Source organism: Escherichia sp. 93.0816, from assembly GCF_013368855.2.
GTDB lineage: Bacteria > Pseudomonadota > Gammaproteobacteria > Enterobacterales > Enterobacteriaceae > Escherichia > Escherichia ruysiae.
Genome location: NZ_JABWNC020000009.1, coordinates 1 through 57,671, shown reverse-complemented (window position 1 = coordinate 57,671; position 57,671 = coordinate 1). Strand labels below are relative to the sequence as shown.

56 protein-coding genes and 2 pseudogenes (1 of these 58 running past the window's edge) are annotated in these 57,671 nt (G+C 52.5%); 10 read left to right on the top strand and 48 right to left on the bottom strand.

All coding sequences use genetic code 11. From position 1 onward, the window contains the following. The 7 genes in view from nrfG to nrfA are tightly spaced (at most 45 nt apart) and all read right to left on the bottom strand, a layout consistent with a single transcriptional unit that may run on beyond the window. Positions 1-559 carry the 5' portion of a heme lyase NrfEFG subunit NrfG gene (gene nrfG / locus HEM79_RS11935; protein WP_176243089.1) on the bottom strand. The gene continues 38 nt to the left of window position 1, outside the view, so 559 of the gene's 597 nt are visible here — the first part of the coding sequence; it begins with the start codon at positions 557-559; its stop codon lies off the left edge, out of view. Continuing rightward, on the bottom strand, positions 556-939 hold the full coding sequence (nrfF, locus tag HEM79_RS11930) for a heme lyase NrfEFG subunit NrfF (protein ID WP_176243090.1): 384 nt from the start codon (positions 937-939) through the stop codon (positions 556-558). Before nrfF ends, nrfG begins: the two co-directional genes overlap by 4 nt. Then, entirely contained in the window at positions 932-2,650 is a 1,719-nt protein-coding gene (locus HEM79_RS11925; RefSeq protein ID WP_176243101.1) for a heme lyase CcmF/NrfE family subunit, read from the bottom strand. The genes nrfF and HEM79_RS11925 overlap by 8 nt, the downstream gene beginning before the upstream one ends. Positions 2,651-2,669: 19 nt before the next feature. After that, the gene (nrfD, locus tag HEM79_RS11920; protein WP_176243091.1) at positions 2,670-3,626 is read right to left on the bottom strand and encodes a cytochrome c nitrite reductase subunit NrfD; all 957 of its coding nucleotides are present in this window, start codon (positions 3,624-3,626) and stop codon (positions 2,670-2,672) included. Then, on the bottom strand, positions 3,623-4,294 hold the full coding sequence (gene nrfC, locus HEM79_RS11915) for a cytochrome c nitrite reductase Fe-S protein (RefSeq protein ID WP_000220281.1): 672 nt from the start codon (positions 4,292-4,294) through the stop codon (positions 3,623-3,625). Before nrfC ends, nrfD begins: the two co-directional genes overlap by 4 nt. Next, on the bottom strand, positions 4,291-4,857 hold the full coding sequence (nrfB, locus tag HEM79_RS11910) for a cytochrome c nitrite reductase pentaheme subunit (protein ID WP_010354304.1): 567 nt from the start codon (positions 4,855-4,857) through the stop codon (positions 4,291-4,293). Before nrfB ends, nrfC begins: the two co-directional genes overlap by 4 nt. Before the next feature lie 45 nt (positions 4,858-4,902). Then, entirely contained in the window at positions 4,903-6,339 is a 1,437-nt protein-coding gene (gene nrfA, locus HEM79_RS11905) for an ammonia-forming nitrite reductase cytochrome c552 subunit (protein ID WP_176243092.1), read from the bottom strand. A 392-nt stretch (positions 6,340-6,731) separates the two neighbouring features. Between nrfA and acs the strand changes: the two genes are divergently transcribed. The 3 genes from acs (at position 6,732) to actP (ending at position 10,917) form a co-directional block, all read left to right on the top strand. Beyond that, positions 6,732-8,690 (top strand): acetate--CoA ligase, encoded by a 1,959-nt coding sequence (gene acs, locus HEM79_RS11900; RefSeq protein WP_176243093.1) that lies wholly within the window; start codon positions 6,732-6,734, stop codon positions 8,688-8,690. A gap of 266 nt (positions 8,691-8,956) precedes the next feature. Then, positions 8,957-9,271, top strand: a complete 315-nt coding sequence (locus tag HEM79_RS11895) for a DUF485 domain-containing protein (RefSeq protein ID WP_001296646.1) — start codon at positions 8,957-8,959, stop codon at positions 9,269-9,271. After that, positions 9,268-10,917: a cation/acetate symporter ActP gene (gene actP / locus HEM79_RS11890; RefSeq protein ID WP_000832546.1), complete on the top strand. Its 1,650-nt coding sequence runs from the start codon at positions 9,268-9,270 to the stop codon at positions 10,915-10,917. Before HEM79_RS11895 ends, actP begins: the two co-directional genes overlap by 4 nt. A 38-nt stretch (positions 10,918-10,955) precedes the next feature. Here actP and HEM79_RS11885 read toward each other — a convergent pair whose 3' ends face one another. Both HEM79_RS11885 and HEM79_RS11880 read right to left on the bottom strand, forming a co-directional pair. After that, positions 10,956-11,645: an LrgB family protein gene (locus HEM79_RS11885; protein WP_000181101.1), complete on the bottom strand. Its 690-nt coding sequence runs from the start codon at positions 11,643-11,645 to the stop codon at positions 10,956-10,958. Beyond that, complete coding sequence (locus HEM79_RS11880; RefSeq protein ID WP_000109438.1) at positions 11,638-12,048, bottom strand: CidA/LrgA family protein; 411 nt, start codon at positions 12,046-12,048, stop codon at positions 11,638-11,640. Before HEM79_RS11880 ends, HEM79_RS11885 begins: the two co-directional genes overlap by 8 nt. A 103-nt stretch (positions 12,049-12,151) precedes the next feature. On the opposite strand from HEM79_RS11880, the gene HEM79_RS11875 reads away from it, so the two are divergent. Continuing rightward, positions 12,152-13,036: a LysR family transcriptional regulator gene (locus tag HEM79_RS11875; RefSeq protein ID WP_000354951.1), complete on the top strand. Its 885-nt coding sequence runs from the start codon at positions 12,152-12,154 to the stop codon at positions 13,034-13,036. Between the two features lie 35 nt (positions 13,037-13,071). Here the strand turns inward: HEM79_RS11875 and HEM79_RS11870 are convergent, their stop codons facing one another. The 3 genes from HEM79_RS11870 to soxR all read right to left on the bottom strand — a co-directional run bounded on the left by HEM79_RS11870 (position 13,072) and on the right by soxR (position 17,231). Then, complete coding sequence (locus tag HEM79_RS11870; protein ID WP_000402198.1) at positions 13,072-14,721, bottom strand: Na+/H+ antiporter; 1,650 nt, start codon at positions 14,719-14,721, stop codon at positions 13,072-13,074. 149 nt (positions 14,722-14,870) lie between these two features. Continuing rightward, entirely contained in the window at positions 14,871-16,220 is a 1,350-nt protein-coding gene (ghxP, locus tag HEM79_RS11865; RefSeq protein ID WP_000106865.1) for a guanine/hypoxanthine transporter GhxP, read from the bottom strand. Between the two features lie 546 nt (positions 16,221-16,766). After that, entirely contained in the window at positions 16,767-17,231 is a 465-nt protein-coding gene (gene soxR / locus HEM79_RS11860) for a redox-sensitive transcriptional activator SoxR (protein WP_000412428.1), read from the bottom strand. 85 nt (positions 17,232-17,316) lie between these two features. On the opposite strand from soxR, the gene soxS reads away from it, so the two are divergent. Beyond that, entirely contained in the window at positions 17,317-17,640 is a 324-nt protein-coding gene (gene soxS, locus HEM79_RS11855) for a superoxide response transcriptional regulator SoxS (RefSeq protein ID WP_000019357.1), read from the top strand. A 2-nt stretch (positions 17,641-17,642) separates the two neighbouring features. Here soxS and HEM79_RS11850 read toward each other — a convergent pair whose 3' ends face one another. Next, positions 17,643-19,229 (bottom strand): EAL domain-containing protein, encoded by a 1,587-nt coding sequence (locus HEM79_RS11850; protein ID WP_176243094.1) that lies wholly within the window; start codon positions 19,227-19,229, stop codon positions 17,643-17,645. A 447-nt stretch (positions 19,230-19,676) separates the two neighbouring features. On the opposite strand from HEM79_RS11850, the gene HEM79_RS11845 reads away from it, so the two are divergent. Next, positions 19,677-19,958: a YjcB family protein gene (locus HEM79_RS11845; RefSeq protein ID WP_176243095.1), complete on the top strand. Its 282-nt coding sequence runs from the start codon at positions 19,677-19,679 to the stop codon at positions 19,956-19,958. Positions 19,959-20,056: 98 nt separating this feature from the next. On the opposite strand, the gene ssb1 is transcribed toward HEM79_RS11845, so the two are convergent. Next, the gene (ssb1, locus tag HEM79_RS11840; RefSeq protein WP_000168309.1) at positions 20,057-20,593 is read right to left on the bottom strand and encodes a single-stranded DNA-binding protein SSB1; all 537 of its coding nucleotides are present in this window, start codon (positions 20,591-20,593) and stop codon (positions 20,057-20,059) included. 250 nt (positions 20,594-20,843) lie between these two features. Here ssb1 and uvrA point away from each other — a divergent pair, with 250 nt between their 5' ends. Continuing rightward, positions 20,844-23,666, top strand: a complete 2,823-nt coding sequence (gene uvrA, locus HEM79_RS11835; protein WP_016159880.1) for an excinuclease ABC subunit UvrA — start codon at positions 20,844-20,846, stop codon at positions 23,664-23,666. Between the two features lie 229 nt (positions 23,667-23,895). Here uvrA and HEM79_RS11830 read toward each other — a convergent pair whose 3' ends face one another. The 6 genes from HEM79_RS11830 to dnaB all read right to left on the bottom strand — a co-directional run bounded on the left by HEM79_RS11830 (position 23,896) and on the right by dnaB (position 29,816). Beyond that, positions 23,896-24,252 carry an MmcQ/YjbR family DNA-binding protein gene (locus tag HEM79_RS11830; RefSeq protein ID WP_000155671.1) on the bottom strand — a complete coding sequence of 119 codons (357 nt, stop codon included), beginning with the start codon at positions 24,250-24,252 and terminating at the stop codon, positions 23,896-23,898. 3 nt (positions 24,253-24,255) lie between these two features. Then, positions 24,256-24,672 (bottom strand): secondary thiamine-phosphate synthase enzyme YjbQ, encoded by a 417-nt coding sequence (locus HEM79_RS11825; protein WP_000270381.1) that lies wholly within the window; start codon positions 24,670-24,672, stop codon positions 24,256-24,258. A gap of 110 nt (positions 24,673-24,782) precedes the next feature. Beyond that, positions 24,783-25,496, bottom strand: coding sequence for an acid phosphatase AphA (aphA, locus tag HEM79_RS11820; protein WP_010344812.1), 714 nt, complete (start codon positions 25,494-25,496; stop codon positions 24,783-24,785). A 336-nt stretch (positions 25,497-25,832) separates the two neighbouring features. Next, positions 25,833-27,026 (bottom strand): aromatic amino acid transaminase, encoded by a 1,194-nt coding sequence (gene tyrB, locus HEM79_RS11815; RefSeq protein ID WP_176243096.1) that lies wholly within the window; start codon positions 27,024-27,026, stop codon positions 25,833-25,835. Between the two features lie 242 nt (positions 27,027-27,268). After that, entirely contained in the window at positions 27,269-28,348 is a 1,080-nt protein-coding gene (alr, locus tag HEM79_RS11810) for an alanine racemase (protein ID WP_001147290.1), read from the bottom strand. A 52-nt stretch (positions 28,349-28,400) separates the two neighbouring features. Next, complete coding sequence (gene dnaB / locus HEM79_RS11805; RefSeq protein WP_000918355.1) at positions 28,401-29,816, bottom strand: replicative DNA helicase; 1,416 nt, start codon at positions 29,814-29,816, stop codon at positions 28,401-28,403. Positions 29,817-29,898: 82 nt separating this feature from the next. Here dnaB and HEM79_RS11800 point away from each other — a divergent pair, with 82 nt between their 5' ends. Then, positions 29,899-30,882 (top strand): quinone oxidoreductase, encoded by a 984-nt coding sequence (locus HEM79_RS11800; RefSeq protein ID WP_000235547.1) that lies wholly within the window; start codon positions 29,899-29,901, stop codon positions 30,880-30,882. A 163-nt stretch (positions 30,883-31,045) separates the two neighbouring features. Here the strand turns inward: HEM79_RS11800 and pspG are convergent, their stop codons facing one another. Both pspG and dusA read right to left on the bottom strand, forming a co-directional pair. Further along, positions 31,046-31,288: an envelope stress response protein PspG gene (gene pspG / locus HEM79_RS11795; RefSeq protein WP_000891404.1), complete on the bottom strand. Its 243-nt coding sequence runs from the start codon at positions 31,286-31,288 to the stop codon at positions 31,046-31,048. 135 nt (positions 31,289-31,423) lie between these two features. Further along, positions 31,424-32,461, bottom strand: coding sequence for a tRNA dihydrouridine(20/20a) synthase DusA (gene dusA / locus HEM79_RS11790; RefSeq protein ID WP_001528313.1), 1,038 nt, complete (start codon positions 32,459-32,461; stop codon positions 31,424-31,426). 88 nt (positions 32,462-32,549) lie between these two features. Between dusA and HEM79_RS11785 the strand changes: the two genes are divergently transcribed. Continuing rightward, positions 32,550-33,647 carry a tyrosine-type recombinase/integrase gene (locus HEM79_RS11785; protein WP_000332274.1) on the top strand — a complete coding sequence of 366 codons (1,098 nt, stop codon included), beginning with the start codon at positions 32,550-32,552 and terminating at the stop codon, positions 33,645-33,647. Positions 33,648-33,708: 61 nt separating this feature from the next. Further along, positions 33,709-33,957, top strand: coding sequence for a DinI-like family protein (locus HEM79_RS11780; RefSeq protein WP_001217553.1), 249 nt, complete (start codon positions 33,709-33,711; stop codon positions 33,955-33,957). Here the strand turns inward: HEM79_RS11780 and HEM79_RS22635 are convergent. The 26 genes and pseudogenes from HEM79_RS22635 to HEM79_RS11655 all read right to left on the bottom strand — a co-directional run. After that, positions 33,954-34,034: pseudogene (locus HEM79_RS22635) on the bottom strand (capsid protein); the annotation flags it as partial. The gene HEM79_RS11780 and the pseudogene HEM79_RS22635 overlap by 4 nt on opposite strands. Positions 34,035-34,074: 40 nt before the next feature. Then, positions 34,075-34,362, bottom strand: coding sequence for a hypothetical protein (locus HEM79_RS11775; RefSeq protein ID WP_021568063.1), 288 nt, complete (start codon positions 34,360-34,362; stop codon positions 34,075-34,077). A gap of 42 nt (positions 34,363-34,404) precedes the next feature. Next, a complete protein-coding gene (locus HEM79_RS11770; protein WP_115768167.1) occupies positions 34,405-35,445 on the bottom strand; it encodes a tail fiber domain-containing protein in 1,041 nt (346 codons plus the stop codon). A gap of 9 nt (positions 35,446-35,454) precedes the next feature. Then, the gene (locus tag HEM79_RS11765) at positions 35,455-35,736 is read right to left on the bottom strand and encodes a hypothetical protein (RefSeq protein WP_105955746.1); all 282 of its coding nucleotides are present in this window, start codon (positions 35,734-35,736) and stop codon (positions 35,455-35,457) included. Then, entirely contained in the window at positions 35,736-38,114 is a 2,379-nt protein-coding gene (locus tag HEM79_RS11760; RefSeq protein WP_176243097.1) for a prophage tail fiber N-terminal domain-containing protein, read from the bottom strand. Before HEM79_RS11760 ends, HEM79_RS11765 begins: the two co-directional genes overlap by 1 nt. A gap of 64 nt (positions 38,115-38,178) precedes the next feature. Continuing rightward, positions 38,179-38,778 (bottom strand): Ail/Lom family outer membrane beta-barrel protein, encoded by a 600-nt coding sequence (locus tag HEM79_RS11755; protein WP_096965601.1) that lies wholly within the window; start codon positions 38,776-38,778, stop codon positions 38,179-38,181. Positions 38,779-38,845: 67 nt separating this feature from the next. Next, positions 38,846-42,325 (bottom strand): phage attachment tail tip protein J, encoded by a 3,480-nt coding sequence (gene gpJ / locus HEM79_RS11750; RefSeq protein ID WP_176243098.1) that lies wholly within the window; start codon positions 42,323-42,325, stop codon positions 38,846-38,848. A 60-nt stretch (positions 42,326-42,385) separates the two neighbouring features. Further along, the gene (locus HEM79_RS11745; protein ID WP_000741576.1) at positions 42,386-43,033 is read right to left on the bottom strand and encodes a tail assembly protein; all 648 of its coding nucleotides are present in this window, start codon (positions 43,031-43,033) and stop codon (positions 42,386-42,388) included. Further along, positions 42,931-43,674: a C40 family peptidase gene (locus HEM79_RS11740; protein ID WP_176243099.1), complete on the bottom strand. Its 744-nt coding sequence runs from the start codon at positions 43,672-43,674 to the stop codon at positions 42,931-42,933. The genes HEM79_RS11745 and HEM79_RS11740 overlap by 103 nt, the downstream gene beginning before the upstream one ends. A gap of 5 nt (positions 43,675-43,679) precedes the next feature. After that, entirely contained in the window at positions 43,680-44,378 is a 699-nt protein-coding gene (locus HEM79_RS11735) for a phage minor tail protein L (protein ID WP_001152393.1), read from the bottom strand. 9 nt (positions 44,379-44,387) lie between these two features. After that, positions 44,388-44,717 (bottom strand): phage tail protein, encoded by a 330-nt coding sequence (locus tag HEM79_RS11730; protein ID WP_000447253.1) that lies wholly within the window; start codon positions 44,715-44,717, stop codon positions 44,388-44,390. Then, a complete protein-coding gene (locus tag HEM79_RS11725) occupies positions 44,717-47,782 on the bottom strand; it encodes a phage tail tape measure protein (protein ID WP_176243100.1) in 3,066 nt (1,021 codons plus the stop codon). The genes HEM79_RS11730 and HEM79_RS11725 overlap by 1 nt, the downstream gene beginning before the upstream one ends. Next, positions 47,754-48,083, bottom strand: coding sequence for a phage tail assembly protein T (locus HEM79_RS11720; protein ID WP_001161009.1), 330 nt, complete (start codon positions 48,081-48,083; stop codon positions 47,754-47,756). Before HEM79_RS11720 ends, HEM79_RS11725 begins: the two co-directional genes overlap by 29 nt. An 8-nt stretch (positions 48,084-48,091) precedes the next feature. Further along, complete coding sequence (gene gpG, locus HEM79_RS11715) at positions 48,092-48,478, bottom strand: phage tail assembly chaperone G (protein ID WP_042029629.1); 387 nt, start codon at positions 48,476-48,478, stop codon at positions 48,092-48,094. A 60-nt stretch (positions 48,479-48,538) separates the two neighbouring features. Then, positions 48,539-49,282 carry a phage tail protein gene (locus HEM79_RS11710; RefSeq protein ID WP_000211128.1) on the bottom strand — a complete coding sequence of 248 codons (744 nt, stop codon included), beginning with the start codon at positions 49,280-49,282 and terminating at the stop codon, positions 48,539-48,541. Positions 49,283-49,292: 10 nt separating this feature from the next. Beyond that, positions 49,293-49,694 (bottom strand): phage minor tail U family protein, encoded by a 402-nt coding sequence (locus HEM79_RS11705; protein ID WP_001079419.1) that lies wholly within the window; start codon positions 49,692-49,694, stop codon positions 49,293-49,295. Further along, positions 49,691-50,281, bottom strand: coding sequence for a phage tail protein (locus HEM79_RS11700; protein ID WP_000677120.1), 591 nt, complete (start codon positions 50,279-50,281; stop codon positions 49,691-49,693). The genes HEM79_RS11705 and HEM79_RS11700 overlap by 4 nt, the downstream gene beginning before the upstream one ends. Before the next feature lie 11 nt (positions 50,282-50,292). Then, the gene (locus tag HEM79_RS11695; RefSeq protein WP_001283158.1) at positions 50,293-50,568 is read right to left on the bottom strand and encodes a DNA breaking-rejoining protein; all 276 of its coding nucleotides are present in this window, start codon (positions 50,566-50,568) and stop codon (positions 50,293-50,295) included. After that, positions 50,561-50,884 carry a DUF2190 family protein gene (locus tag HEM79_RS11690; protein WP_001097050.1) on the bottom strand — a complete coding sequence of 108 codons (324 nt, stop codon included), beginning with the start codon at positions 50,882-50,884 and terminating at the stop codon, positions 50,561-50,563. The genes HEM79_RS11695 and HEM79_RS11690 overlap by 8 nt, the downstream gene beginning before the upstream one ends. A gap of 86 nt (positions 50,885-50,970) precedes the next feature. Next, positions 50,971-52,998: a ClpP-like prohead protease/major capsid protein fusion protein gene (locus tag HEM79_RS11685; protein ID WP_001360054.1), complete on the bottom strand. Its 2,028-nt coding sequence runs from the start codon at positions 52,996-52,998 to the stop codon at positions 50,971-50,973. Further along, the gene (locus tag HEM79_RS11680; protein WP_023147435.1) at positions 52,943-54,451 is read right to left on the bottom strand and encodes a phage portal protein; all 1,509 of its coding nucleotides are present in this window, start codon (positions 54,449-54,451) and stop codon (positions 52,943-52,945) included. The genes HEM79_RS11685 and HEM79_RS11680 overlap by 56 nt, the downstream gene beginning before the upstream one ends. Then, positions 54,451-54,663 carry a hypothetical protein gene (locus HEM79_RS11675; protein ID WP_001072975.1) on the bottom strand — a complete coding sequence of 71 codons (213 nt, stop codon included), beginning with the start codon at positions 54,661-54,663 and terminating at the stop codon, positions 54,451-54,453. The genes HEM79_RS11680 and HEM79_RS11675 overlap by 1 nt, the downstream gene beginning before the upstream one ends. Beyond that, a pseudogene (locus HEM79_RS11670) lies at positions 54,660-55,781 on the bottom strand (terminase gpA endonuclease subunit); the annotation flags it as partial. The gene HEM79_RS11675 and the pseudogene HEM79_RS11670, both read right to left, overlap by 4 nt. A gap of 368 nt (positions 55,782-56,149) precedes the next feature. Further along, entirely contained in the window at positions 56,150-56,431 is a 282-nt protein-coding gene (locus HEM79_RS11665; protein ID WP_183082703.1) for a hypothetical protein, read from the bottom strand. Positions 56,432-56,433: 2 nt separating this feature from the next. Continuing rightward, positions 56,434-56,919, bottom strand: coding sequence for a DUF1441 family protein (locus HEM79_RS11660; RefSeq protein ID WP_000373413.1), 486 nt, complete (start codon positions 56,917-56,919; stop codon positions 56,434-56,436). A gap of 257 nt (positions 56,920-57,176) precedes the next feature. Then, positions 57,177-57,671, bottom strand: a 495-nt coding sequence (locus HEM79_RS11655) for a phage major capsid protein (RefSeq protein ID WP_172823397.1), incomplete at its 5' end; no start/stop codon positions are given.

Sequence of the window (57,671 nt, the reverse complement as noted above, 5' to 3'; positions counted from 1 at the left end):
TCGACTCAACCAACTGTGTCCGGTTGACCCTGGGTGAGTTGAGATCCATCACTTTTTGCCATAGTTCGATGGCTCGCGCGTAATTCGCCTGCATAAACGCATCGGAAGCCAGCAGCATCAGGGCGGTGATTTCGTTTTCGTCCAGCGCGAGAGCTTTGTCGATCATCGCGCGAGTCTGGGCGGTCATATGCTGGCTGGCCTGGTAATAAAGCACCGTCGCCAGCGCCGCATACAGTTCAGCGTTCTCACCACGTAGTTGCAACGCCTGACGGTACGCCAGCAGCGAATTGCTGTAATCGTTTTGCCACAGATAGTACTCGCCCAGTAACGCCCACTGTTCGCTGTTTTGTGGATTAGCACGAATTTTATCCTGCAATGCCTGAAGCTGTGCTTCCGGGGTTTGCTGGCTGGCAAACTGATGTAGCGGATCGCGCTGACGCTGATACTCCGCACGTACCGCCTGCCATTTTGGGCTTAACAGATAACCGCCGACACAGACAAATACCATCAAAATCGCGAGTGTTACCAGCATTTTTACCGGTATTTGAGGATTTTTCATCGCTTCACCCTCACCCGCCAGAGGATCAGCACCATCAGCAGTAACAGCACCACTGGTAGCGCCCACAGGAGCAGCGTCTGACCGGTCAGCGGTGGGTTATAGCGAACAAAATCACCGTAGCGTTCGGTCATCCAGCCAATGATTTCAGCTTCGCTTTTCCCCTCCGCCACCATGCTGTAAACCTGATGACGCATACTGACTGCCACCGGCGCATTGGATTCCAGTAAGTTCTGATTCTGGCACTGCGGACAGCGTAACTGACTGGCAATACTTAACGCCTGTTCCTGTTGTTGCGGATTGGCGAATTGCCAGGTGTCTACGACCTGAGCGCGCGCAAAACAGGCGAACAGCAGCAGCAAAGTGAGAAGCCCTTTATTCATCGCGCTTCCTCCCCCGCAATCCGCTTAATAACGCGCCCGCAATCATCAACAATCCTCCCCCCCAAATCCAGCGCACACCGCTTTGTACATACAAACGAAATGCATAGCGATCCGGCCCGGTTTTTTCTCCCATGACCGCATACCAGTCATGGATGCCGTTCCAGCGAATTGACGGCTCCATCATTTGCTGGCGACGTGCTTCGTAAAAACGCCGCTCCGGCGTCAGTTCACCAATGCGTTGCTGATGGTCAAACAGCGCCACTACCGCTTTTTCGCTGGTGTAATTGCCTTTGGCTTGTAGATCGAGGCGTTCAAAACGGAAGGTGTATCCTGCCAGCGTCACCTGCTGACCCGGCTGTAAATTCAGGCTGATCTCCTGACAGCTGACGCTGGAGACCACGATCCCGGCGGCAAAAAACAGCACGCCCGCATGAGCTACCAGCGCCGGAAGCTGCGCGCGTTTGCCAGAGACAAGCTTCGCCAGCACAATCACCACCAGCATCAACAGGCCAAACGGTAACGTTGCGCGATTAAAATACGGCGCACCAACGGAGAGGCGTCCCCAGCCCAGCAGGCCGTAAATCATCGGATAAAGCGTTCCCACCAGCACGATCAGTAGCACCGCGCAAAACAGCAGCAGCGTTGCGAGGATTAACATTTCTCGCGATAAACCCGAAAAACGCCCCACCGGCTCACCGTCCCGCGCCCGCCAGCCATACAGCGCCAGAGACGCAAGGCTAATCAGCGCAAACAGGCTAAACAGCGGTACAGCGCGGACATTATCCAGCGCGAACGCATGAACCGAAACCAGAATGCCAGAACGGACAATCAACGTGCCCAGCAATGACAACATCAGGGTAACTATCGCCAGCAGCAGCGACCAGTGGCGGAAAATCCCCCGCTGGCGTGTCAGGGACAAACTGTGCAGCAGCGCAGTGGCAGAAAGCCAGGGTAATAAAGAGGCGTTTTCCACCGGATCCCAGAACCACCAGCCGCCCCAGCCCAGTTCGCAATAGGCCCACCAGGAACCGAGGATGATCCCCGCCGTTAATGCGCTCCAGCCAGGTAGTGCCCAGCGCCAGCAAATTCGGGCGCTGGCCGCATCAAACTCGCCGCGCAGTAAACTCGCCAGCGCCACGCTCGCCGCCACCATCAAACCGCCATAGCCGAGATAAAGCAGCGGTGGATGAAAGATAAGACCGGGATGTTGCAGCATCGGATTGAGATCGCGACCTTCAATTGCTGGCGGGAATATCCGCACAAAGGGATCGGACCACAGCACCACAAACAGCAACAGTGCGGCGAGCATGAGAGATAAAACGGCTAACGTCAGCGGAAATAGCGGATCGGTTTGCTGCCGATAATGCCAGGCAAACAGCGCGCTCCAGGCGGAAAGTAACAACACCCAAAGTAGCAACGAACCTTCATGACCGCCCCACACCGCCGCCAGTTTGAGTTCCCACGACAGCAGGCTGTAGCTATGTTGGGCGACATAAATGACCGAGAAATCGCTGATGAGAAAACAGTATGTCAGCACGCCAAAGGCGAGCAGCAGGAGCGCGAACTGCGCCAGAATGCCGATGCAAGTGAGTCGCATCATGGCAGGCCAGCGCAACCGCACTCCCGCGAAGGTCGTTAACGGGGTCAACACATTGACCCCAAGACTTAACAACAACGCCAGAAAACCGACTTCAGGAAGGAATACGTCCAGAAACCACCTCTTTTCTGGTTTACGCCACCGTCAACTGTCCGGCGTAGAGAATGAAAAAGCGCAGCATCAATACACCGACCAGGCTGGCTCCACACGCCGCCAGCACGGCAGGAATGCCGGAACTGCGATTCACCCACGATTTGAGCAGCATTGGCACAATCAGCCCCAGCCCGGCAACACCAAGCCAGAACCACCACGTCCAGAAACCGCCGCCCAACGCCGCCACCAGCGCACGCACTTTACCGTCATCGCCCAGTGCCAGACCGACGAAAAACGCCACCAGCAGGAAGATTTCGCCCCATACCACGGGGATTTCCATACGGTGAACAAAGTGCGCTTCCGTGGAATGCGGATTACTGCGCTGGCGTATCGCCATGGCGATCAGCGCCACTGCCGCACCGGACGAGATGCCGGAAAAGAGGAACAGCACCGGCAGGATCGGGTTATTGAGGAACGGATACGATTTCAGCGCCGACAGCAGAAAGCCAGTATAAGCCCCCAGCAGCACCGCCAGCACCAGCATCAGCGTTTCCAGTCCGCGATGAACGGGCGTCAGCAGGTTCAGAACCTTTTGCACGATCCCCAGCTTCGGCAACCAGCGTTGTTGCAGGGCAAGCAAATCATGTTCAAAGATTTTCGCCAGCCACAGCACCAGCACCACCATGTAGAGCTGAAACAGCATTACCCCCATCGACATCACCGAGGTAAAACTGTAGTGGAACATCAGCTTCCAGAAAGTCCACGGTCTCGTCAGGTGGAAGACGAGGATCAACAGACCGAGGATCACCGCGCCGGGCCCGACAATCAGCGTGGTACGCAGCAACGTACTGTCTGCGCCGCCCGCCTGCGGGTAGAAGCGACGCAGCAACACCGCCAGCGTCACCAGTCCGGCAGAAATCCCCACCAAAAACAGATAGATGGCAATCGGCCAGTCCCACACCAGCGATTCAAAATGAAATGCGGAAGCCTGCGTCATTGGCTCACCTCCCCGTATTTAAACGGTACGCGGTACAGCTTCGGTTTGGTTCCCAGCGCCAGCTTGTAGCGGTAAGTGGGCTTCTGGCGCAGCAATTGCGAAATCTCACTGTTGGGATCGTCCAGATTGCCAAACGTCAGCGCCTTCGTCGGACAAGCCTCGACGCACGCGGGCAGCTTACCGGCCTGCAAATTGGTCTTACGGCAGAAATCACATTTGTCCGCCGTCTTTGTGACCGGATGGATAAAGCGCACGCGGTACGGACAGGCGGCGATGCAGTACTGACAACCGACGCAGAGATCCGGATTAACATCGACAATCCCGCTGGCGGCATCGCGAAAAGACGCACCTGTCGGGCAGACGTCAACGCACGGCGCATGGTCGCAGTGCTGGCAAGATTTACGGAAGAAGCGATATTTCACATCAGGAAATTCGCCCTGTGGCTCGCTACGAATAATCGTCAGGCGCGAGACACCTTCCGGCACCTTGTTCACTTCCCGACAAGCATCCATACAGGCGGTACAGCCGATGCATAACGACTCATCATGCACCATACCGTAACGCACGCCATTGATATTCAACGTTTTCGCCACCACGCGCCCTGCGGTGCCGCTGACGGCTGCCAGCACGCCGACGCCGGTGAGAAACTGGCGACGTGACCAGGTCATGGCTGCTCCTTAAGCAACGGAACAGACGCCGGGTTAAAGTTCGGATTGGTGCGCTGATCGCTGTGGCAATCGACGCAAATCTTAATCCGTCCTTTGTCACTTAACGTCTGCATCGTATCTTGCTGTGGATGCAGGGAATGGCAGCTAGCGCACGCCACTTTGGTCACGTGGACATCGTGCGGCCAGAACGCTTTTTGCAACTGTTCCGGCAGATGGCAGGACATACAAACGCTGTTCTGCTCACCAACGTTGTACATCGGCTCGTTAAAGCGCATCACATCTTTCACCCCTTCACGGTGTTGCGGTGACGGCTGGCCGTGACAGTTGGTGCAGGTAACCGGCAGTTTATTATTTGGGTTGATAACGGAAGCATGTTTTCCATGCATACCTTCGGTGTCTGGCTTATGACAGTCCAGACAGGCGGCATCCGGGTTACGCTGCTGGGTAACTTCGTAGCGATCTTCAGATGCCTGCGCCGCAGGGGTAGCGGTAATTCCGTTCAGGCTCCACAACAGGCCCGACGCCAGCACCCCGGCAGTTAATAACGAACGTAATACGCTCATATTCACTCCATTGTGTTTTCCGCCCCTTGCGAGGCGGAACGGGGGTTATTGGCTTAACAGACCGTTTTTACGTGCCTGCTCTTCCCACTGCGGGATCACCGTTTTGATGAAGTCCTGCTTCTCGGCCTTGATTTGCTCCATGTTCAGGCCAATTGCCTGCTGGGCTTTCTCTTTGGTCGAGATATCCGGGATCTGGATTTCATGGGTGATGCCTTTGGTCGCCAGCAAACGCGCCAGTTTGGTACGCGCATCCGCCGCTTTATCCATCGCCGTGCCAAGCATCCGCAGACCTTCTTCCGGCGCGTGCATATGAATGCCGTGGGAAGCGATCGCCAGATCCCAACGCCACTGAGCATGACGGATATCGTCCTGAATCGGCTTCATTTCGGCTTCCGTCGCGCCTGCATCCAGCGCCGCTTTCGCTTCGAAGTGAGCGTGAACCAGTTGATCTTCAACCTTGATTTTCAGGTCGTTAATCGACTGCTTACGTTCCGCGACCACTTTTTGCAAGGCAGCTTTGTCCTGGGTATGGCAGTTCGCACAAGTCTGGGCGAAGTTATCAAACGGATTACCAATTTTATGGTCGGTGTAGAGTTTGCCTTCGGCGTTCTGCACTTTCGGCATGTGACAGTCGATACAGGTCACGTTATTTTTGCCGTGAATGCCCGCACTCCAGGTTTCATATTCCGGGTGCTGCGCTTTCAGCATTGGCGTTTTCGACAGGGAGTTAGTCCAGTCAGAAAAGGCAATTTTGTCGTAATACTGCTCCATGTTTTCGACTTTCATGCCGTTATCCCACGGGAATTTAACGGCCTTATCTTTACCGTCAAAGTAATACTCCACGTGGCATTGACCGCAGACCATTGACTGCTGGTCGAAGCGTCCGCCTTTCTCAAAAGGTTTACCAATCGCTTCCATCGCACGAGCCGCATACGGACGTGAAAGGGTTAACTCCGGTTTGCCTTTGGCGAACTCTGGCGAAGCGGTGTTATGGCAATCGGCACAACCTAAATTGTTGACGATTTCCGGGCCGCCGCGCGCCCATTTACCGTGGAAGTAGCCATCTTCGCCGTCTTTCTGGATCAGACGCGCCACATCCGGGCTTTTACAGCTCCAGCAGGCCATTGGCATCGTGCCATCTTCGGCATTTTTCGGCGCACCGGTACGCAAAGTTTCACGCACATCGGTCACAGCAAAGGCATGTCCGCGCGGCTTGTTGTAATCGCGTGAGAAGGGATATCCCGCCCACAGGATCACCAGACGTGGATCTTCCGCCAGTGCGTCAACACGCTCTGATTGTTCCGAGGTGGCTTTCCAGGAGAGATATTGATCGGGGTGCTGCGGGGCAAAGGTTTCATTCTTCGCTTCCACAGTTACAGATTTCGCGGGAGCGGCCGTTTGTTCAGCGTGAACAGAAGTGAAAAAGAAAAAAGGAATCAATAAGCTGAAGATACGGCGTGCGTTTATTTTTATCCTTGTCATAGGGGCTTCATCCGAATTGCGCCATTGTTGCAATGGCGGTTTTTATTGTTTTTCACGACAGTAACCGCACCTACACTGTCATGACATTGCTCGCCCCTATGTGTAACAAATAACCACACTCAGAATGTTGTCTTTAATCAATTGTAAGTGCATGTAAAATACCACTTTAGAGTTAGCCGGTATCTTCCTCGTTTTCAACAGCATGCATAACTGCATGTTCCTCAAAGAATTAATCAACTTTTGTTGGTGGCCTTCAAAAATTACCCTGCCGTTTATTTGCACAATTCTACTTTTGCGTGATCTGTCGCCCAAATACTAAACAAAACTGCCAATACCCCTACATTTAACGCTTATGACACATATTATTAACATCCTACAAGGAGAACAAAAGCATGAGTCAAATTCACAAACACACCATTCCTGCCAACATCGCAGACCATTGCCTGATAAACCCTCAGCAGTACGAGGCGATGTATCAACAATCTATTAACGCACCTGATACCTTCTGGGGCGAACAGGGAAAAATTCTCGACTGGATCAAACCCTACCAGAAGGTGAAAAACACCTCCTTTGCCCCCGGTAATGTGTCCATTAAATGGTACGAGGACGGCACGCTGAATCTGGCGGCAAACTGCCTTGACCGCCATCTGCAAGAAAACGGCGATCGTACCGCCATCATTTGGGAAGGCGACGACGCCAGCCAGAGCAAACATATCAGCTATAAAGAGCTGCACCGCGACGTCTGCCGCTTCGCCAATACCCTGCTCGGGCTGGGCATTAAAAAAGGTGATGTGGTGGCGATTTATATGCCGATGGTGCCAGAAGCCGCAGTCGCGATGCTGGCCTGCGCCCGCATTGGCGCGGTGCATTCGGTGATATTCGGCGGCTTCTCGCCGGAAGCCGTTGCCGGACGCATTATTGATTCTAACTCACGGTTGGTGATCACTTCCGACGAAGGTGTACGCGCCGGGCGCAGCATTCCGCTGAAGAAAAACGTCGATGACGCGCTGAAAAATCCGAACGTCACCAGCATTGAACATGTGGTTGTACTGAAGCGTACTGGCGGGAAAATTGACTGGCAGGAAGGGCGCGACCTGTGGTGGCACGACCTGGTTGAGCAAGCGAGCGATCAGCACCAGGCGGAAGAGATGAACGCCGAAGATCCGTTGTTTATTCTCTACACCTCCGGTTCTACCGGTAAGCCGAAAGGCGTGCTGCACACTACCGGCGGTTATCTGGTGTACGCGGCGCTGACCTTTAAATATGTCTTTGATTATCATCCGGGCGATATCTACTGGTGCACCGCCGATGTGGGCTGGGTTACCGGACACAGTTATTTGTTGTATGGCCCGCTGGCCTGTGGGGCGACCACACTGATGTTTGAAGGCGTACCGAACTGGCCGACGCCTGCCCGTATGGCGCAGGTGGTGGACAAGCATCAGGTCAATATTCTCTATACCGCGCCCACGGCGATTCGTGCGCTGATGGCGGAAGGTGATAAAGCGATTGAAGGCACCGACCGTTCGTCACTGCGCATTCTCGGTTCCGTGGGCGAGCCAATTAACCCGGAAGCGTGGGAGTGGTACTGGAAGAAGATCGGCAATGAGAAATGCCCGGTGGTTGATACCTGGTGGCAGACCGAAACCGGCGGTTTCATGATCACCCCGCTGCCTGGCGCTACCGAGCTGAAAGCTGGTTCTGCTACGCGTCCGTTCTTCGGCGTGCAACCGGCGCTGGTCGATAACGAAGGTAACCCGCAGGAAGGCGCTACCGAAGGCAGCCTGGTGATCACCGACTCCTGGCCGGGTCAGGCGCGCACGCTGTTTGGCGATCACGAGCGTTTTGAGCAGACCTACTTCTCCACCTTCAAAAATATGTATTTCAGCGGCGACGGCGCGCGTCGTGATGAAGATGGCTATTACTGGATCACCGGGCGCGTGGACGACGTGTTGAACGTCTCCGGTCACCGCCTGGGGACAGCGGAGATTGAGTCGGCGCTGGTGGCGCATCCAAAGATAGCCGAAGCCGCCGTGGTGGGTATTCCGCACAATATTAAAGGTCAGGCGATTTACGCCTACGTCACGCTTAATCACGGGGAGGAACCGTCACCAGAACTGTACGCAGAAGTCCGCAACTGGGTGCGTAAAGAGATTGGCCCGCTGGCAACGCCAGACGTGCTGCACTGGACCGACTCCCTGCCTAAAACCCGCTCCGGCAAAATTATGCGCCGTATTCTGCGCAAAATTGCGGCGGGCGATACCAGCAACCTGGGCGATACCTCGACGCTTGCCGATCCAGGCGTGGTCGAGAAGCTGCTTGAAGAGAAGCAGGCTATCGCAATGCCATCGTAACCCTCAATTGCCGGATGCGGCGTAAACGCCTTATCCAGCCTACGTTCGGTAACGGCTGTAGGTCGGATAAGACGCAACAGCGGCGCATCCGACAACAAGCGCCGGATGCGGCGTAAACGCCTTATCCTGCCTACATTCGGCAACGGCTGTAGGTCGGATAAGACGCAACAGCGGCGCATCAGGCGATGGGTTACCTGAGCGTTAACCTTCTCCCATAAGGGAGCAGGAATTAAAACAATCCCTACATTACCTCTGGAGAATCTGTGATGAATGGCACTATTTATCAGCGGATAGAAGACAATGCGCATTTCAGGGAGTTAGTCGAAAAACGGCAACGGTTTGCCACCATCCTGTCGATTATTATGCTGGCAGTTTATATCGGCTTTATTTTACTGATCGCCTTCGCGCCCGGCTGGCTGGGCACGCCGCTGAACCCGAACACCAGCGTCACACGCGGGATTCCAGTCGGTGTTGGAGTGATTGTGATCTCCTTTGTTCTCACTGGTATCTACATCTGGCGGGCGAACGGCGAATTTGACCGTCTTAATAATGAAGTCCTGCATGAGGTACAAGCATCATGAAAAGAGTTCTGACGGCGCTTGCCGCCACACTCCCTTTCGCAGCTAACGCGGCGGATGCTATTAGCGGGGCCGTAGAGCGCCAGCCAACGAACTGGCAAGCGATCATTATGTTCCTGATTTTCGTCGTGTTTACGCTCGGCATTACCTACTGGGCGTCAAAACGTGTACGTTCTCGTAATGACTACTACACCGCAGGCGGCAATATCACCGGTTTCCAGAACGGGCTGGCGATTGCGGGTGACTATATGTCTGCCGCCTCATTTTTGGGCATCTCCGCGCTGGTGTTTACCTCCGGCTATGACGGCTTAATTTACTCGCTGGGCTTCCTGGTGGGCTGGCCGATCATTCTGTTCCTGATTGCCGAACGTCTGCGTAACCTCGGTCGCTATACCTTTGCAGATGTAGCTTCTTACCGTCTGAAGCAGGGGCCAATCCGTATTCTTTCGGCCTGTGGTTCTCTGGTAGTCGTGGCGCTTTACCTCATCGCCCAGATGGTAGGCGCAGGTAAACTGATCGAACTGCTGTTTGGCCTTAACTATCACATTGCGGTGGTTCTGGTCGGCGTACTGATGATGATGTACGTCCTGTTCGGCGGAATGCTGGCGACCACCTGGGTACAGATTATCAAAGCCGTACTGTTGCTGTTCGGTGCCAGCTTTATGGCCTTTATGGTGATGAAACATGTCGGCTTTAGCTTCAACAATCTGTTCAGCGAAGCGATGGCGGTGCACCCGAAAGGTGTCGACATCATGAAGCCGGGCGGGCTGGTGAAAGATCCGATCTCCGCGCTGTCGCTGGGGCTGGGACTGATGTTTGGTACGGCTGGCTTGCCGCATATTCTGATGCGTTTCTTTACGGTCAGCGATGCCCGTGAAGCGCGTAAGAGCGTGTTCTACGCCACCGGATTTATGGGTTACTTCTATATCCTGACCTTTATTATCGGTTTTGGCGCGATCATGCTGGTCGGTGCGAATCCGGCCTATAAAGACGCGGCAGGGGCGCTGATTGGCGGTAACAACATGGCGGCGGTTCACCTGGCCAATGCGGTAGGCGGTAACCTGTTCCTCGGCTTTATTTCAGCGGTTGCTTTCGCCACCATCCTCGCTGTGGTTGCGGGTCTGACGCTGGCAGGTGCATCGGCGGTTTCGCATGACCTGTACGCCAACGTCTTCAAAAAAGGCGCGACCGAACGTGAAGAGCTGCGGGTATCGAAAATCACCGTGCTAATTTTGGGCGTGATTGCCATTATCCTCGGCGTCCTGTTTGAGAATCAGAACATCGCCTTCATGGTGGGTCTGGCGTTTGCCATCGCGGCGAGCTGTAACTTCCCAATCATTCTGCTTTCTATGTACTGGTCGAAACTGACCACGCGTGGTGCGATGCTGGGCGGCTGGTTAGGATTGATTACTGCGGTGGTACTGATGATCCTCGGCCCTACTATTTGGGTACAGATCCTCGGTCACGAAAAAGCCATCTTCCCGTATGAATACCCGGCGCTGTTCTCGATCACCGTGGCATTCCTCGGCATCTGGTTCTTCTCGGCAACCGATAATTCAGCGGAAGGGGCGCGTGAGCGTGAACTGTTCCGTGCGCAGTTTATCCGTTCCCAGACAGGCTTTGGCGTTGAGCAAGGCCGCGCGCATTAACCTCTACCCTTCCCCGGTCGCCTGATCGGGGAATTTCTTCAGAACATCATCCAGGCCACCAGCGGCGACACCAGTACCATCAATACGCCAGAAAGCATCATGACCAGACTGGCAACCACGCCCTCTTGTTGACCCAGTTCATACGACCGCGCAGTCCCGGCACCATGAGACGCCGCGCCAAATCCGGCGCCTTTCGCCATCCCTTCGCGAATAGAGAGACGTAAAAACAGCACGTCGCCAATCGCCATACCAAATACGCCGGTGACCACAACAAACAACGCCACCAGATCGGGCTGTCCGCCGAGCGACTGGCTCGCTGCCAGAGCGAATGGCGTAGTGACCGAACGCACCGCCAGGCTACGCTGGATCTCATCCGGCAGGGTAAATAATCGTGCCAGCCACACCGAGCTGGTCACTGCCACCACCGTTGCCGTCAGTACGCCCGCCGTCAGCGACATCCAGTGACGTTTAATGATCGCCCGATTGTCATACACCGGCACAGCAAAGGCGATGGTTGCCGGGCCTAATAACCATAGTAGCCAGTGCGCTTCGCCAATATAGTTTTGCCAGGAAATATTGCCGAAAACCAGCAGCATAACCAGTAGTGCAGGCGTCAGCACCAGAGGCATCAACGGCAGTTTACGAAAGCGGCGATAAAGGCGTTTGTTAAGAAAATAGATAACCAGCGTAATCGCCAGGCAGAGCATACTTAGCTGAAAATTAGTCACGGTTTAACCTGCGCATTTCATAGCGATAGACTTTTTCCACTACCCAGGCGGTCGTGCCCAGTACCATCACTGTGCTCAACGCGATCACCGCAAAAATACGCCAGCCATCCACCAGCAATAGTTGTGCATAGTTCACCACCGCCACCACGGCAGGGACAAAAAACAGCAGCATTTCAGCCAGTAACCAGCGCGCCCCGGCACGTACCCATTGCAGAGGAATAATGCGGCAAACAATCAGCGCCAGCATCAGGATCATCCCCACCAGATTGGCGGGTAGCGGCAAATGCAGCCAGGAGACGAGATATTGCGCAAAAATAAATAAACCTGCATACAGCACAACCTGCACAAATACCTGCATAGATTGCACAACGGCAGGGGTAATGCGGCGAAGCGCCACGGACATGAGGGGATATCCTGAAAATAAAACAGAACGTTAAGTATAGAGAGCCTCATGCCGCTACTGAAATGAATTAAAATCATTGCAGGTATAGTCAAAGGGAATAGTTATGGATATCAGAACGCTGCGTTATTTTGTCGAAGTGGTGCGCCAGCAGAGCTTCACCCGCGCAGCGGAGAAGCTGTTTGTGACCCAGCCCACCATCAGCAAAATGCTGAAGAATCTCGAAGATGAGCTGAACTGTATATTGTTGATCCGCGATGGTCGTCGGCTGCTTCTCACTGATACTGGTCGCGTCGTTTTTGAGCGTGCACTGGCAATTCTTGCTGAGTTTCGGCAACTGGAGGCCGAGCTGGATGATATAAACCAACTCAATAAAGGCATATTGCGGCTGGGAATTCCGCCAATGGTTGGCATGTTAATGGCTGGACCTGTGGGGCTGTTCCGCCAGCGTTACCCCGGCGTGGAACTGAAGATTTCAGAGTTTGGTGGTCTGACGGTACAACAAGCGGTAATGAACGGCGAACTGGATATGGCTCTGACCGCCCTGCCAGTAGAAGAAAGTGGCCTGACAACGTTATCGCTGTTTAGTCATCCGCTTTGTGTGCTGGCGCCGCGTTCAGGTAAATGGCTTGAGCGTGATGCCGTCTCACCAGAGACACTGGCGGAACATCCTCTACTTATCTATAACGAAGACTTTGCCTTAAGTAAGCAATTGATGGCGTTATTCGATGAACATGGCGTTAAGCCGAGGATTGCGGTTCGCAGCGGGCAATGGGATTTTCTCGCCGCGATGGTTCAGGCCGGTGTCGGAATAGCCATTTTGCCGGAACCCATTTGCCAGCGATTAGATAAAAACACCTTAAAATGGCTGCCGCTGGAAAGCGAACTACGCTGGAAATTAGGAATGATTTGGCGTGAGGGCGTTTACCTTTCCCACTGTGCCCAGGCGTGGCTGACCTGTTGTGAAGGATACTGGTTAACGCCAGAGTAAGACAGGTTGGCGGGCTCACCCGCCAACCATGCAGATTATTGATTTTCCTCAATCAACAACGCTTCCAGCAAATCGAGATCGTGCAGTAATTTTTGCAGCGTTTCGTTGCTGATCTCCCGCGTGGCGCGCAGGTGGTAGAGTTCAGCGCGTTCAGAACGCAGCGCCGCCAGACGGAAGCGACGCTCCAGGTTCTCTTCCTGAACCGAACTTTCGACGTCGTTGCGACCATCGGCGCGACGGCGCAGATTACCAATGACGCGAGAGCTGACTTCAGTGAGCAACTGGTTGTCGATATTCTCTTCGGTGTCCGCCGCCAGACGCTCCTCCATTTTCTGGATCGCCACAATCGCCACTTCAGCGGTTGCCGCGCGCGCGATTCGCTCCTCTTTCAACTGTTGCGAATGGTCCGCGACTTCAATGTGTTGCAGCAGAACAGGCAGCATCACTACGCCGACAAACAGCGAAAAGAGAATGACACCAGCCGCCAGGAACACCAGTTCATAGCGCGCTGGGAAGACATTTCCATCCGGCAACAGCAGAGGAATAGAGAGCACACCAGCAAGAGTGATTGCCCCGCGCACCCCAGCGAAAGACGCGATCAGAATTTCTCGTGTCGTCCACGAACCAAACTCCATCGGCTTCTTCTTCAGGAAACGGTTGCTGAACTTTTTCATCGTCCACAGCCAGCCAAAACGCACCAACATTAGCGCCGCATAAATCAAGATGATGTCGGTAAACAGCATCCAGATTTCGACGTTAGGGTCAATTTCCGCCGCAACCAGCGACGTTTCCAGAATCCCTGGCAGTTGCAGGCCCAGCAGCAAGAACACCATGCCGTTAAAGACAAATTCCAGCATCGCCCAGGTACTGTTCGCGCGCAGTCGCATCGCCAGCGGCGCACGGCGCATCACGCCGGAACGGGTGATGGTCATCCCGGCGGCAACTGCTGCGAGGATGCCGGAAACGCCAATATGTTCAGCAATCAGATAAGAGGCAAACGGCAGCAGGAACAGCAATACGATCTGCGTCGCGGGTTCATCACCGCCCCAGCGGCTGAGGAAACGCAACGAGCGACCATACAGCCAGCTCACCGCAAAACCGGCGAGAATACCGCCAATGGCCACTTTCATAAATTCAACCGTCGCGCCGCCAACGGTGAAGATCATCGTCCCCATCGCAACTGCCACGGCAAACTTCAGCGACACCAGGCCGGAGGCGTCATTCATCAACGCTTCGCCCTGCAAAATGCCCATGATTTTTTTCGGAATGCGCCCTTCGCCAACAATCCCGGAGAGCGCCACGGCATCGGTCGGAGAGAGCACCGCCGCCAGCGCAAAGGCGGGTATCAGCGGGATACCCGGCACCACCCAGTAAATAAGGAAGCCAATGCCGACCACGGTGACCACCACCAGCGCCAGCGCGAGGCCGAATATTTCCCGACCATGTTCGAGAAATTCGCGGGTTGGTGTTTTCCAGCCATCAGCAAACAGCAACGGCGGGATAAACAAGACTAAAAAGAGTTCAGGATCAAACTCCACATGCAAACCAAACGTCGGCCACGCCAGTAGCGCACCGATGGCGATTTGCATAAGCGGAAGCGGGATCTGAAAGGGCATGACACGAGTGACCACCCCGGACAGCGAGACCACAAGGGTCATTATCAGTATGGTGAAGAAGATTTCCATGCGTTCCCTGTTTGCAATGTTTTTTATGATTTGAGAAAGGCGTTATGCCCGGACTCTCAGTTTTTCAGAATATCGCAAAAGCTCACACAATGTACGGAGAAAATAAAAACGGGCAGCCATTGCCACCCGTTTTCAGAATCTTATTAAGCTTAGATTGCCCAGCCTCCAGCATAGAAGGTGACCAGCGCCACGGCGATAACGACCGTACCGATGTTCAGCTTACGCCATTCGCCAGAAACCAGACGACCAATCACCAGGGTCGCGAAGCCGATCATGATGCCAGTTACGATATTACAGGTCAGCACGATGAATACTGCCGTTACCAGACCCGCCATTGCATCGACGAAATCAGCAAAGTCGATTTTCGCCACGTTGCTCAACATCAACAGGCCAACGTACATCAGCGCCGGAGCTGTTGCGTAACCCGGAACGAGGTAAGAGAGCGGAGAGAGGAACAGAATCAGCAGGAACAGCACGCCAACTGTGATTGCCGTCAGACCGGTTTTACCGCCCGCCGCTGTACCCGCCGCAGACTCAATGTACACCGCAGCCGGAGCCGCACCGACCAGGCCAGAGAAAACGCTGCTCAGGGAGTCGGTGGTCAGAGCTTTGCCGCCGTCGATAATCTGCCCGTCTTTATCCAGCAGGTTCGCCTGACCGGCTACCGCACGGATGGTTCCGGTGGCATCGAAAACAGCAGTCATCACCAGCGCCAGTACGCTCGGCAGGACTACAGGGTTCAGCGCCCCCATAATATCCAGGCTACCAATTAGCGAATTACCGTTCTCATCGCTCAATGAAGGCATGGCGAAAACGCCAGAGAAGTGGACGTTAGGATCAAAGAGCAGACCCACAATCGAGATGCCGATAATGGTTAACAGGATACCGCCTGGTACTTTCAGTTTTTCCAGGCCGATAATCACCGCCAGACCTACCAGCGACATAATCACCGGGAAGGTGGCGAAATCACCCAGCGCAACGGGCAAACCATCGAGCGGGTTTTTAATCACCAGACCGACACCATTAGCGGCAATCAGCAGCAGGAACAGACCGATACCAATCCCCGTGCCGTGCGCCACGCCGTGCGGTAAGTTGCGCAAAATCCAGCTACGGATACCTGTTGCGGAAATTACCGTAAACAGCACACCCATCAGGAACACGGCACCCAGCGCAACAGGTACGCTAATATGTTGCCCGAGCACCAGGCTGAATGCGGTAAACGCCGTCAGAGAGATGGCGCAGCCGATAGCCAACGGCAGATTGGCCCATAACCCCATCGCGATAGAGCCAATCCCGGCAACCAGACAAGTCGCAACAAAAACTGCCGCTGGCGGGAAGCCCGCTTTACCCAACATGCCTGGAACGACGATAACCGAGTAGACCATCGCCAGAAACGTTGTTAACCCGGCAACCACTTCCTGACGGACAGTGCTTCCACGTTGTGAAATTTTAAACCAGGCGTCGAGTGAACCGCCGGTACGCGCTGATGGCGTAGACATAAGAAAACATCCCCTGAGAGTTTATTTTTCGTCAAGATGCGTGGCGGACAATCCCCTGCCAGCGAAACGTTATCTTCCTGCTTCAGGTTTGCGACAATCTGGGGCGTCGCAAAAAAGCAAACGTTTAGCTCCGCGCATACAAAACGGGTGGTAAAAAAAAGCAAACGATTATCCGGCGATCATAGCGGCTTTTTCAACCGAAGTTTGCTGCTTTTTTCCCTTTTCTTGTGTTGACGATGAAAAACCAGGCAATTGATGCGCAAACGTTATCGTTGATGCGCAAAATTACGGCATTTGTAGGCAACTTGTGGCGAAGGTTCGCGGTAAAAAATCACGCAAGATGACAAAAATATTGCGGCTAAAAAGGAGCACTTTGCACTGGCGAAGAAACAGCGGTGACATACAATTAAAGTATCAACACTAACCGGAACCTCCACCACGTGCTCGAATGAGGTGTGTTGACGTCGGGGGAAACCCTCCCGTGTACCAGCGGGATAGAGTGAAAGACAAAGACCGGAAAACAAACTAAAGCGCCCTTGTGGCGCTTTAGTTTTGTTCATCTTCCAGCAAGCGTGCGCCGGTGCCTTCTTCCCCTAAGCGGTCGCCCGGGTTACGCAACGGGCAGTCGCTACGCGAAAGGCAGCCGCAGCCAATGCAACCGTCCAGTTCATCACGCAGCGCGACTAATGTATGAATGCGCCGATCCAGTTCTTCTCGCCATTGCGAAGATAGCTGTTTCCACTCTTTCGCACTTAACGTATGCCCTTCGGGCAACACACCAAACGCTTCACCAATGGTCGCCAGCGGAATACCAATGCGTTGAGCAATTTTGATAATTGCGACATATCGCAACACATCACGCTTATATCGCCGCTGATTACCGCTATTGCGGATACTGGTAATCAATCCTTTGCTTTCATAGAAGTGCAGCGCCGATACCGCCACGCCGCTGCGTTTCGCCACTTCGCCTGGAGTAAGCAAGGCTTTAATGCGGGGTAATTTCTTTTCCATAAATCGCTTTACCTCAAGTTAACTTGAGGAATTATACTCCCCAACAGATGAATTAACGAACTGAACACTGAAAAGAGGCAGATTTATGTCCCATCAGAAAATTATTCAGGATCTTATCGCATGGATTGACGAGCATATCGACCAGCCGCTGAACATTGATGTGGTGGCGAAAAAATCAGGTTATTCAAAGTGGTATTTACAGCGGATGTTCCGCACAGTGACGCATCAGACGCTTGGCGATTACATTCGTCAACGCCGCCTGCTATTGGCTGCCGTTGAACTGCGCACCACCGAGCGCCCTATTTTTGATATCGCGATGGATCTGGGTTACGTTTCACAGCAGACCTTTTCCCGCGTTTTCCGTCGGCAATTTGATCGCACTCCCAGCGATTACCGCCACCGGATCTAGGGTTACTGCCCGCGCATGGCGTCATGCGCGGGTAATTGCTCTGCCCATGCCATAAAAACCTGCGGCGGCATCGCCTTTGCAAAGTACCAGCCCTGACAATAGCGCACGCCGCGTTTGCGCAGCCAGTTGACCTGATCCTCAGTTTCCACCCCTTCTGCAATCGTTTTTAGACCCAGACTGTGTGCCAGTTCGATGATGTGTTCCGCAATCAAATGGCTGGTTTTATGCGTGGTCAACGTCTCAACAAACGATTTATCGATTTTCAGGATATCAATATTCAATGAGTTAAGGTTATGCAGGTTGGAGTAGCCAATACCAAAGTCATCGATCGCCACTTCGTAACCAGCCTGACGGAAAGCCAGAATAATCGGCGTCATTTTGGCAACATCAAGAAATGCATGTTCAGTGACTTCAAATTTAATTTGCTGCGGACGCACCGTGAATTGCTCTATTTTTTGATTAGTTAAGGCAATCACCCTTGAAGTATGAAAATCGGAGGCAGACAAATTAATTGAAGTAGATAATTCAGGGTGTTTTTCCAGCCAGGAACCGAGATCGTCAAACACCATATTAATAACATAATCTGTCACCTGCGCAATTAGCCCCTCTTGTTCCGCCAGCGGAATAAACTCTGCTGGCGTCATTACCTGTCCCTGATTCCCCGGCCAGCGTAGCAATGCCTCAGCGCCAATACATTTATTCGTTTTAATATCAATAATCGGTTGGTAATAGAGACAAAGCTGCCGTTTTTCGAGGGCACGTTGCAATTTACGCTTAGGTGACTGGTACTTCTGGTTTATACGCAGCCAGAGTAAAAGCAGCACCAGGCTGCCCATAATGCCTGCCGGTAAGGCAAATACAAGGTGATTATAAAAATGTGACAAAATGCGCTGAGTTGAGGTTGCAACGATAGCTGCAATGGGACGTTTTGTTGAATGGACTATCGCATATAAATAACCGTTATGCTGTACGGTTATTTCCCTTTGATGAATCAATGGTGAAAATTTTTCTGCTGAGGCTTGTTTGCTTAAAGAGAAAAAGGTTTTCGTCACCGTATCATATACCCCCCATTGCAGCGTTGGATCGTCAGACATCACCTCGCTCCAGAATAAAGGGTTAATTACCGCGACATAGTTTCCTCGCTGCATATAAGTCATTTTATAACCGGCAAAAAAAGGAGTGTCGCGATAATAATAGATTGAGACATTAGGCTCACGCTTATAGTTCGCTGGCGGCATCGTATAGCCGTTAACGGGAGCCATTAATGTTGAGCATAAAAAAAGGTTATCGTGGGCATAGATCAATTCGTTGATATAAAGGTAACCACGGATAATATTCAGCATTTGTTGTTGATGAGTGGGAGTACAAATTTGTCCCTGATAGCGTTCCGCATCGTCGCTTGCTAAATCTGCCTGGCGAATGACCAGCTCGGATTTCTCCAGTGCCAACAGGGCAAAAGCACGAAGTTGATTATTCGCTTCCGCTTTAGCCCAAAGAAAGGCAATCCATAGCGACAGAATGATGGGAAGGAGGACTACAAAGATAATACCCGGCAACGCCAGCAATTTGTGTCGCACACTATGACTCATTTCTATCAATTCCCTGCCTGGTTATACCTGGTCATTGCAAGGTGAAAACCCTGACTACCGACGACGTTAGATAAATCTTACGGTATAAATAGCACTTTTGCCTGATTTGAAATTGATACCTTTATAATCTTTGTTTAAATGAAAATAACTCGCTGATATCAAAAGGGCTTTGTTGAAAAAATGCAGGTCAGGCAGGAAGTTACAATATTTCTTTATTGTGCATTGTCTCGATTTCACTGAAAAACCACATAATTAGTGCAGCAATAAAAGTAGCTGCATAATCTGGCTAACAAACGAGCAATTGTGATATAGTTCACAAAAATTTATGAAACAAACTAAGTGTTTCATTTTATGTTCTGAAAGTCCCGCGATAGCCAGAGTGTACCATGCTTCCCGTGAGTAATGCCGCGCTATCCAGGGCTTGGTAATTTTCAGAGGAAATGTTTGATGGCTACCCTCACCACTGGCGTGGTTCTTCTTCGCTGGCAGCTTCTTAGCGCCGTATTGATGTTTCTGGCCAGCACGCTCAACATCCGTTTTCGGCGCTCTGATTATGTCGGGCTGGCAGTGATCAGTAGCGGTCTGGGCGTGGTTTCCGCCTGTTGGTTTGCAATGGGGTTGCTTGGCATCACAATGACCGATATTACCGCCATCTGGCACAACATTGAGTCGGTGATGGTGGAAGGGATGAATCAAACTCCACCACAGTGGCCGATGATTTTGACCTGATATGCAGAAGCCTCCATAACGGAGGCTTCTTTTTTATGGCTGGCGGATGCTTTAATCATCCACCTTAAAACAATATAACCTATTGTTTTAATGACAAATCAGAACGGAATGTCGTCATCGAAATCCATCGGCGGCTCGTTAGACGGCGCTGCCGGAGCGGACTGCTGCGGGCGAGACTGCGCACCGCCGCTGAACTGATTGCCACCCTGCGGCTGCTGAGGCTGACCCCAACCGCCCTGCGGCTGACCGCCACCGACGTTACCGCCTGCCGGTGCGCCGCCGCCCTGGCGACCACCCAGCATCTGCATGGTGCCGCCAACGTTCACCACCACTTCTGTGGTGTAGCGATCCTGACCGGATTGGTCAGTCCATTTGCGGGTACGCAGCTGACCTTCGATATAAACCTGAGAACCTTTACGCAGATATTCGCTGGCAACTTCCGCCAGTTTGCCGAACAGCACAACACGGTGCCATTCAGTCTGCTCTTTCATCTCGCCGGTCGCTTTATCACGCCAGGATTCGGAAGTAGCCAGCGTAATGTTGGCAACTGCGCCACCATTTGGCATATAGCGTACTTCCGGGTCCTGGCCCAGATTACCAACGAGAATAACCTTATTTACGCCTCTGCTGGCCATGTCGTGTCTCCTGAAAAAAACGTTCTAATAAGTGTAAACGCGCGATTGTAGCATTACCAATAGCGGTTTTACCACGATGTGACCTCGGTTCCGGTAAACAAACATGGCCCGACATTGTTACACAGCACTCCGGGTTTTGCATTCCAATACTGTATATTCATTCAGGTCGATTTGTGTCATAATTAACCGTTTGTGATCGCCGGTAGCGCCATGCCGCCGGGCAAAAAAGTGTTTAATCCGGGAAAGGTGAATGGATAAGATCGAAGTTCGGGGCGCCCGCACCCATAATCTCAAGAATATCAACCTCGTTATCCCCCGCGACAAACTGATTGTCGTCACCGGGCTTTCGGGTTCTGGCAAATCCTCGCTCGCTTTCGACACCTTATATGCCGAAGGGCAGCGTCGTTACGTTGAATCCCTTTCCGCCTACGCGCGGCAGTTTCTGTCACTGATGGAAAAACCGGATGTCGATCATATTGAGGGGCTTTCTCCCGCCATCTCAATTGAACAGAAATCGACGTCTCATAACCCGCGTTCCACAGTGGGGACCATCACTGAAATCCACGACTATTTGCGTCTGCTGTACGCTCGCGTCGGCGAGCCGCGCTGCCCGGATCACGACGTTCCGCTGGCGGCGCAAACCGTCAGCCAGATGGTGGATAACGTGCTTTCGCAGCCTGAAGGTAAACGTCTGATGCTACTCGCGCCCATCATCAAAGAGCGCAAAGGCGAACACACTAAAACGCTGGAGAATCTGGCGAGTCAGGGTTACATCCGCGCGCGCATTGATGGCGAAGTCTGCGATCTTTCCGATCCGCCCAAACTGGAACTGCAAAAGAAACACACCATTGAAGTGGTTATCGATCGCTTCAAGGTGCGTGACGATCTGACCCAGCGTCTGGCTGAATCGTTTGAAACCGCACTGGAGCTTTCCGGCGGTACAGCGGTTGTTGCGGATATGGACAATCCCAAAGCGGAAGAACTGCTGTTCTCCGCGAACTTCGCCTGCCCGATTTGCGGCTACAGTATGCGCGAACTGGAACCACGCCTGTTCTCGTTTAATAACCCGGCGGGTGCCTGCCCGACCTGTGACGGCCTCGGCGTACAGCAATATTTCGATCCCGATCGCGTGATCCAGAATCCGGAACTGTCGCTGGCTGGCGGTGCGATCCGTGGCTGGGATCGCCGCAACTTCTATTATTTCCAGATGCTGAAATCACTGGCAGATCACTATAAGTTCGACGTCGAAGCGCCGTGGGGCAGCCTGAGCGCAAACGTGCATAAAGTGGTGCTGTACGGTTCTGGCAAAGAAAATATCGAATTTAAATACATGAACGATCGCGGCGATACCTCTATTCGTCGTCATCCGTTCGAAGGCGTGCTGCACAATATGGAGCGCCGTTATAAAGAGACGGAATCCAGCGCGGTACGTGAAGAGTTAGCCAAATTTATCAGCAATCGCCCGTGCGCCAGTTGTGAAGGGACGCGTCTGCGCCGTGAAGCGCGCCATGTTTATGTCGAGAATACGCCGCTGCCTGCAATCTCCGACATGAGCATCGGTCATGCGATGGAGTTCTTCAACAATCTTAAACTCGCCGGACAACGGGCGAAGATTGCAGAAAAAATCCTCAAAGAGATTGGCGACCGCCTGAAATTCCTCGTTAACGTTGGGCTGAATTATCTGACACTTTCCCGCTCGGCAGAGACACTTTCCGGCGGCGAAGCCCAGCGTATCCGTCTGGCGAGCCAGATTGGCGCAGGGCTGGTTGGCGTTATGTATGTGCTGGATGAGCCGTCTATCGGCCTGCACCAGCGCGATAACGAGCGCCTGCTGGGTACGCTTATCCACCTGCGCGATCTCGGTAATACCGTGATTGTAGTGGAGCACGACGAAGATGCGATTCGCGCCGCTGACCACGTTATCGACATCGGTCCGGGCGCAGGTGTTCACGGTGGTGAAGTGGTCGCGGAAGGGCCGCTGGAAGCGATTATGGCAGTGCCAGAATCGTTGACCGGGCAGTACATGAGCGGTAAACGCAAGATTGAAGTACCGAAGAAACGCGTTCCGGCAAATCCGGAAAAAGTGCTGAAACTGACGGGCGCACGCGGCAACAACCTGAAAGATGTGACGCTAACGCTGCCGGTGGGTCTGTTTACTTGCATTACAGGGGTTTCAGGTTCCGGTAAATCGACGCTGATTAACGACACACTGTTCCCGATTGCCCAACGCCAGTTGAACGGCGCGACTATCGCCGAACCGGCACCCTATCGCGATATTCAGGGGCTGGAGCATTTCGATAAAGTTATTGATATCGACCAAAGCCCAATTGGTCGTACTCCGCGTTCCAACCCGGCGACCTATACCGGCGTGTTTACGCCTGTGCGCGAACTGTTTGCGGGCGTACCGGAATCCCGCGCGCGCGGTTATACGCCAGGACGGTTCAGCTTTAACGTCCGTGGCGGGCGCTGCGAGGCCTGTCAGGGCGATGGCGTGATCAAAGTTGAAATGCACTTCCTGCCGGATATTTACGTACCGTGCGACCAGTGCAAAGGTAAACGCTATAACCGCGAAACGCTGGAGATAAAGTACAAAGGCAAAACCATCCACGAAGTGCTGGATATGACCATCGAAGAGGCGCGTGAATTCTTTGATGCCGTACCGGCGCTGGCGCGTAAACTGCAAACGCTGATGGATGTTGGCCTGACGTACATCCGCCTCGGGCAGTCCGCCACCACGCTTTCCGGTGGTGAAGCCCAGCGCGTGAAGCTGGCGCGTGAGCTGTCAAAACGCGGCACCGGGCAGACGCTGTATATTCTCGATGAGCCGACCACCGGTCTGCACTTTGCCGATATTCAGCAACTGCTCGACGTGCTGCATAAACTGCGCGATCAGGGCAATACCATTGTGGTGATTGAGCACAATCTCGACGTGATTAAAACCGCCGACTGGATTGTCGATCTTGGCCCGGAAGGCGGTAGCGGTGGCGGCGAAATCCTCGTCTCCGGCACGCCAGAAACCGTCGCAGAGTGCGAAGCTTCGCATACAGCGCGCTTCCTCAAGCCAATGCTGTAATCACAAAGGCCGCTTTCTGAGCGGCCTCAGACTGATGACAAAGCTCGGACAGTCCCCTCGCCCCTCCGGGGAGAGGGTTAGGGTGAGGGGAACAGACCAGCACTGGCGTGATTATTTACCCTCACCCCGGCCCTCTCCCTAAAAGGGCGAGGGGGAAAACCGTGCCGCTTTTGACTTTTAAGCCAGTTTTTCAGCAATATCAGGCCGCTTTCTGAACGGTCTTTTCCTTTCAGAGTTGCACCAGCAATTTACGTTTTTCTTCCGGCAGCAAATTCACCGCCTGCTGATACGACGCATCGACCAGATAATAGATTTGCGAATCCGGCAACGATCCGTCGAGATATACGGTACTCCAGTGCGCTTTATTCAGATGTCGGCTGGGACGTACATCGCTGTGCTGCTGACGCAGAAGATCTGCCAGTTCCGGGCTGGTTTTCAGCGAAACTGCCGGGCGATTTTCCACTTCTTTCACCATCGCAAACAGCACATCTTCCACTTTGATTTGCGTCGCTTTCCAGTCGCTGTGAACGCTCTGTTCAGCACCAGGTTTTGCCATGCAATATTGTAGCAACTCCGATATGGTCATTTTTTACTCCCCTTGTAGTGTCGCGATGATGCGACGCGATCCGCCGTGGACACGATGTTCCCCCAGCCAGATACCCTGCCAGGTGCCGGTCTGAATACGTCCTTTATGCACTGGCAAAACAAGCGATACTCCCAGCATGGAAGATTTGATATGTGAAGGCATATCGTCTGCCCCTTCATAATCATGCTCATAGTTTCCGTTATCGGGAACAGTGCGGAGGAAAAAACGTTCCATGTCCTGGCGTACCGTGGGGTCGCAATTCTCATTAAGTGTCAGAGAGGCGGAAGTGTGTTGCAGCAACAGGTGCAGTAAACCGACATTAACACGCGGCATATCAGCCAGTTGATTCAGAATTTCATCCGTTACCAGATGAAACCCACGAGATTTGGCGCTAAGCGTGAGCGTCTTTTGATACCACATGTGCTGCTCCTTGATAAAACTCTCTTATTCAGTTTGCAGCAAGACAGCGAAAGGATAAAGGTGTGATTAAAAAAACAGCATTTGGGAGAGTGAAACACTCCCCCGCACTATCAGTATTCTGAATTAACGATCACCTCTTCACCAAAAGCACCCGCTTGTGGCAAGGGTTTGTAGGTAGAGTTGGAGGCACGCAGAATACGGATACCACGAATGCCGACATCACGCGCGGCAGTCATATCATTATCGGAATCGCCATAAAACATTCGGATATTTTTATCCTGCAACCACTGCGTTTTCGTGTTTTGTCCCGGTTTATCACCCGCAAAAATTACCGGATTCATACTGCTTGCCGGAATGTGGAAATCATCGGCTAATGTTTTCGAAACCGTTTCTGTTTTCGTTGGGCTACGGCCAGTCACAAAAAAGATGGTATCGCCACGGCGGACATGTATATCAATTAGCTGACGTGCGACCTCTTTTGGAATGCTGAATTCATCCCAACCGTTGTTCATCTTTTCCCAGAATGCTGGGTTTTTCAGATAATCTTCGCTTTCTGGTGAGAATATTTTCTTGCCGCGCCAGAATCCGGGGCTGGAAAACAAAACGGTATCATCGATATCAAATCCAACCGCCATCGGTGGGCGACCGGCAAGGCTATTTTCAATTTGTGCGACTGATACCCAATGGACAGGTGCCTGTTCAGCGAGTCTGGCAACATTAGTGCCGGGATTAAGCGGTGAAGGTGAAGAGGCCAACGCAACAGCAGAACTGTTTAGAGCGAACAATAAGCAAACGGCACTCAATGCCTGTGTGATCTTGCGCATATTTTTCCCTAAATAGTCAGTAAGTTGAAACTTTTTATTATGAAGTTTGTTGAAAAAGCCATCTGACCATAACGCCAGCAGCAAGGGAAAGGAAGGATTATCTGCGGCTTTTGTGAAGAAAGGGAGAAGGATCACATGAGACCAGCCCGTGTGTTGTGACTATTTAATAACTTAATATATTTCCATAGTATAAAAATGTTCGGAAATAAAACGCCTATTTGATTCACTTTTATAAGAAATAAGTCTTCATCTCCTTCGTACTATTTGCCTGGATAATACATAGCCCCCCTTATTTATAATAGAGCAGGCGGCTTTTCAACCGCCTGCTGGTTAACCTTACATCACGGCAGCAAACGCCTTTGCAACGCGCTGCACGTTCGCAGAGTTAAGCCCGGCAACACACATACGACCGCTGGCGATCAGGTAAACGCCAAACTCCTCGCGCAGGCGATCGACCTGGGCGGCGCTTAAGCCGGTATAGCTGAACATGCCGCGTTGCTTAAGCAGGTAATCAAAATTGCGCTCCGGCATCTCAGTGCTCAACACCTGTACCAGTTGCTGCCGCATTGCCAGAATACGGGTCCGCATTTCTTCTACTTCCGCCAGCCAACTGGCTTTCAACGCCTCATCGTTCAGCACCGTTGCCACTACCTGTGCACCAAAATTCGGCGGGCTGGAGTAAATACGGCGCACAGTAGCTTTCAGTTGCCCCAGCACGCGACCTGCGGCTTCAGCATCTTCACACACCACCGAAAGACCGCCGACACGCTCGCCGTACAGGGAGAAAATTTTCGAGAATGAATTGCTTACCAGTGCAGGTAATCCGGCACTGGCAATGGCGCGAATGGCGTAGGCATCTTCATCCATACCGGCACCAAATCCCTGATAGGCGATATCAAGGAACGGGATTAAGTCGCGTGTTTTGAGGATTTCAATCACCGCATCCCACTGGTCATTAGTGAGATCGGCGCCCGTTGGGTTATGACAGCACGGATGCAGCAGCACAATACTGCGGGCGGGCAATGTTTTCAGCGTCGCCAACAGATCGTCAAAGCGCACACCGTTGGTCGTTTCATCATACCAGGGGTAAGTGCTCACTTCGAATCCAGCCCCGGCGAATATTGCTACGTGGTTTTCCCAGGTGGGATCGCTGACCCACACACCTGAATCCGGGAAGTAGCGTTTCAGGAAGTCAGCCCCCACTTTCAATGCCCCTGAACCGCCAAGCGTTTGAATAGTCGCCACGCGCTGTTGTTGTAACACCGGATGATTAGTGCCAAACAGCAGTGGTGCAATAGCATGACGATAGCTGTTAAGCCCTTCCATCGGCAGATAAAGTGAAGCGCCTTGCGGCTGCGCATTCAGGCGCGCTTGCGCTTCTGCGACGGCTTTTAATTGCGGAATAATCCCGTCTTCGTTGTAGTACAGACCGATACTCAAATTCACTTTGTCGCTGCGAGGGTCTTCTTTAAAACGCTCCATAAGCGAAAGAATCGGGTCGCCAGCGTAGGCGTCAACTTTTTGAAACACGCGATGGTTCTCCAGGTTTACGGGCAGGTGGTTAAAACACAATAAACCGGAAGATGGGGAAGATCGAGAGGATGTTTAGCAATGAGCGGCAATTAATAACGCAGCGAGGCTGATAAAAAACGCAAAACCTTCAGAGGTACGAACGACAAGAGTGTATCAATTTATTGAATTTACATAGCTTTGCAGGCCGGATAAGGTTTTCACACCGCATCCGGCACAGACAATCAAATATTGCAGAACGATTAATCCACGTACTTCATCGCCACCCTTGACGTCAGGCGCGTGATAAGTTCGTAAGCACTCACTTTCGTCATTTCTGCGATACGTTCTACGGGCAGACCTTCGCCCCATAAAATGACCTGATCCCCGGCTTTATCCTGCGCCTGTGGACCTAAATCTACGCAGATCATATCCATCGCGACTCGCCCAACAATCGGCACTTCGCGGCCGTTCACCAGCACTGGCGTACCGGACGGCGCGGCGCGCGGGTAGCCATCGCCATAGCCCATCGCCACCACGCCAAGGCGGGTATCGCGCTCGCTAATCCAGGTGCCGCCATAGCCCACCGGTTCACCTGCTTTATGCTCACGCACGGCAATCAGGCTGGAGGTCAGTGACATCACTGGCTGGCAACCGAAATCAGCACCGGTGGAGCCATCTTCCAGCGGTGATACACCATAAAGAATGATGCCTGGGCGCACCCAATCAAAATGCGACTGCGGCCATAACAAAATTCCGCCCGATGCGGCGATTGAACGCTTGCCAGGTCTGCCTTCGCAAAAGGTATTGAAGATATCGAGTTGTTTCTCAGTCGCGCCGCATTTTGGCTCATCGGCACGAGCAAAGTGGCTGACAATATTCACCGGCTGACGGACGTTTTTACATTGCGTAAGACGTTGATAAAACGCCTCAGCTTGTTCCGGTAACACGCCCAGCCGGTGCATACCGGTGTCGAGTTTCATCCAGACGGTAACTGGCTCCTCCAGATTGGCCTCTTCCAGAGCAGCAAGCTGTTCTTCGTTATGCACGGCGGTATGCAGATGTTCAGCGGAGATCGTCGGCAGATCGTCAGCTTCAAAAAAGCCTTCCAGTAACAAAATAGGTTGCGTGATGCCCCCCGCCCTAAGCCGCAGGGCTTCTTCGAGACGGGCAACGCCAAAGGCGTCGGCATCGGGGAGCGTTCGCGCGGTCTCAATCAGACCGTGACCGTAGGCGTTCGCTTTCACCACCGCAACCAGTTTACTGGCAGGTGCCAGTTCACGCAGACGTTGCAGGTTGTGTCGCAGAGCGCGGCGGTTAATCACAACAGTTGCCGCTTGCATTTGTGTTCCTTGATAAGTGTTTGCTTTAATTACCTAATTCATAAAATAATTATTATTCGTCGTCGTACTGTGGTCCCGCGTAGTTGTCGAAACGCGACCATTGACCGTTAAAGGTCAGGCGTACCGTCCCGATTGGGCCGTTACGTTGTTTACCGATAATAATTTCCGCGATGCCTTTTAAGTCACTGTTTTCGTGATAAACCTCATCACGATAGATAAACATGATCAAGTCCGCATCCTGCTCGATGGAACCGGATTCACGCAGGTCGGAGTTGACCGGGCGTTTGTCGGCACGTTGTTCCAGAGAACGGTTCAACTGAGACAGCGCCACCACCGGCACATTCAGTTCTTTCGCCAGGGCTTTTAGCGAGCGAGAGATTTCTGCAATTTCCAGCGTACGGTTGTCTGAAAGCGCCGGTACGCGCATCAATTGCAGGTAGTCGATCATGATGAGTCCGATGCCACCGTGTTCTCGGGCAATACGGCGTGCGCGGGAGCGCACTTCCGTTGGCGTCAGGCCGGAGGAGTCATCAATGTAGATATTTCGTTTTTCGAGCAAAATGCCCATCGTGCCGGAAATGCGCGCCCAGTCTTCATCATCCAGTTGCCCGGTACGAATTTTGGTCTGGTCAACTCGCGACAACGATGCCAGAGAACGCATCATAATCTGTTCCGATGGCATCTCCAGCGAGAAGATCAATACTGGTTTATCCTGCAACATCGCCGCATTTTCGACGAGGTTCATAGCAAATGTCGTTTTACCCATCGACGGACGCGCGGCGACGATGATCAAATCCGACGGCTGCAAGCCAGCGGTTTTTTTGTTGAGATCGTCATAGCCGGTATTTACCCCGGTAACGCCATCGTGTGGCTGCTGAAACAACTGCTCAATACGCGCCACCGTGGCGTCGAGCACATCGGCGATGTTCTTCGGCCCTTCGTCTTTATTGGCACGGCTTTCGGCAATTTTAAAGACGCGGGATTCAGCAAGGTCGAGCAAGTCTTCGCTGGTGCGCCCTTGCGGATCAAAACCGGCTTCGGCAATCTCATTCGCAACAGAGATCATCTCGCGGACAACGGCACGTTCGCGCACGATGTCGGCATAGGCACTGATGTTCGCTGCACTTGGCGTATTTTTTGACAGCTCCGCCAGATAAGCAAAACCACCAACACTATCAAGTTGCCCCTGACGTTCCAGCGATTCCGCCAGGGTGATCAGGTCAATTGGGCTACCGCTTTCCTGCAAACGCGCCATTTCGGTAAAGATATGGCGGTGCGGACGGGTGTAGAAATCATCTGCCACCACTCGCTCGGCCACATCGTCCCAGCGTTCGTTATCCAGCATTAAACCGCCCAACACCGACTGCTCCGCTTCGATCGAGTGCGGAGGCACTTTCAGCCCGGCAACTTGTGGATCGCGATCGCGGGGTTCAGCCTGCTGTTTGTTGAAGGGTTTATTTCCTGCCATAGTGAATGGAGTTACCGAGATAAAGAATGGGTCGAAACTTTACCATATGAAGCAGACCCTGACGATACGTTCTGGAGGACACATGGCAACACGAATTGAATTTCACAAGCACGGTGGCCCGGAAGTACTTCAGACCGTGGAATTTACTCCTGCCGATCCGGCAGAGAATGAAGTCCAGGTCGAAAATAAAGCCATTGGCATCAATTTTATCGACACGTATATCCGCAGCGGCCTTTATCCGCCGCCATCGCTGCCCAGCGGATTAGGCACCGAAGCGGCTGGTATTGTGAGCAAAGTCGGCAGCGGCGTGAAACATATTAAAGCAGGCGATCGTGTGGTTTATGCGCAGTCAACGTTAGGGGCTTACAGTTCTGTGCATAACGTCAATGCCGATAAAGCGGCAATTCTGCCAGCGGCGATCTCTTTTGAGCAAGCTGCCGCGTCGTTCCTGAAAGGCTTAACGGTTTATTATCTGCTGCGCAAAACGTATGAAATCAAACCTGACGAACAGTTCCTGTTCCATGCGGCTGCTGGCGGCGTGGGCTTAATTGCCTGCCAGTGGGCAAAAGCCTTAGGGGCAAAACTTATTGGCACTGTGGGCAGCGCGCAAAAAGCGCAAAGTGCATTAAAAGCGGGAGCGTGGCAGGTAATTAACTATCGCGACGAAAATCTGGTCGAGCGATTAAAAGAGATCACCGACGGCAAGAAAGTGCGCGTGGTGTACGATTCCGTAGGCAAAGATACCTGGGAACGGTCGCTGGATTGCCTGCAACGTCGCGGGTTAATGGTCAGTTTTGGTAATTCATCAGGCGCGGTGACGGGTGTGAACTTAGGCATTCTCAATCAGAAAGGCTCGCTGTATGTGACACGCCCTTCCCTGCAAGGCTATATCACTACGCGGGATGAGTTAACCGAAGCCAGTAACGAACTGTTTTCATTGATTGCCAGCGGCGTGATTAAGGTTGATGTCGCAGAGCAGCAGAAATATCCGTTGAAGGATGCGCGGCGTGCGCATGAGATTCTGGAAAGCCGGGCGACGCAGGGTTCCAGCTTACTGATCCCATAAAGAAATTGGGCTTCCACCTGGGAAGCCCTTTCTTTTATAGTTCGGCTGTATGTAGGGTACAGCACGATGAATCTGTTAGAAGCGCAATAGTGACAGATTTGATAATCAATTCCTATTTTGTTCTAAGGATAAAACCTTAGGTTGTGATCATCCGCACAATCCCTTAGTAACGCCAGCGGTCATAACGCTGATATTTCGGCACTTTTGGTGCTTTAATCGCCTTTATTACCCACACTACTGCAATCGCCAATAGCAGCCACGGCAGCAACTTGATCATCAACGCCAGCATACCACCGAGGAACATAATGGCCGTCGCCACAACCAGCGCGGCGATAATGCCCAGCAACGAAACGCCGGTGACCATCAACATGACAAAAAAGCCAATCACAAAAAGTAGTTCCAGCATGATGTTCTCCCAAAAATGAAATCTCTTGCAGCCATTACAAGAATCATGCCAAAACCTAACGTTATGATTTATCAAAAAATATGCCCCGCGACGGTGCGCAGGGCATAGTGAATTTGACTACTTTGTGGTGAAAAATTAACGCTTATCCGCCACCAGTTTGAGCGCATGTTCCAGCACGTTAATGTCAGCACCCGCTTTATGGGCATTTTCACTTAAATAACGACGCCACTGCCGCGCACCAGGAATACCCTGGAACAGACCCAGCATATGCCGGGTAATATGACCGAGATATGTCCCCTGGCTAAGCTCACGCTCAATGTATGGGTACATAGCACGCACCACCGCCACCGGATCGGCATCGGTATCCGAGGAACCAAAGATCTCTCGATCTACCGCCGCCAGAATCCCCGGATTCTGGTACGCCTCGCGCCCGACCATCACACCGTCCATATGTTGCAAATGCGCTTTAGCCTCTTCCAGCGACTTGATGCCACCGTTAATCGACATCGTCAGATGCGGAAAGTCACGCTTCAGTTGATAAACGCGCGGGTAATCGAGCGGCGGGATTTCGCGGTTTTCTTTCGGGCTTAAACCAGAAAGCCAGGCTTTACGCGCGTGGATGATAAACATCTCACATTCGCCTTTACCGGAAACGGTGTTGATGAAATCACAAAGAAATTCATAGCTGTCCTGGTCGTCAATACCAATACGCGTTTTCACCGTGACTGGAATCGACACTACATCGCGCATCGCTTTCACGCAGTCGGCTACCAGTTGTGCATTACCCATCAGGCACGCGCCAAACATCCCGTTCTGTACCCGGTCAGACGGGCAGCCGACATTCAGGTTGATTTCATCGTACCCGCGCGCTTCCGCCAGCTTCGCACACTGCGCCAGCGCCGCTGGATCGCTTCCACCCAGTTGCAACGCCACCGGATGCTCTTCTTCACTGTACGCCAGGTAATCACCTTTACCGTGAATAATTGCCCCCGTGGTCACCATTTCGGTATAGAGAAGCGTATTACGGGAAAGCAGACGCAGGAAATAACGGCAGTGTCTGTCCGTCCAGTCGAGCATAGGAGCAATGCTAAACCGAGAACTCCCGTAAGCGCCAGTTTTCTCAGGCATCGCGCTGGTTTGATTAGTTTTCTGTGTTTCAGGATTATCGTGCATTTTTGAACATTTCAGGCTATTTTTCTCGCGTTAGGTTCCCGCACAGGTTCCCACGATTTATGGGAACCCGAAATAACGAGGTCGTGTAATGGCGTACTATAACATAGAGAAACGACTAAAATCCGATGGCACACCACGCTATCGCTGTAATGTGATTATCAAAGAAAAAGGTGTTATCACTTACAGGGAAAGCAAAACATTCCCTAAACATGCCCATGCCAAAACATGGGGTACACAGAAAGTGATGGAATTAGATCTATATGGCATTCCATCATCAAATGCAGTTGACGGACTTACAGTCCGTGACTTACTACACAAATATTTAAATGACCCAAATGCCGGAGGTAAAGCAGGTCGTACTAAAAGATATGTGCTGGAACTGCTTATGGATAGTGACATCTCCGCGATCAAACTATCCGAACTGACAGAAAATGACGTAATTGAACATTGTAGGCTAAGAAACAACGCTGGTGCAGGTCCAGCAACAGTCAGCCACGATGTTAGTTATCTTGGCAGTGTTCTGGATGCGGCCAAACCTGTATACGGAATTAATTACACATCAAACCCGGCGAAAAGTGCTCGTCCATATCTACTTAAACTTGGTTTGATTGGTAAATCAAACCGTCGTAATCGTAGACCGGCATCTGATGAACTGGACATGCTCATTGAAGGTCTTCAACAACGATCTACACATAAATGCTCAAAAATTCCGTTCGTTGATATCCTCAAATTTTCTGTGTGGTCCTGTATGCGAATCGGAGAAGTATGCCGGTTACGATGGGAAGATCTCGACCAGGAACAAAAATCTATACTCGTAAGAGACAGGAAAGATCCACGCAAAAAGGAAGGCAACCACATGAAAGTAGCCTTGCTTGGGGAAGCCTGGGATATCGTCCAACGACAGCCCCAAAAATCGGAATTCATTTTTCCATATAACAGCACTTCTGTTACTGCGGGATTTCAGAGGGTAAGAAGCAAATTAGGTATTAAAGATCTGCGATACCATGATTTGCGTAGAGAAGGGGCAAGTCGCTTATTTGAGGCTGGTTTTAGTATTGAGGAAGTCGCCCAAGTTACAGGGCATCGTTCATTAAACGTGCTATGGCAGGTATATACCGAACTGTATCCGAAATCTTTACATAATCGTTTTGAAGAGCTCCAAAAGAGCAGAAATAAGACCTCTTGACACTGTTTATCCATACAGTTAAAAATAACACTGTATACAAACACAGTATAGAGGGACTTTTATGCGTATTGAAATCTGCATAGCCAAAGAAAAAATGACTAAAATGCCAACCGGTGCTGTGGATGCGTTAAAGGAAGAATTAACCCGACGCATCAGTAAACGTTATGACGATGTAGAGGTGATCGTAAAAGCCACCAGCAACGATGGCCTTTCTGTTACGCGCACCGCCGATAAAGATTCAGCTAAAACTTTTGTTCAGGAAACTCTGAAAGATACCTGGGAGTCTGCTGACGAGTGGTTTGTTCACTAATTAACACGTAAAATCGGTAACGGCTGGAAATCATTCAATACTCGCACTATCGAAAGTTAACCAGCCAGCCGCAGTATCCTATCATGACAAGTTACTGCGGCTTTTTACTTTTTATATTTAACGGATCAACATCCAGATCAGCAGACACGCCACCACCGGCACAGCAAAATCCATCAGGCTTGCCACATCCCATGCACGTGGATCAAAACCGCCCCACCACGGCATATTCATACGCTTGCCATGCCCGAACATTTCAATCCAGCGATATTCTGCCTGGGTGTGTTCACGCGCAATGAAGAACGTACAACCGGCTATCGCTCCGTAAGCCCAGTTCCCGGTAAAAAGACCAATCAGTAGCTGCGCAGCCACAGCACAAAGAGCATGAAGGAAAGGTGTTATATCCATTTTCATCCTACCCAATAAAACGGGGCGCTCGGCCCATTAATATTATTTAGACGCAAGCGCCGCCTCAATTGCAGATAATCTTTGTCTTAATTCTGCGTTTTCTTCTTCCAGTGCTGTTATTCTGTCGTCTGACTCTCTGGCTACCTGAACAAGCAAGCCAGTAACACCAGAATAATCTACAGTGTAATACCGTTCACCTTCTTCTCCATCTAATCCACTCCCGCCGTCTGGATATTTCATCATAGACCCTACGGCTTCGGGGATGGCTTCCAGGGTTTCTTGTGCAATAACACCAGCGTAAGGCATACCGTTTTCTTTAAGCGTGTATGTATAGCCGTTCATTTTACGAATGCGGTCGGTTGCATTATCTATCACCTGAATATTGTCTTTCAGATCCCGGTCAGAGCCTTGATTAAATGCACTTGCATTGCACGCGCCGTTAACCGTTAATTCGTAGGTATTGCTGGTAGTTTTCTGTGCGTAGAACATATACAGAGCCTCATCTACGCCAACTTCATAAACAACCGGACGGCTAGAATTGCCCCATAGTCGAGTTGTTACGCCAGCGTGAGCGGTTCCCTGTGTGTTTAATGTCATGGTTGACCCATGATTAGCATATTTGATCTGTAATGTGTCGGTGTAATCAAATTTAATAAGCGCGTTACTTCCACGCTTGCTGTATGACATAAGGCAGTTACCCATTTTGAGGTATCCGCTGTCACCGGGAAAAATCATCGTACCGCCATAAAGGTTGGTAAAGTCCCAGCAAATGTTTGTCCCGTTATCGTTCAGGTTAAGGCGCGCCATTGCGTTACCTGGACTGTCTATCCATTTTTTGAGGTATAGTTCGCAATACGCATCCTCAACACCTGCCGTCCGGTGAGTTGAGCGGAGTTTTCTCCCAAATATAGCTCCGCTAGTTGGCAATACCTGCTGATACCATGAAGCAGACCAGTCACCAACGGTTTCATCTTTGCTGTCTACATATGATTTTGTTGCGTAGCTTCCTTGATCGTTTTTTAGTTTACTAACATCGGATTTTAGCGTTTTGATGTCATCAGGAATTACTGTCGATGTAGCCATTATTCTTCCTCACATCCAGCCACGAAGTTGATGCTCAACAGCAACCACGTATTCATCGAATATTGACGGTGTTTTCACATCATTAATGATGCGCACGTTTACAAAATATCCGTCTTCCTTAACACATACCGGTTCGCCATCTTCATTCAGTTCTCCGGTTTCTTTGTACACGTTACCTATCACGTCAATAAGAATATCATCCTGCATCGACTCGTCATCATAATAGCCAATACTCTCCATAAAGGCCGAAAAGTCGGCTCTGTCGGCAAATTTGAGTGTTAAATCTTTCATTAGATTGACTCCCCCACCTGAGCATCAGTCAATGCCTTGTGCCATATTCTGAAATTCCTGACATGACCAAATAAATGACGTAACCCGGCTGTAGTTTGGCCTCCAATACGGATAATTGCGGTGTTCTGAATATAGGACCATGTGGTTTTTGTTTCGCTGGATATACGCCCGTTACTTACTGAGCACGTAGACTGATCTGACTTTACACGCATCCCCATAACCATTTTTTCAAGCAATGCGTTTTCGTTTACCCGTCTGTTAGCTCCTCCAATATCGCAATAAGGAAATCCGTCGTAATCTGCTGAAGAACCGAATCCAATAATAATTGCCGCTCCGGTTTGATGACCGCCGGTGTCAAAAACACGCGGCGCTACATTTGGCGTTTTATACCAGTTCTTATGTACCTCACAAAGAACCGTAAAAGGAAGATTATAAAGGTTATTCTTGATTGGGACTGTCACCATATCGCTTGCCCGCGTTGCCGGTGCCGTCCCCGTAACAATAAAAGATGATGCGCCTGTACCAGCCTCAATCTGTGGAGTGGTTACATCGAGATAATCCCCTGATGTAACCATCTGCCCTGTATCCGGAGAATACTGGACAAAACCACCAACCGTATTTTCTGTTGTATCTGCTTTTAATGTAGCCTCAAAAAATATCCAGCCAGTTGCATCATCCTTAACAGACCTTGCTGTAACACGGCTTGTCTGACCCGTCTTGCTAATTATGCGGGTGGTAAGGTTCAGGCTTGCTGTTCCTATTGATGTCCTTACTTCCCCATCATAATGTTCAAATAAAATACGAACGGCGATATTATCAACTTCACTTTTTACCCGACAGGATATAGTTACATACTTTTCGTCACCTGAAGTATCAACCCCTCCGGTACTTGAATACAGCCCTATAATGGTATGCGCTTTACTTGTGCCAACAATCGAATCCTGTACGACAAACCGGCCATAATTAAAACCGAAACTATCTGTGCCTGTTTCTGTAACGTCCAGTGAAGTTGACTTATTCCACTTCAAAGGGTCTGTACTGTTCGGGAAGAAGTTCGTTCTTTGCCCCTCAATAAGCAGGCCATCACGTTCAAATCGTGGCTCGTCAATGGCAGCCTCTGTCAGCACACCAGATTTATTAATATAGGTTGCTTTCGATGCGCGTTTAAACTTTACAACCTTATCGCCAGGCATCGTTATTTCATCATCACCAATAACAATCTTTTTATATGATGGCGAAAAGCCCGTAATCATATCCAGCGAATCGTTAAATGGTATCCACACATCAGGCAGCGGCTGTAAGACATATTTATACGGCTCCGCAGCCTGGCTTGCGTACTCTCTGGCTGCATCTTCGCTTGCTTTAGCTGCCGTCTGGCTTGCTGCCGATGCTTTCGCTGAGTTCGCAGCCGCAGTCTCGCTCGCCTTTGCGTTGGTTTCACTGGTTTTTGCAGCTTTTTGACTGTTGGCTGATGCAGTGGCAGAAGAAGCCGCCGCACTTGCAGAACCAGCTGCGGCACTCTCGCTTTGGGCCGCTGCATCCTGACTGTTTTTCGCCGCAGTTTCGCTGGCTTTGGCATTCGTTTCGCTGGTCTTCGCTGCCGTCTGGCTGGACTTTGCGTTAGTTTCACTCGTCTTCGCAGCTTTCTGGCTGTTAGCCGCAGCAGTTGCTGATCCAGCAGCTGAAGTCGCAGAACCGGCAGCGGCACTCTCGCTTTCAGCTGCTGCAACCTGGCTGTTTTTTGCCGCAGTTTCACTGGCTTTGGCATTCGTTTCGCTGGTTTTCGCTGCCGTCTGGCTGGACTTCGCGTTGGTTTCGCTCGTCTTTGCGGCTGTTTCGCTATTTTTCGCGTTGGTTTCTGATTTTTGGGCTGCTGTCGCGGAGTTTGCCGATGCAGTCTGTGAGGCCGCTGCTGCCTGTGCGCTGTTAGCTGCATTCGTTTCTGAGGTTTTCGCCGCGTTCTTCGATGATGCCGCTGCAGTTTCGGATTTCTTTGCCGCCGCTGCGCTCTGAGAGGCGGCTTCGGCGTTGTGTGCCGCTTCTTCCACCATTGCCTCAAAACGACGCAATGCCTCCGGCATGACGTCATCTTCCGTCATGGCACCGAGAAAATCATTCAGCGTACCTGGTCTGGAACCTTCATAGACGGTAATGATCCCGGCATGTGAAGGCGGAAAACCTTCAACCAGCAGGGTGACGCTGTACTGGCCATGCTCAACATCCATGCTGTAACGCCCGGCTTCATCCGGATTTTCAGAGGCCACCGTGTTCACCAGTACCGTGGTGCTGTTACGCTTTGCTTTGAGCTGAATAGTGCAGTTCTGTATTGGTTTTCCTGCACCGTCTTTCAGCACGCCTGAGATTTTTACTGCTGCCATATCCACTCCACAAAAAAGCCCGCCTGAACCGGCGGGCTGTCATAACACTGTGTTACCTGGCTAATCAGAATTTATAACCGACACCCACGATGAAACCGTCAGTACGCCAGTCGCCACTGCCGGAACCTTCATAAGCAATATCAATGGCCACGGATTCGGTCGGGTTAAACTGCACGCCAGCTCCCCACGCCAGAGACGTGTTGCTGTGGCGATCGTCATCACTTCCGGTCAGCACATCGTGCGTTTTCCCCTTGTTGTCAGTTACGCGGAGATAATCCCCGGAGAACGTCGAAACACGGCTGTAAGCCACACCTGCCATCGCATAAGCACTGAACCATTCATTCACGCGTACAGACGGCCCCGCCATAATGCTGAACCAGCGGTTACGCACTGAATCTTCATGCCAGCGGGTATCGCTGTAACGGGTAATCTGGCGATTATTGTCTCCGGCATAGCTGAATGACGTCACCAGCCCCAGCGTGTCCGTAAATTCATAACGGTATTTCACGTTAATGCCCTTCAGGTCATCGTTGCCGGGCATATCAGTATGGGACTGAAGATACCCGGCGCTTAGTGTGGACTGATGCTCTGCTGCGCTCGCTGGCGTACCAGCGGCAACCAGCCAGACTACTGCGGACAGAATAACAGCACATAATTTACGCATAATTACCTCTCGCTTTTCTGCAATAAAAAAGGCGCCATTTCTGGCGCCCGTATCTGGGTTATAAAATTCAGCTAATCGTGATGCCTGCAGTGGCTTTCTTCATCACAACAACCAGCAAATCGCTGATACTTGCTGTGGGATACCAGTCATTTACCCACCATGCTGATACAGAAAATTCCAGTGTCATTACGCCACTGCCTGCAGGCATATCAATAACACCCGTGTATATCAGCGTATTATCCAGAGCCGTTCGGTTATAAATTTCAGCCCCGTTTTTCTTCACTATCAGGCGGCATGACGAATAAGTATCGCTATTCTCCCGCTCATGTCTGGCACCGCTGAAAGCCACCGCTGGAATAACAATTTGCCGGTCAAACGGCTGATCGTCATAAACCCTGACGGTAATGGTCCCTGATGGCCACCGCTCCGGTGCACGGGAGTCCCGGGGGAAAGCTTTGCCCACTGTTTTAACGAGATCGCCTTCAATCTGGTTGGCGGACAGTTTTCCCAGAACCCGACAGTTCTCGTTAATCGTGACGTTGTTGAGCGTCCCGGAGTTCGCATTCACGTTACCGCTGATATCGGCATTTTTCGCCGTCAGCCGCCCGTCCGGTGTCAGGGAAAATGCCGGAGGATTACCGCCGCTGGTAATGGTGGGAGCCGTCAGATATTTCAGGAACACTTCATTCATGTATATCTGATCGCCCTGCCCAACAAACATCGGCTTTGTGTTGCCATTCGCAGGATTAATCATCGCAATCCTGTCTGCCGCCAGCAGCACCTGACTCTGCATGCCGTCAGGGGTGTTTTCAATACCGGCACCAATACCCGCGATATAAAGGCGTCCGTCCTGCATCTGCTGCAGCTTCACAGCCCACATGCTGTTCAGGTTATTATTTGTATCAACCTGAACCTTCTGTATCTGCTGGATCGCTGCACTCTGGTCTTCCAGTTTCTTATTGACGGTCTGCGTGATTTCATTACTGACATCCGTGATAGACGTTCTGATTTCCGCCAGGTCAGGCGCAAGCTGACCGTTATCAATCTGCGTCCACAACTCCTGAGCCAGATGGGTTTTCCCTATCTCTCCTTTGAAAAAATCCAGATAGCCGGATGCATCATCACTCGGCTGGCCAACAGCCTCCACGAATGCCGATTTGCCAACGGTGTTCACACTGCGGATGTAAAAATAATAATCATGGCTCGGCTTGATATTGATACTGGCAGCTATCCAGTACAGCGCCGTGCCAAGATAGCGAGCTGTGGTTTCAACCTGCCTGATATCCGCAATCCGCTTTTCCGAGAACCAGAACTCAAACTGTACCGTCGGATCATAAACGGCAAGATACGGCGTGGCGGTTATCTGAAAATAGCCCGGCGTCAGCTCAATCCGCGACGGCGCTGCCGGTGCGGCAATCCGGAACGATACCGATGCCGGATCGCCCTGCTGCCCCCAGGCATTTGCCGCCCGGACTGTCAGCCTGTAGTTTCCCAGCGCCAGTTGCGTGAAGCGGTATGTGGTTTCCGTCGTCCGGGCCGTGCTGACCAGCCGCTCACTGCCGTCATCCGCTGCCACGGTCAGACGAAGCATAAAGCTCACGCCCTTCACCACCTTCGGCGTGTCCCATCGCGCCAGCACCTGATATTCCCCGCTGTCTGCAGTGACTTCTGCGGTCAGGTGCTGCACCGCTGGCGGCGTGACACCATTCACCGTGCCACTCTGGTCGCCGTCAAAGTGCGCCCCGTTATCCACGATGGCTTCTTTTTCCGGTACATGCTGCACGGCGGTGATGGCATACGTGCCGTCGTCGTTCTCACGGATACTCACGCAGCGGAACAGTCGCTGGCGCAGCGTCGGCAGCTTCAGCCCCCATACGCTGTATTCAGCAACACCGTCAGGAACACGGCTCACTTTTACCTTCACGCCGTCGGTGACGGACTGAACCTCCACGCTGACCGGATTGCCACTTCCGTCAACCAGGCTTATCAGCGTGGTACCGGAGGATGGCAGCGTGATTTCACGGTCGAGCGTCAGCGTCCGGGTCTGGCTGTTCACCGCCAGCACGCGACCACCGATGCTGATACCCGCATAGTCATCATCACAGATTTCAATGACATCGCCCGGTACATGGCGAAGCCCTTCTGCGCCCACGCTGAAGTCCACTGTCTGCGTTTCCAGCAGCTCCGTTTTAATCAGCCACAGCCCGGCGCGGTGTGCCTGCCCCCGGCTGGTACAGCCAAAGGCATCCATCTTCGTGACATTACGACCGTAACGGAGAATGGCCTGCGTATCCTCCACAAGCTCTGTTGCCGTCTCCCAGCCGTTATCCGGGTCAATCCAGTTCACCTCAACGGCATTATGGCGGTCCTTCAGGGCGCTGAAGCTGTAGCGGAACGGCGCGCCATCATCAGGCATCACCACATTACTGCGGTTATAGGTCCACACCTTATCCGACGGTCGGTCCTGCACGAACGTCAGCGTCTGCCCGTTCCATACCGGCATACAGCGCATCGCCGAGCAGAAATCACTGAGCACATCCCACGCCTTACGCTGCGTGGTCAGGTAAGCGTTACAGGTGATGCGCGGCTCCGTGCCGCCAAAACCGTCCGGCACCGACTGGTCGCAGTACTGGCCGATGACATACAGCGCCCATTTATCCACATCCGCCGCACCAAGACGTTTCCCCATGCCGTAGCGCGGGTGGGTCAGCATATCCCACAGACACCAGGCCATGTTGTTGCTGTATGCCGGTTTAAACGTTCCGTCCCAGATACCGCTGTATTGCCGCGTCTGCGGGTTATAATTCGACGGCACCTGCAGAATACGCCCGCGCAGATGATAATTACGGCTCACCTGCTGGCTGCCGAACTGCTCCGAGTCCACCTGCACGCCGACCAGTGCCGTGTTCGGGTAGCACTGTTTCACATCGATAATTTCGGTGTATGACGACCAGAGCGTTTTGTTCTGCAGCTGGTCTGTGGTGCTGTCCGGTGTCATCCTGCGCATCCGGATATTGAACGGGCGCGGCGGCAGGTTATCCACCACCACCGAGGCCAGATACTGCGACGTGGTTTTGCCCTTAATGGTGATGTCTTTTTCTGTCACCCAGCCACCGTTACGCTGTATCTGAACCAGCAGTCGGACCTCCGACGGATTCCTGTCACCCTTTGAGGTGGTTTCCACCAGTGCCTGCACACCGAAGGTAAAGCGCAGACGGTCGATGTTTGCAGACGTGATGGTCCGGGTGATCGGCGTGTCGTATTTCACTTCCGTACCCAGTACCGTCTCAGAACCTGATGATTCAAATCCCTCTGGCGGTGTCTGTTCTTGCTCACCTGCCCGGAACACCACCGTGACACCGGAGATGTTGGTATTCCCCTCACTGTCCAGCACCGGTGTACTGTTCAGCAGCACGCTTTTTAATCCATCCACTGGACCTTCAATCGGCCCTTCGCTGATGGCATCGATCACACTCAGCAACTGCGTGGATTTCAGGTTGTCCTTCGCTTCGCGCGGGGTATGCCCCTTACTGCTGCCTTTACCCATTCGTCATGCTCCATAAACGACAAAACCGCCCGCAGGCGGTTTCACATAAAACATTTTGCATCAGCGACCAATCACCACAACCTGACCACCATCCCCTTCGTCTGCCGTGCTGATCTCCTGAGAAACCACCCGCGACCCCACACGCATTTCACCGTACAGAACAGGCAAAACATTGCCCTGAGCAACCATGTTATCCAGTGAGGAAAAATAGGTGTTCTGTTTGCCGTTATCTGTACTGGCTGCCGTGGACGTCCTGGCTTTCGGTGCCAGCATCTGCGCCACACCGCCCAGGATCATACTGGCCCCTGCCGCATACATGCCCGATACAGCCGCGGCACCCAGCCAGCCCACAGGGTTCCACCATGCCACCGCAATCAACGCCGCCCCCAGCACCACCTGAAATACACCGCCACTTTTAGCTCCCGCCAGACGCGGCACGATATGGATCACGGCACCATTTGCCAGCGGCTCATTAAGACGGGCAGATAATTCGGTTTCACCTGCATCACGCCCGGCAATGCGCACCTGATACCAGCCGTCATTCAGTTTCTGACGAAACGCCGGGAGCTGTGTGGCCAGCGCCCGGATGGCTTCGGCCCCCGTTTTCACACGAAGGTCGATGCGGCGGCCAAATCGTTGCAAATCCCCGTAAAGGCAGATGCGTGCCATGCCCGGTGACGCCAGAGGGAGTGTGTGCGTCGCTGCCATTTGTCGGTATACCTCTCTCGTTTGCTCAGTTGTTCAGGAATATGGTGCAGCAGCTCGCCGTCACCACAGTAAATGGCGGCATGATTCGGCACCGATGAACCAAAACAGCACAGCAGCACATCGCCCGGCTGCGCCGCTGACAACGGCACCTGATACAGCCCTGTGGCCTCCAGATTATCCAGATAGAGATTCTGACCGTGACGCCACCAGTCATCCCCGCGATGAAAATCCGGCATCTCAATTCCCGCCAGATGGTATGCATCCCGGAACAGCGTGTAACAGTCCGTCACCCCGTGCTCAAAGCGCCGCCCGGTAAGATGTGGCACACAGCGGAACTTGTGAATCGCCCCGCGGCAGACCAGCCACCACGGCAAATAACTCTGCACCTGCAGCCGCCGGTCAGCCTCACTCAGCCAGGGCAGACCACCGGGGTGACTGTGGACCAGCGCCACAATCTCACCCTGCATTTCTGCCCGCAGCCAGTCCTCCGGAGCCATCCGGAAATACGCCTCCGGCTCACCGGAGATATTCACGCAGGGAAAATATCTTTCTCCCTCCGGCGTTCTCACCACGAAGCCGCACGACTCCGCTGGCGCACATCGCCGGGCGTGCGCCAGAATCGCTGATTCTGTCTCTGTCATGGGATTTACTGCGAAAGTTTGTTAATGGAAAGGTAACCGCCAAAGTTGCCGACGTTATTGCGAAACTTACAGCCGCTCAGGCATTTGCTGCATTTATCCTTCGTGATATCGGACGTCGGCTGGTCATATTCATCCGCGACAGCCGGACCGTTATAACCGCACTCATCACCGCGATAGGTCCAGGTGCAGGTGTTGGCCAGCATGATACGCCCCGGAAAAACAGCGCCATCCGTTTCCGTCGGCGTGGACAGTACAAAAGAAGCACTGACCGCACTCAGTTCACTGCACTGCTCGATGCGCCAGCTGCTGATCACCTCCTGCTCCGGGTCGGCATCACTGTTTCCGTTGACGAAGTTCACCGCATCCAGAAAACGGGCGTAAACCTTACGCCGGACCACCGTTCCGCCGACCAGACTCTGCAGATCTTCTGCCATACCGGTGACCATACCGTGCAGGTTAGAAACCGTCAGTGTCGGACGGGCAGCACTGCCCTTGCCGTTCAGTTCAAATCCTGTCCCCTGAATGGGGTATGCCTGATACTGCCGCCCCTGCCAGGTGACCGGCTCACCTTTTTCGTTCTGCTCATTACAGAAAAAATAACGTTCACCACCGACCTCTGTCAGATCGATTTCCCAGAGCACCACCTGGGCTGACTGAGTGAGGCGTGTCGTCTCATGATGTGTTTCCTGTGGAATATCCTGCATCAGAGCCTCCTATGCCACGACCTGTTCAAAATCTGCCGTTATGGTTACCCACAACGCCCCCACGCTTGCCGACCATTTACGACAAACCACCCTGATCGGCTTCCAGTCATAAGGTGGCGTCCACTGAAATGCGCGGACGCCACCGTGCCGTTCCAGAAAGGCTTTTAAAGATGGGTGTTCACATTTACGAACACGTATCGTCACGCTGTAAGTCGACAACTGGTTATTCAGTCCCGCCGCACGACGCTGTTCATAACCATCGCCCAGCTTCACTGTCACCACTTTCGGCTCTGATACCACATTCATATCCGGGCGCACTTTCCAGTGAAACGTCTCCATTACCGATATGCTCCACTTAACCGACCACCATCACGGGCCTGCTGTTGCATAAAGTCCGCTGCCGCTTTTTTCCCAAGGTCATAAACCACCTTCAGGGCAGCCGGACCTATCTGCCCGTTCGTGCCATCGTTATTGATCTCGATGTTGTACTGCGGGGCAAACATCGCCATACCTGAACCACCAATATCCGCCACAACCCCCAGCTTACCGTCAGCACCACGACGCAGTGGCAGAATGGCTTCAGGTCCAGCTTCCCCCATCACACCCGCGCCTTTTGCAAAAGCAAAAAACGTCGGACGGTTAACCACCGTGCCACTGTAGCGACTCAAATCAGCAGACTGATAAATCCCCCCATTGGCATTCAGGGAAAGGCTGCTGAGATCAAATCCCAGTACACTGCCAATCCCTTTTATCGATTTCATCATGGTTGCCTGCGCCAGGATTTTCGCCATATCTGACAGCACAGAAGAGGTGAAGGATTTGAAATTGAGTTTGCCGGTAGTGACAAAAGTTGCCAGGCCATTTCCCATGTTGCTGAAGGCTGACGAGAACACCTGTTCTGCTGTTCCTGCCGTATTATCTGCATCCACGGTAAAATCCTGAAATGCACGCAGGACTCCGTTTTTCCAGTTACCCTGCACAACTTCAAGCTGTTGCCAGTAACGGCGATTCTCATTCAGTTGTCGGTTCAGGCTCTCCGTCAGCGCCTGCTCGGCCTTTCTGTAGTCATCCGTGTTATATGTCCCTTTCTGCTCACTATCCCGCCTCAACTGCTCCAGCTGTTGCTGGTATTTCTGGCGAAGACTCAGTTGTACCTGATATCGCTGCCGCTGCTGATCACCCATACCCACCGTGGCGATATCCAGGTCATGTTGCTGACGCTGAGCGCGCTCTTCTTCAGTCAGTTGACTGGTCAGCTGAATTGTTTTTTTCTTCAGCTCGTTGAGTGCCGTCTGTTTCTGAAGCTCCTGCTGTTTTACATCCAGCAGCGTCAGTGCCTGAATCAGTTCATCTTTACGGGCCAGCACACTCTTTTCATCTGCCGTCAGTTTTTTCCCGTCCAGGTCGCTGATGCGCTGCTGCAGAGCCAGAAGCTGTTTATGCGCTTCTGTCATCCTTTCCGTGGCAATGCCTGCTGACTGTCTGGCAGCAGCAATCTGTCCTTCCACCTGTGCCTGTTGCTGACTGTACTGCAGCAATAACCGGGTGGCCTCATCATTACGGGTTTCGCGTGTTTTTTTCTTACCGGATGCCAGGGCTTTCTCGTAACGTTCATTTTCACGTTGTATCGCCGCATCCCTGACAGCCTGATCGGCGTACTGCATGGCATTAATACGCGCAATTTCACGCTGATGTCGTGCTGCTTCCGTTTCATTCATCCGGTTCAGTGCAGCATTTTCAGCATTACGGCGTTTCTGTTGCTCCTGATAATTCCGCTCTGCCTGCTCTTTTGCATCCTGCAAATCCTTCTGGCGTTTTTTCTCCTGAAGCTCGTTAAGACGCTGCTGATCGTACTCAACCTGAGAAGATGATGCCGTCCAGGGGAGTCTTTTCGCCCGCGACACTTTCTCCTGTAAAGCGGAAATCTGTTCATCCAGCGAGTCTTCACGACCAATATTCATGGCCGCATCCCAGAACTGCTTCCACCAGTCAGACAAAGTTTGCAGCGTACTGCCCAGCGCATTGAGGTTATTATCAATATCCGCAGTACGCCGACCGGTTTCCTCTGCCAGTGCAGACATGGCTATCCGTGCCGCATCACTGGACCGCCCCTGCTCTCCAAGGACGCGTATCTGCTCAAGCTGAGTGGCAGTAAGAAAATGCAGCTCATTGTCCAGAGACTTCGCGGCATTTACAGGATCATCCTTCAGCCGCTTAAACTGATTTATGGTATCGCTGACCGACTGGCCAACCGATCGCTCCATCTGTGCGGCAGCTCTCGCCACCATACCGATATCGTTTCCACGAAATGCACCACTCCCCACCACCTGAGCCAGCGCACCGGCTGCAGCATGTTGCGTGATACCATTCCCGGAAATAGCACGACTGAGCGTCCACAGCTGCCCGGCAGTGACTCCGGCATAATGCCCCGTCAGCGACAGCTGGCGGTTAAATTCTTCCCCCTCCTTCTGACCGTCATACCAGGCTTTACCCAGACCATAGACAGCCGCGGCAATACCGCCAATAACCCCGCCAAGCATCATGCCTTTCGGTGACATCAGTGTGTCTATCCACCCGGCACGGTTAGCCAGCGTTATTCCGGATCCCCTCAGCGCACCTAAATTTCCGCGGGCCAGTTCACCTATCAGAACGCCTATCTCCTGACGGGCCGCTGCACTTTTCAGCCCCAGCGAATGCGTGGCTTTTCCTGCCTGCTCCATTTTGCGGATATACACTTCTGCAGCACTGCTTACCCCCAACTGGGCAGCCTTAGCACGAAGCAACTCAGAAGAAGAAAGATTCTGGCGGGTTGCCTGCTCTTTAAGCTGACGGATAAACGCCACTTTCTGTCGGGTAGCCTCTTCCTCAGCCTGTGTAAGAACACGGGTTTTCGCCGTAACCTCAGAAATCAGCGCCAGATAATCCTGCTGACCAATCCCGCCACTGTTTCTGGCCTGTCGGATCTGCTGCTGAATACGCTGTAATTCCTGCAGACCCGCACTGGCCTGTTTCACACTGTCAATCTGACGATAAAACGCAGCAGCCGCTTTATCCTGAGCCTCCGCCAGAGCCATGGCCTGCGCCTGTTCCTCGCGCATTTTCTGGCTCAGCGCCTCCATGCGCTGGCGGGTTTTCTCCACCTCGCGGGCCATGCGTTCATGAGCCTGTGCGTTCTTCTCCACCGTCTGCGCATGGACGGATGCGGCTGTTGCAGCCGAAGACGCCGCCTGCGTTGTCTGCCGGGCGGCCTGAGTCTGACGCTCCATAAAACGCTGCATACGGGCAGAAGACCGTTCTGCATCGCTGGCTGCACCATTCAGAAGGTTTTTGATACGGGGGATTTCATTTTTAAACTCTGCCGCATCAATCCCCAAATCAATGACCAGGTTGGCTATCTGGTCCATAACGCACACCTCCGGAAATACCTTCCCCAAGATGCATCAGTTCTTCGTCCGTTCGCTCCGGTATCCCGTTCTCTTCCGGTAAAAGGCTGAAATCAGCCACCGCAGCATCACTGCTGCCGGACACCATTCTCACGATCAATGCCTTCAGCGAGGCAAACTGCGCATCCATCCACACATCACTGAAGCTCTGCATCCGGAAATAATCGCCCCACTCACCAAGCTCAGTGGCCGACATTTCCGACAGCATCCGCCGCCAGTCTGCCCGCCGGAACTCCCGGGCAAGCCGCATGACAAACTGCATTTCCCGCGTCAGGACTTTTCCGGCGTCAGCGCCTCATGCTCATCATCCCCGGCATTCTCAATGGCCCCCATACCGCTCAGCGACAGAACCATCTCCGCCCCCGCACCCAGGGCATCATACGACCATGTTGTAATAACGGATGCGCAAAGCGTCTCTACATCCTTAGACTGATCCGCATTCCACAGTGAGCGGGAAACCAGCCAGGCATTGATATCCATCCCCATCCGCAGAAAAGCAATCTGTCGTTCAGCCTCCGGCAGTTCTCCCTCACCGGCATCAAACTTTGCCGTTCGCTGCTGAACAAACGCCAGATATTCAATTCTCTGCAGCCCGGACAGCTCACTGAGCACCACGGACTGTTTTTCATAATTAAACGTGCCCTGTTTCAGAAACATCATGTTCTCCACCTGCAAAAAAGCCCCGGATAGCCGGGGCAAATGATGAGTATCGTCCTGTTAACCTGCGGCGCTGACAGTCACCGCAGCCACAGCCACAAAATTCCCGTCAGCGGTCATGCCCACAATGCTGACACTGCCCTGCTTCACGCCTTTCACCGTGGCTACAAGCCCGTTCAGGGTCACCGTGGCAGTCTGTGGATCTGACGAATGCACACTGATCGCTTTGTCACTGGCTCCGTCAGGTTTTACTGTAAAGGTCAGCGTGGTGGTTGCTCCCACTTTTACACTGGCAGATGCCGGTGCCACCGTCAGCCCGGTAACGCTCACTGTTTCAGTGCCTTCCTCTGCCAGATACGGACGCCCCACACCGCTGATTTTCACAGTGCGGGTCATCACGTCTTTTGAGGCAATGGTTTTACCCAGTGAACTCAGCCAGCCACGGAAAACATCAACAGTACCGTTGGGATATTTGATACGAAACGCGCAGACTTCACCGGAGTCGAACAACTGAACCAGTTTTTTCTGCCCGCTGTCACCCGGACGCCAGGCCAGCGTCGCCGAAGTATCACCGACTGATTTCTGCCCCTGGGTTGTCGTTTTCCAGTCTGCATCTTCATCATCGAGATAAGTATCATCTTCTGCATCAGCGGTCATTTCGCCAGGTTGCAGATCCTTCACCATCGCAAGACGCAGCCAGTCAGTGTCCGACAAAGGGTTCGCAAATGCGTCGCCGTTGCCGGTATACATCCAGAACGTCGTCCCCGCACCTTTCGTCTTTGCCAGTGGATTTGGTGTGGTCATTGCCACCTCCTTAATTCGTGTACGTGATCTGGTACGTGATTTCCGCCATCGCCCAGGTGGCCATCTCATTATCACGTTGATAGTTAAAACCGAGTGGGATCAGGGTGTCGATGAGTCCGGAAAGTGCCGGTACATCATTCAGGGCCGGGAAAATGGTGCTCTCCATCCACATATCCAGCTCTGAATCCGGTGCCTGTGCCCGGATGAAGACAGCAATATGCAGAACAGCCTGCCAGTCATCTTCATCCGTCATTTTTCCGGTGTACTGAGCATCACTCAGCCACACCGCCACGGCAGGCAGTTCCTGCGCATCAACAAATGCCGGAAGCCCGTCAAAAAACGTGGCGCTGTCTCCACACTGTTCCCGAAGGCGTGCCAGTACGACCTGGCGGATTTGTGTATGTCGGTTCATCGGGTCAGCCATAACCTCAGTTGTTGTTTCAGTGCATACCCCAGCTGTTTCGGCATTTCCGCAGCAATGATGCGGTCGCGGGCATCTTCAAATGCCTGTGTCAGCGGTCCGGACAGCGGGATTTTCACTACCTCCACAGGAAGACGATTTTTTCTTGGCCTGCCCTGATGGTCATGCCCTGTTGCAAAACGCGCTTCAGGAAGACGCCTCAGAACATGCCAGCGGCCATTCGCCAGTTGCTGAACAAATGCCCCCCGGAAAAAGTATTTTCCCACTCTCAGTCCTTCACCAGCACGCCGCCGTGTTGTGTTCAGTTTGATGGCGGGCAGATTGCCCCGGTTAACGCGGATCCTGGCCGTCATTTTTCCTGACGGACTGGCTTTAAACACCCGGACACGCTGACGTACCAGTTTCAGGGGGATCCCTTTCACCTGGTTATCTCCCGCAACGGTATTCCCGGCAACCTGCCGGGTGGCAACCGAGACCGCTTTCTGTGCCACACGGTTTATCGCCCATGCGCTGGCCTGTGGCACCATACGGGTATCAAGGCTGTTCAGATTGCGGATGGCATTCTCAAGCCCCTTCATCCCATACCTCTTTACTCAATAAAGATCATTGGCTTACCGTTAAAGCGTTCATGCCGTGTGACCGTCCATTGTTGTCCGTCATAAACAACGCGATCCCCGCGCCGTGGGCGGTATCCCGAAGAAAACACCACCAGAGAGACCGCAGGTCCGGACAGAGCATTCAGCTCTGCCAGTGTTTCTCCCGGGATCACAGTCATATCGACATCATTAATCGAGGCTGTCTTTCCCATCTTTCTGACCGTGATCGCATCCATACGCGCTACCAGCCGGGAAAAGGGATCAGACATTGAGTTTTACCGGCACTTCTTCTGCACTGGTTCCGGCATCTGCCCAGACAACCCCGACCAGCGGATCAGAGCCGCTGTTAGTCAGCTGAACTTTTCCGGACTTCAGATAAACCTTCTTACCCGTTTTCATGTCATCCGTTTTCAGCTTAGGCAGCATAAACACACCTTCGGTCATGCCGTCGCCTGTTTCACCCTGTGGAATATCGGTCAGCGCCACCGCAAAAACATCACCCACCTGCACCAGATCTCCGCTGCTGATGGCTGCACTGGCAACAATCGCCACCGTTTTTCCTTCTTCTACAAAATTCTTTGCCATAACTGTCTCCGCACAGCCCCATTCAGGGGCTGATTTCAGGTACAAAAAAAGCCCTTACGGGCCATCAGAGTTGTTGTCTGCGACGTTTACGCCGTACATTTCACCAGACCGCGGTGATCAACTGGCGCGACACCGGCGTCAATACGCACTTTCGTTGTCACGCCATCCACACTGAAGCCCTCCATCTGATCAATATATGGCGTATCCACACCGTTGAGATAAGCCACTTCAATCGTATCGGAGCCTTTTGACGCAGCCAGGTAGAAGGTGGTCTGGCTGTTATCATCAAGACGAGGCTCTGCAATAACGGTCGCAAAATCTTTCACCGGGTTAATAATACCGGCGTTAATGTCAGCCCCCTTGACACTTGAGGAGCGAATGACCTGGTTAGCAACAGACTCCATCGCCGTCGGTACCAGTACGAACGCAGGACGAATATTCAGATGACGCTCCCCCTCTTTCTGAACGCGCATCAACTGGCGGGCTTTATCCAGCGATGCCACGTCCATTGCAGCGCTCTCCAGTACGTTTGCATGTTTCGCTTTATCGAACAGACTTACATTATCTGTGGAGATTTTCGGGTTAGACGTCAGAATGGCATAAACCAGATCGGCAATAGTGGATTTCGCCGCACGGCCCAGTTTCATCGGGACATCGGTCAGCATATTCAGATCATCATTGATAATGGCCTGACGGGTGATACTGAACAGCTCGCCATAGGTCGCCAGTGCAATAGTGGCCTGTTTATCTCCGGTGGTGACGTATTTATATTCCGCCCCTTCACGCACCTGACGCAGAGCACTGAAGCCCCCCATACCCACACGATGGGCAATTTTAAAATCAGACAACTGACCTTTCCGCGTCCACTGTTCATAGGTTTCAGGGGCATCTTCCCAGCCCTGCAAAATGGCTTTGTTCGCAACATCCAGCAGAATATTACCGAAGTCAGACGTACTGTGTGTGAACGCCGCACCGACCATCTGCATCGGGTTATAACTGGAAACCCCAATACCCCGTTCAGTCAGTGACATACGGGCATATTCACGCAGGGTCATCCCGTTGTAGACATTATCACGTTCGGTTTTTTCAAATCCGGCACGCGCCATCAGCGCCTGGCGGATCCCGTCCCCCACAAAATTACCGTTACCGGCATAAATATGAGCCGGGGTATTTTTATTGGATGGCGTGGACTCGCGCCCCATCTCGTTCAACAGCTTTTCGCGGGCCTGCTCCAGCGAACATTCAGGATCGGCAAGACACTGAGCCTGCAGTGTCTGATAACGCCCGCCAAACATGGCAAACAGATCATTAATACCGTTTACACGCGCTTTTTGCTCTGCCAGTACCTGCGCACGGATACTGTTTTCATCCACCACGGGTGCTGCTGCCTGCACTGGCGTCCGGGAGGCTGCAGGTTCATCATCCTGTACGCGTGGAGCACTGTTGCGTGGCGGAGTAATCATGTTTCGAATGGATTCCGGCATCTTTTTAAATTCCTCTGTACGTTTTGACTGAATACATGCCATTGCCTTAACGGCTGGCGTTACCTGATCAGCAAATCCATGTGCCAGACATTCGGCACCGGACATCCAGGTCTCATCCGCCAGCATGGCAGCAATTTCATCGGTGGTTTTCCCGGTTTTCTGTGCATAAGCGGGTAACAGAACCGCCTCAACCTTATCGAGCAGGTCGGCATAGGTGCGCATGTCCTCCGCATCACCGCCCGTAAAGCCAAATGGTTTATGAATCATCATGAAGGTGTTTTCCGGCATAATGACCGGGTTTCCCACCATCGCAATGACCGACGCCATTGACGCCGCCACACCGTCGACATAAACGGTAATGGACGCACCATGTGTTTTAAGCGCATTAAAAATGGCGATGCCTTCAAAGACATCGCCACCCGGTGAATTAATATGGAGATTAATGTGGGTGATATCGCCCAGTGCATTCAGATCACTGATAAACTGCTTCGCTGTAACACCCCAGAAACCAATCTCGTCATAAATATAAATATCCGCGTCACTCTGGTGACCAGCCTGCATCCTGAACCAGGAATTATTCTTCGGACTGGTCGTCGGTGTGCTGCGGCTCCTGTCGTTTCGTTGCGGCACTGCTGCCTCCTTTATCACTGGCCGGATCGGTATCAAATACCAGATCCAGCTTGCGGTTTTCATCAATTTCGGCCTTGCGCCGACGTTTGACATCATCCGGATTACGACCACCAGCACGTACCCAGTCTGATTCTGTCGCCGCTCCACCACGAATCTGGATTTTCCAGGCCTCAGCCTCCTTAACAGGGTCAATCCACGGCATCACCGGTCCGGAATACACCGCGGTATACAGTGAAGAACGGTCAAGATCGCGGGGTAGCCTGATAACACCGGATGCCACAGCCTGTTTCAGCCAGGCACGATACATCGGGCGGGTGACGGCACCAATAAACCAGTCCTGCAGGATCAGGTAGCCATCAGTAGACTCAACCAGTTCCTGACGCTGGGCGCTGTAAGTGCCGTTATAGTTGCGTGCCGTACTGGAAAAACTCAGACGACTGCCCGCCGCCACGGCACGCAACTGACCATTACGAAAAGTTTCAAGGTTAGGATTGGGACGATCCGACTTCACCATTCCGATTTCTTCGCCGGGTTTCAGATCGTCGTAAATAATGCCTGGCTGAATGGTAAGCTCGCGTTCATTCTCCTTGCTGCCATTACCATCCGGTTCATAGCTCTGCCCGTCGCCTTTCCGGATGTACATCCCCAGAGCAGCGGCGATCCTTGCTGCAGTCAGCTCATAATCTTCATAATCTTTCAGGGCACTGAGGCGGATCAGCACACCGGACAACAAAGACGTCCCGCGCATCTGGTGCAGACGGCGAACAAATTTAAGATGCAGCATTCGCTCTGCATCCACTTCTTTGGTTTCCATCTGCCGTCCGGATACGGGACGGCTTTTATACACCAGATATTTTTCGGGACGCCCCCAGTCATCAACAAACACGCCCTGATTCAGCCTGTTGCTCTCATCACTGGTCATGGGAATAAAGTCTGGCTCGAGCGCCTCCAGCCAGAAATGAACACCGGCAGAAGGCGTCAGGCTGTTTATGCGCCCGGAAACCATCTGGGCAAACACCTCACCATCGCGCAGCCAGGTACGCAGCATCAGACGTTCCAGCATCGGACGGGTAAACTGCCCGGTGACTTCCGGGCTGACAGACCATTCACTCCATCGGGTGCGAATCTCCGCTGCCAGATCACGGGCAATGGCCCCATTGCGTAATACCGGATGTGGCTCGACAATAATCCCGTTTTTCCCCACCACCCGTTCTTCCAGCTTGTCAAATACACCAATAACCAGATCGTGGTTGTTATCAAGGTAACGGGCCTGCTCACGTAACGACACGGCCCCGTACTGGCTTAACTGGTCGGCAGTTCGGTTTTCCCGCCGGGCTTTGTGTGTCCGCGTCGTTTTTACGGCCTCATAAGCCTGGATCACCGCACGGGAACGCAGCCTTGCCGCTTTCCATCCTGGTGAAAAAACGCCAATCACATCATCAAGAATTGCCATCAGAACCTCGCCAGCCGGTACCCGGGATGCCCCCGTCGTCGTGTAATCAGAGCCGCAAGGCGGCGCTCCCACTCCTGCCGTCCCTGCCGGATCTCAGATAAGTTTTCCATGGTCATCTGCTGACCATTAAAAGTGACGGATTTTCCGTCCAGCACCGCCATTTCAGCTTCCGTATAACGCTGAATCATGGCTTCGATATCATTCTGGTTCATAACCATCCTCCGGAAGTCAGCCAGGGGTTAACATCGTCAGTTACTGTTTTCTTCCGTTTTTGTTTTTTAACAGGCGTGGATACCGGTTCCGGTGAGGGTGACGGTTCGGTACTGTCCGGGACACACTCCAGCCAGGTTTCCCGGCTCGCCCACTCCGGTGCATCCGGCCAGCGGATCTTTTCGTATCCATGCAGAATGACCAGAGCCTCGGCATACACCATCAGGTCAAAGGCTTCGTTGGCACCGCGACCCGGCTTACTCCATTTCCCGTCACTGCTCCGCTCTTCATACGTCAGTTCGTCGTAAAACCAGCTCCCCAGCCAGTCAGGGAAATGCACATAGCCTGGACCTGGCGAGTCACGCCATAACGCGTTATTCACCCGGTCTTTCAGGGCATCCGTCTGAAGAAGCCAGAGCGGCACATCACCTGCGGCCTGCGCCCGTCGGCCCGTTCGTCCGGTGTTATCAGGGAATGTACGGGTGATCAGTTTTGCGCGCCGGATGCTGTCGCCCTTAAACAGGTAAATACGTTTACCAAGTCCATCACGACGGCAACGACGCCAGAATTTATAGGCATTATCAGTGACCCCGTCTTCACCGCCGGAGTCCACCGCCATTGCCATCAGTCGCATTTGTTGAGAAGGATCGGAGGCCAGCGGCCAGCTTTTATGAAAAACATCCGTCAGCAGGACATCCCAGTCTTCCGGATAGCTGGCCGGATCAATTCGCTGGCTCTCCCCGTCGCTGTCACCGCGCAATGACTGCGTGATGTTGTAACGATCAATAATCCAGCGTTCGCCACGGCTGCCATAGCCCGTTACCTGAACCACAAAACGGCGATGACGTCCCGCCTGCACATCCACTGTCGCCACAAGGAAATTAACGCCATCCGGCACACTGCGGGAAGGAACTGGCTCTGCCCGCTGCTCAAGCAGTTCACTTTTTCGTTGCTCCATGCTGGCGCGGGGAAGATAAGGTAATCCCCAGTCGGTATTGATAACCGTCTTGAGTGTTTCTTCACTTCCGGTTGTCTCGTATTCCTGTTCTGCAGTAAGCAGTTTGTAAACGAGTTGCGAGAGTGTCTGGTAAGCAGCTGCCGGACCCTCCATCCAGGAAGAAGTAAATAAAAGGTAACTAAATGATTATAAGGTACTATTGAGTTATGCCCCCTACAACATAGTCCCAGATTTAGTACCTGCTTAAGCGATAAAAAAGCCAAAAAGGAAGCAATATTAATTATTGCCGCTATGCATGATCACAATGACAAATCAGAGGCGGAATTCCGCTCTCGGAACTCACATATGAGAAACGATATTTCTTCCACCGATACCCTTTATTTGGGTATCGCGAGTAAGCCCCAAAATCTGGGTGTTACTCTTACTACCCAAACTACGGGTAGTTTCCGTAGTTTCATAGTCGAGTTGCAGATCTGCAACTCGCCACCAGTTGCTAAGTGCATTTTTGCACTTTCGATAATATCAACCAGTTACCGCCGTAAGTGCTCCGGCTTCCTCCACTGGTAAGTATTTTTCGCGCTCTCCCTCCGTTGTTGAGAACGGCGACGGTATGCCAGCAACTCAAGAACTCTGGTTCGTATGTTGCGCATATCAACGCCGTTAAGCTCAATACCTTCACGGCGCATCACCTCAGCCACCACACGCGCGTAATTTTCAGCGGTGACTGTATCCGGCTGCGCGGCCTGTTCGTCAGCCAACTGGCTGATTCCACCAGCACAGCGGATTAATCGCAGTATTTCAGATTCGGTCATTATCATGCCTGTTTTGCGACCTCATTCACTACGTCATTTTTTACCATCCGGCTGATAATCTGATTACGCAAATCGTCAATAATTGACTGCACTCTGTTTACTGCCATCGGTTTAAGCCCGGCATCACGTGCCAGAATATTGGGGAGTTTTGCCAGTTCCTCGCTTACGATTTCCCCCCATATAGCCATCTCTTTTCGCACATCATCGGCGGGTATGAGTTGCGCCGTTTCCTGTTCGAACTTGAGGCGCTCACGTTCGGACTGATACCAGGCCTTACGGTCATGTGGCTCCATTTCTTCCAGTGATGCCGGAACGGGAAGATCAAGAAAACAGGTCAGAATGTCAGTCACCCGATAGAGTTTTAGCTTGTCATGCCCTCCGGCTGGCTGGATGTTTTTCAGCCTTGCCGCCGCAGTCTGACGACATATTCCCGCTATCGCCGCCAGTTGATTAATGTTCAGCATCAGATTTTTCAGTTCTCGATCCATACCCGCTCCAGAATGTTTTAAACATGCATCTTGCGAACAACTTTCAGAAGAGGTCAAAAAATGCGCTATATGTTGAGCATAAAACAAGCAAAATTAACATACCAAAAATAAAAACACTTAAAATTCAATATCATAGAAAGATGATGATGACGAATGAAAATGCAAAAACTAGCCTTTTTCCGCGCCGCTCCCGCCCCGTGGCAGACCACCCCACCGGGAGGACCCGTAAAAAAAGGCGGCTATCGCCGCCCTTGTTGTCATGCTCCACTCGATTTCAGTAATCCGCGATAGTCGAGGGCCGCGACACCTGCATCTATGCGCACCTTCCAGGCGACGCCATCAACAGTAAAGCCCTCCTGCTCCTCAAGATATGGCGTATCAATACCATCAAGATAAGCGACCTCTATCGTGTCCATACCCTTCGCCGCTGCCACATACCACTCCTTGTTATTGGCTTTATCAAGACGTGGCTCAACGATTACCTCCGCCATATCTTTCACCACGTTAATGATGCCGGGGTTCTGATTGATAGTGCCCACGCCATCAACCGGAAAGAGTGATGACGATGACAGAATGGCGCGATGTGCGGCAGACTCCAGCGCGGCGGGGACCAGGACAAATGCGGGGGTAATATTCAGCGAATCGCCGTTAGCGTCTTCCTGGAGGCGCATCAGCTTACGGGCTTCGTTAAGCCCCTCCATGTCCATATCCTTCGCAATAAGATTTTTATGATCGGCATGGAATAACGCTTT

Bases quoted from the DNA above. Each gene is read 5' to 3' on its own strand.
- gpG (WP_042029629.1), bottom strand. From the start codon at position 48,478: ATGTTTCTGAAACAGGGCACGTTTAATTATGAAAAACAGTCCGTGGTG.
- HEM79_RS11735 (WP_001152393.1), bottom strand. From the start codon at position 44,378: ATGCAGGATATTCCACAGGAAACACATCATGAGACGACACGCCTCACT.
- HEM79_RS11740 (WP_176243099.1), bottom strand. From the start codon at position 43,674: ATGACAGAGACAGAATCAGCGATTCTGGCGCACGCCCGGCGATGTGCG.
- HEM79_RS11785 (WP_000332274.1), top strand. From the start codon at position 32,550: ATGGCGTACTATAACATAGAGAAACGACTAAAATCCGATGGCACACCA.
- HEM79_RS11830 (WP_000155671.1), bottom strand. From the start codon at position 24,252: ATGACCATATCGGAGTTGCTACAATATTGCATGGCAAAACCTGGTGCT.
- HEM79_RS11825 (WP_000270381.1), bottom strand. From the start codon at position 24,672: ATGTGGTATCAAAAGACGCTCACGCTTAGCGCCAAATCTCGTGGGTTT.
- HEM79_RS11730 (WP_000447253.1), bottom strand. From the start codon at position 44,717: ATGGAGACGTTTCACTGGAAAGTGCGCCCGGATATGAATGTGGTATCA.
- ghxP (WP_000106865.1), bottom strand. From the start codon at position 16,220: ATGTCTACGCCATCAGCGCGTACCGGCGGTTCACTCGACGCCTGGTTT.
- HEM79_RS11665 (WP_183082703.1), bottom strand. From the start codon at position 56,431: ATGACCGAATCTGAAATACTGCGATTAATCCGCTGTGCTGGTGGAATC.
- HEM79_RS11760 (WP_176243097.1), bottom strand. From the start codon at position 38,114: ATGGCAGCAGTAAAAATCTCAGGCGTGCTGAAAGACGGTGCAGGAAAA.
- HEM79_RS11775 (WP_021568063.1), bottom strand. From the start codon at position 34,362: ATGGATATAACACCTTTCCTTCATGCTCTTTGTGCTGTGGCTGCGCAG.
- HEM79_RS11755 (WP_096965601.1), bottom strand. From the start codon at position 38,778: ATGCGTAAATTATGTGCTGTTATTCTGTCCGCAGTAGTCTGGCTGGTT.
- HEM79_RS11850 (WP_176243094.1), bottom strand. From the start codon at position 19,229: ATGAGTCATAGTGTGCGACACAAATTGCTGGCGTTGCCGGGTATTATC.
- HEM79_RS11770 (WP_115768167.1), bottom strand. From the start codon at position 35,445: ATGGCTACATCGACAGTAATTCCTGATGACATCAAAACGCTAAAATCC.
- ssb1 (WP_000168309.1), bottom strand. From the start codon at position 20,593: ATGGCCAGCAGAGGCGTAAATAAGGTTATTCTCGTTGGTAATCTGGGC.
- HEM79_RS11695 (WP_001283158.1), bottom strand. From the start codon at position 50,568: ATGTCTGATCCCTTTTCCCGGCTGGTAGCGCGTATGGATGCGATCACG.
- HEM79_RS11720 (WP_001161009.1), bottom strand. From the start codon at position 48,083: ATGCAGTTTGTCATGCGGCTTGCCCGGGAGTTCCGGCGGGCAGACTGG.
- HEM79_RS11680 (WP_023147435.1), bottom strand. From the start codon at position 54,451: ATGGCAATTCTTGATGATGTGATTGGCGTTTTTTCACCAGGATGGAAA.
- HEM79_RS11880 (WP_000109438.1), bottom strand. From the start codon at position 12,048: ATGTCCGTGGCGCTTCGCCGCATTACCCCTGCCGTTGTGCAATCTATG.
- nrfD (WP_176243091.1), bottom strand. From the start codon at position 3,626: ATGACGCAGGCTTCCGCATTTCATTTTGAATCGCTGGTGTGGGACTGG.
- HEM79_RS11845 (WP_176243095.1), top strand. From the start codon at position 19,677: ATGGCTACCCTCACCACTGGCGTGGTTCTTCTTCGCTGGCAGCTTCTT.
- uvrA (WP_016159880.1), top strand. From the start codon at position 20,844: ATGGATAAGATCGAAGTTCGGGGCGCCCGCACCCATAATCTCAAGAAT.
- HEM79_RS11780 (WP_001217553.1), top strand. From the start codon at position 33,709: ATGCGTATTGAAATCTGCATAGCCAAAGAAAAAATGACTAAAATGCCA.
- HEM79_RS11675 (WP_001072975.1), bottom strand. From the start codon at position 54,663: ATGAACCAGAATGATATCGAAGCCATGATTCAGCGTTATACGGAAGCT.
- aphA (WP_010344812.1), bottom strand. From the start codon at position 25,496: ATGCGCAAGATCACACAGGCATTGAGTGCCGTTTGCTTATTGTTCGCT.
- nrfA (WP_176243092.1), bottom strand. From the start codon at position 6,339: ATGACAAGGATAAAAATAAACGCACGCCGTATCTTCAGCTTATTGATT.
- HEM79_RS11710 (WP_000211128.1), bottom strand. From the start codon at position 49,282: ATGACCACACCAAATCCACTGGCAAAGACGAAAGGTGCGGGGACGACG.
- HEM79_RS11660 (WP_000373413.1), bottom strand. From the start codon at position 56,919: ATGGATCGAGAACTGAAAAATCTGATGCTGAACATTAATCAACTGGCG.
- nrfB (WP_010354304.1), bottom strand. From the start codon at position 4,857: ATGAGCGTATTACGTTCGTTATTAACTGCCGGGGTGCTGGCGTCGGGC.
- dusA (WP_001528313.1), bottom strand. From the start codon at position 32,461: ATGCACGATAATCCTGAAACACAGAAAACTAATCAAACCAGCGCGATG.
- acs (WP_176243093.1), top strand. From the start codon at position 6,732: ATGAGTCAAATTCACAAACACACCATTCCTGCCAACATCGCAGACCAT.
- HEM79_RS11765 (WP_105955746.1), bottom strand. From the start codon at position 35,736: ATGAAAGATTTAACACTCAAATTTGCCGACAGAGCCGACTTTTCGGCC.
- actP (WP_000832546.1), top strand. From the start codon at position 9,268: ATGAAAAGAGTTCTGACGGCGCTTGCCGCCACACTCCCTTTCGCAGCT.
- soxR (WP_000412428.1), bottom strand. From the start codon at position 17,231: ATGGAAAAGAAATTACCCCGCATTAAAGCCTTGCTTACTCCAGGCGAA.
- alr (WP_001147290.1), bottom strand. From the start codon at position 28,348: ATGCAAGCGGCAACTGTTGTGATTAACCGCCGCGCTCTGCGACACAAC.
- HEM79_RS11870 (WP_000402198.1), bottom strand. From the start codon at position 14,721: ATGGAAATCTTCTTCACCATACTGATAATGACCCTTGTGGTCTCGCTG.
- nrfF (WP_176243090.1), bottom strand. From the start codon at position 939: ATGAATAAAGGGCTTCTCACTTTGCTGCTGCTGTTCGCCTGTTTTGCG.
- nrfC (WP_000220281.1), bottom strand. From the start codon at position 4,294: ATGACCTGGTCACGTCGCCAGTTTCTCACCGGCGTCGGCGTGCTGGCA.
- HEM79_RS11895 (WP_001296646.1), top strand. From the start codon at position 8,957: ATGAATGGCACTATTTATCAGCGGATAGAAGACAATGCGCATTTCAGG.
- HEM79_RS11700 (WP_000677120.1), bottom strand. From the start codon at position 50,281: ATGAAGGGGCTTGAGAATGCCATCCGCAATCTGAACAGCCTTGATACC.
- HEM79_RS11800 (WP_000235547.1), top strand. From the start codon at position 29,899: ATGGCAACACGAATTGAATTTCACAAGCACGGTGGCCCGGAAGTACTT.
- gpJ (WP_176243098.1), bottom strand. From the start codon at position 42,325: ATGGGTAAAGGCAGCAGTAAGGGGCATACCCCGCGCGAAGCGAAGGAC.
- pspG (WP_000891404.1), bottom strand. From the start codon at position 31,288: ATGCTGGAACTACTTTTTGTGATTGGCTTTTTTGTCATGTTGATGGTC.
- dnaB (WP_000918355.1), bottom strand. From the start codon at position 29,816: ATGGCAGGAAATAAACCCTTCAACAAACAGCAGGCTGAACCCCGCGAT.
- HEM79_RS11725 (WP_176243100.1), bottom strand. From the start codon at position 47,782: ATGGACCAGATAGCCAACCTGGTCATTGATTTGGGGATTGATGCGGCA.
- HEM79_RS11875 (WP_000354951.1), top strand. From the start codon at position 12,152: ATGGATATCAGAACGCTGCGTTATTTTGTCGAAGTGGTGCGCCAGCAG.
- HEM79_RS11690 (WP_001097050.1), bottom strand. From the start codon at position 50,884: ATGGCAAAGAATTTTGTAGAAGAAGGAAAAACGGTGGCGATTGTTGCC.
- HEM79_RS11705 (WP_001079419.1), bottom strand. From the start codon at position 49,694: ATGAACCGACATACACAAATCCGCCAGGTCGTACTGGCACGCCTTCGG.
- HEM79_RS11745 (WP_000741576.1), bottom strand. From the start codon at position 43,033: ATGGCAGCGACGCACACACTCCCTCTGGCGTCACCGGGCATGGCACGC.
- soxS (WP_000019357.1), top strand. From the start codon at position 17,317: ATGTCCCATCAGAAAATTATTCAGGATCTTATCGCATGGATTGACGAG.